Annotated in this window: 54 protein-coding genes, 1 tRNA gene and 3 pseudogenes (1 of these 58 running past the window's edge); 19 read left to right on the top strand and 39 right to left on the bottom strand. The window is 65.1% G+C overall.

Features of this window, described 5'->3' with window-relative positions:
- Positions 1-1,191, bottom strand: partial view of a type VII secretion protein EccCa gene (gene eccCa, locus AC5Y42_RS18020; protein ID WP_499899956.1) — the beginning only. Its footprint begins 2,988 nt before the window's first position; 1,191 of the gene's 4,179 nt are visible here — the first part of the coding sequence; it begins with the start codon at positions 1,189-1,191; its stop codon lies off the left edge, out of view.
- The gene (gene eccB / locus AC5Y42_RS18015) at positions 1,188-2,711 is read right to left on the bottom strand and encodes a type VII secretion protein EccB (RefSeq protein ID WP_499899955.1); all 1,524 of its coding nucleotides are present in this window, start codon (positions 2,709-2,711) and stop codon (positions 1,188-1,190) included. The genes eccCa and eccB overlap by 4 nt, the downstream gene beginning before the upstream one ends.
- Positions 2,712-2,985: 274 nt before the next feature.
- On the opposite strand from eccB, the gene malQ reads away from it, so the two are divergent.
- The 5 genes from malQ to AC5Y42_RS17990 all read left to right on the top strand — a co-directional run bounded on the left by malQ (position 2,986) and on the right by AC5Y42_RS17990 (position 9,937).
- On the top strand, positions 2,986-5,139 hold the full coding sequence (gene malQ, locus AC5Y42_RS18010; RefSeq protein ID WP_499899954.1) for a 4-alpha-glucanotransferase: 2,154 nt from the start codon (positions 2,986-2,988) through the stop codon (positions 5,137-5,139).
- Positions 5,136-5,609, top strand: coding sequence for a nuclear transport factor 2 family protein (locus AC5Y42_RS18005; protein ID WP_499899953.1), 474 nt, complete (start codon positions 5,136-5,138; stop codon positions 5,607-5,609). The genes malQ and AC5Y42_RS18005 overlap by 4 nt, the downstream gene beginning before the upstream one ends.
- 89 nt (positions 5,610-5,698) lie before the next feature.
- Positions 5,699-6,598, top strand: coding sequence for a metal-dependent hydrolase (locus AC5Y42_RS18000; RefSeq protein ID WP_499899952.1), 900 nt, complete (start codon positions 5,699-5,701; stop codon positions 6,596-6,598).
- 5 nt (positions 6,599-6,603) lie between these two features.
- Entirely contained in the window at positions 6,604-7,704 is a 1,101-nt protein-coding gene (locus tag AC5Y42_RS17995; RefSeq protein WP_499899996.1) for a PDR/VanB family oxidoreductase, read from the top strand.
- Between the two features lie 499 nt (positions 7,705-8,203).
- On the top strand, positions 8,204-9,937 hold the full coding sequence (locus tag AC5Y42_RS17990) for a molybdopterin-dependent oxidoreductase (RefSeq protein ID WP_499899995.1): 1,734 nt from the start codon (positions 8,204-8,206) through the stop codon (positions 9,935-9,937).
- Positions 9,938-9,943: 6 nt separating this feature from the next.
- On the opposite strand, the gene AC5Y42_RS17985 is transcribed toward AC5Y42_RS17990, so the two are convergent.
- The 3 genes from AC5Y42_RS17985 to AC5Y42_RS17975 all read right to left on the bottom strand — a co-directional run bounded on the left by AC5Y42_RS17985 (position 9,944) and on the right by AC5Y42_RS17975 (position 13,801).
- Positions 9,944-11,236 (bottom strand): NAD(P)/FAD-dependent oxidoreductase, encoded by a 1,293-nt coding sequence (locus AC5Y42_RS17985; protein ID WP_499899951.1) that lies wholly within the window; start codon positions 11,234-11,236, stop codon positions 9,944-9,946.
- A gap of 70 nt (positions 11,237-11,306) precedes the next feature.
- On the bottom strand, positions 11,307-12,731 hold the full coding sequence (locus AC5Y42_RS17980) for an RNA-guided endonuclease InsQ/TnpB family protein (protein WP_499899950.1): 1,425 nt from the start codon (positions 12,729-12,731) through the stop codon (positions 11,307-11,309).
- 194 nt (positions 12,732-12,925) lie between these two features.
- Positions 12,926-13,801, bottom strand: a complete 876-nt coding sequence (locus AC5Y42_RS17975; protein ID WP_499899949.1) for a maleylpyruvate isomerase N-terminal domain-containing protein — start codon at positions 13,799-13,801, stop codon at positions 12,926-12,928.
- Positions 13,802-13,908: 107 nt separating this feature from the next.
- Between AC5Y42_RS17975 and AC5Y42_RS17970 the strand changes: the two genes are divergently transcribed.
- Both AC5Y42_RS17970 and usfY read left to right on the top strand, forming a co-directional pair.
- Complete coding sequence (locus AC5Y42_RS17970; protein ID WP_499899948.1) at positions 13,909-14,523, top strand: TetR/AcrR family transcriptional regulator; 615 nt, start codon at positions 13,909-13,911, stop codon at positions 14,521-14,523.
- A gap of 83 nt (positions 14,524-14,606) precedes the next feature.
- Positions 14,607-14,900 carry a protein UsfY gene (gene usfY / locus AC5Y42_RS17965; RefSeq protein ID WP_499899947.1) on the top strand — a complete coding sequence of 98 codons (294 nt, stop codon included), beginning with the start codon at positions 14,607-14,609 and terminating at the stop codon, positions 14,898-14,900.
- A 20-nt stretch (positions 14,901-14,920) separates the two neighbouring features.
- Here usfY and AC5Y42_RS17960 read toward each other — a convergent pair whose 3' ends face one another.
- From AC5Y42_RS17960 to AC5Y42_RS17950, 3 genes are read right to left on the bottom strand one after another with little or no spacing between them, the layout of a single operon-like run.
- A complete protein-coding gene (locus tag AC5Y42_RS17960; RefSeq protein WP_499899946.1) occupies positions 14,921-16,381 on the bottom strand; it encodes an aminotransferase class I/II-fold pyridoxal phosphate-dependent enzyme in 1,461 nt (486 codons plus the stop codon).
- A gap of 11 nt (positions 16,382-16,392) precedes the next feature.
- Positions 16,393-16,821, bottom strand: coding sequence for a type II toxin-antitoxin system Rv0910 family toxin (locus AC5Y42_RS17955; RefSeq protein WP_499899945.1), 429 nt, complete (start codon positions 16,819-16,821; stop codon positions 16,393-16,395).
- Between the two features lie 43 nt (positions 16,822-16,864).
- On the bottom strand, positions 16,865-17,425 hold the full coding sequence (locus AC5Y42_RS17950; protein ID WP_499899944.1) for a hypothetical protein: 561 nt from the start codon (positions 17,423-17,425) through the stop codon (positions 16,865-16,867).
- A 162-nt stretch (positions 17,426-17,587) separates the two neighbouring features.
- Between AC5Y42_RS17950 and AC5Y42_RS17945 the strand changes: the two genes are divergently transcribed.
- A complete protein-coding gene (locus AC5Y42_RS17945) occupies positions 17,588-18,604 on the top strand; it encodes a DNA topoisomerase IB (RefSeq protein ID WP_499899943.1) in 1,017 nt (338 codons plus the stop codon).
- A gap of 35 nt (positions 18,605-18,639) precedes the next feature.
- On the opposite strand, the gene AC5Y42_RS17940 is transcribed toward AC5Y42_RS17945, so the two are convergent.
- Complete coding sequence (locus tag AC5Y42_RS17940; RefSeq protein WP_499899942.1) at positions 18,640-18,978, bottom strand: aminopeptidase; 339 nt, start codon at positions 18,976-18,978, stop codon at positions 18,640-18,642.
- A 206-nt stretch (positions 18,979-19,184) separates the two neighbouring features.
- Here AC5Y42_RS17940 and AC5Y42_RS17935 point away from each other — a divergent pair, with 206 nt between their 5' ends.
- Both AC5Y42_RS17935 and AC5Y42_RS17930 read left to right on the top strand, forming a co-directional pair.
- Positions 19,185-20,840, top strand: a complete 1,656-nt coding sequence (locus AC5Y42_RS17935; protein WP_499899941.1) for a DUF4407 domain-containing protein — start codon at positions 19,185-19,187, stop codon at positions 20,838-20,840.
- Positions 20,841-21,044: 204 nt separating this feature from the next.
- A complete protein-coding gene (locus AC5Y42_RS17930) occupies positions 21,045-21,581 on the top strand; it encodes a peptidoglycan endopeptidase (RefSeq protein WP_499899994.1) in 537 nt (178 codons plus the stop codon).
- A gap of 5 nt (positions 21,582-21,586) precedes the next feature.
- On the opposite strand, the pseudogene AC5Y42_RS17925 reads toward AC5Y42_RS17930, so the two are convergent.
- Positions 21,587-22,748 (bottom strand): annotated as a pseudogene (locus AC5Y42_RS17925) (sulfotransferase family protein).
- A gap of 103 nt (positions 22,749-22,851) precedes the next feature.
- Between AC5Y42_RS17925 and AC5Y42_RS17920 the strand changes: the two are divergent.
- The 4 genes from AC5Y42_RS17920 to AC5Y42_RS17905 all read left to right on the top strand — a co-directional run bounded on the left by AC5Y42_RS17920 (position 22,852) and on the right by AC5Y42_RS17905 (position 27,133).
- Positions 22,852-23,427, top strand: coding sequence for a TetR/AcrR family transcriptional regulator (locus AC5Y42_RS17920; protein WP_499899940.1), 576 nt, complete (start codon positions 22,852-22,854; stop codon positions 23,425-23,427).
- On the top strand, positions 23,424-24,527 hold the full coding sequence (locus AC5Y42_RS17915; protein WP_499899939.1) for a DUF1214 domain-containing protein: 1,104 nt from the start codon (positions 23,424-23,426) through the stop codon (positions 24,525-24,527). Before AC5Y42_RS17920 ends, AC5Y42_RS17915 begins: the two co-directional genes overlap by 4 nt.
- A gap of 98 nt (positions 24,528-24,625) precedes the next feature.
- Entirely contained in the window at positions 24,626-25,723 is a 1,098-nt protein-coding gene (locus AC5Y42_RS17910; RefSeq protein ID WP_499899938.1) for a ferredoxin reductase, read from the top strand.
- 15 nt (positions 25,724-25,738) lie between these two features.
- A complete protein-coding gene (locus AC5Y42_RS17905) occupies positions 25,739-27,133 on the top strand; it encodes a fatty acid desaturase family protein (protein WP_499899937.1) in 1,395 nt (464 codons plus the stop codon).
- A gap of 6 nt (positions 27,134-27,139) precedes the next feature.
- Here AC5Y42_RS17905 and AC5Y42_RS17900 read toward each other — a convergent pair whose 3' ends face one another.
- From AC5Y42_RS17900 to AC5Y42_RS17880, 5 genes are read right to left on the bottom strand one after another with little or no spacing between them, the layout of a single operon-like run.
- Positions 27,140-27,958 carry an MOSC domain-containing protein gene (locus AC5Y42_RS17900; RefSeq protein WP_499899936.1) on the bottom strand — a complete coding sequence of 273 codons (819 nt, stop codon included), beginning with the start codon at positions 27,956-27,958 and terminating at the stop codon, positions 27,140-27,142.
- Positions 27,959-27,975: 17 nt separating this feature from the next.
- Positions 27,976-28,521, bottom strand: coding sequence for a class I SAM-dependent methyltransferase (locus tag AC5Y42_RS17895; RefSeq protein ID WP_499899993.1), 546 nt, complete (start codon positions 28,519-28,521; stop codon positions 27,976-27,978).
- Positions 28,518-29,786, bottom strand: a complete 1,269-nt coding sequence (locus AC5Y42_RS17890) for an amidohydrolase family protein (RefSeq protein WP_499899935.1) — start codon at positions 29,784-29,786, stop codon at positions 28,518-28,520. The genes AC5Y42_RS17895 and AC5Y42_RS17890 overlap by 4 nt, the downstream gene beginning before the upstream one ends.
- Before the next feature lie 14 nt (positions 29,787-29,800).
- On the bottom strand, positions 29,801-30,574 hold the full coding sequence (locus AC5Y42_RS17885; RefSeq protein ID WP_499899934.1) for a class II aldolase/adducin family protein: 774 nt from the start codon (positions 30,572-30,574) through the stop codon (positions 29,801-29,803).
- Entirely contained in the window at positions 30,561-32,168 is a 1,608-nt protein-coding gene (locus AC5Y42_RS17880; protein ID WP_499899933.1) for a class I adenylate-forming enzyme family protein, read from the bottom strand. Before AC5Y42_RS17880 ends, AC5Y42_RS17885 begins: the two co-directional genes overlap by 14 nt.
- 153 nt (positions 32,169-32,321) lie before the next feature.
- Between AC5Y42_RS17880 and AC5Y42_RS17875 the strand changes: the two genes are divergently transcribed.
- Together AC5Y42_RS17875 and AC5Y42_RS17870 are read left to right on the top strand one after the other, a co-directional pair.
- Positions 32,322-32,630, top strand: coding sequence for an Rv1352/Rv1906c domain-containing protein (locus tag AC5Y42_RS17875; protein ID WP_499899932.1), 309 nt, complete (start codon positions 32,322-32,324; stop codon positions 32,628-32,630).
- A 74-nt stretch (positions 32,631-32,704) separates the two neighbouring features.
- Entirely contained in the window at positions 32,705-33,493 is a 789-nt protein-coding gene (locus AC5Y42_RS17870; protein WP_499899931.1) for a DUF732 domain-containing protein, read from the top strand.
- A gap of 169 nt (positions 33,494-33,662) precedes the next feature.
- On the opposite strand, the gene AC5Y42_RS17865 is transcribed toward AC5Y42_RS17870, so the two are convergent.
- Positions 33,663-34,487: a DUF805 domain-containing protein gene (locus tag AC5Y42_RS17865; RefSeq protein WP_499899930.1), complete on the bottom strand. Its 825-nt coding sequence runs from the start codon at positions 34,485-34,487 to the stop codon at positions 33,663-33,665.
- A 298-nt stretch (positions 34,488-34,785) separates the two neighbouring features.
- Between AC5Y42_RS17865 and AC5Y42_RS17860 the strand changes: the two genes are divergently transcribed.
- Positions 34,786-35,979 (top strand): IS481 family transposase, encoded by a 1,194-nt coding sequence (locus tag AC5Y42_RS17860; RefSeq protein ID WP_499899929.1) that lies wholly within the window; start codon positions 34,786-34,788, stop codon positions 35,977-35,979.
- 44 nt (positions 35,980-36,023) lie between these two features.
- Here AC5Y42_RS17860 and AC5Y42_RS17855 read toward each other — a convergent pair.
- The 9 genes and pseudogenes from AC5Y42_RS17855 to AC5Y42_RS17815 all read right to left on the bottom strand — a co-directional run bounded on the left by AC5Y42_RS17855 (position 36,024) and on the right by AC5Y42_RS17815 (position 42,398).
- Positions 36,024-36,100 (bottom strand) — tRNA-Pro (locus tag AC5Y42_RS17855).
- Between the two features lie 81 nt (positions 36,101-36,181).
- Positions 36,182-36,964, bottom strand: coding sequence for a sulfite exporter TauE/SafE family protein (locus AC5Y42_RS17850; protein WP_499899928.1), 783 nt, complete (start codon positions 36,962-36,964; stop codon positions 36,182-36,184).
- A 28-nt stretch (positions 36,965-36,992) separates the two neighbouring features.
- Positions 36,993-38,390 (bottom strand): ribosome biogenesis GTPase Der, encoded by a 1,398-nt coding sequence (gene der / locus AC5Y42_RS17845; protein WP_499899927.1) that lies wholly within the window; start codon positions 38,388-38,390, stop codon positions 36,993-36,995.
- Entirely contained in the window at positions 38,387-39,067 is a 681-nt protein-coding gene (gene cmk, locus AC5Y42_RS17840) for a (d)CMP kinase (RefSeq protein ID WP_499899926.1), read from the bottom strand. The genes der and cmk overlap by 4 nt, the downstream gene beginning before the upstream one ends.
- Positions 39,064-39,801, bottom strand: a complete 738-nt coding sequence (locus AC5Y42_RS17835) for a pseudouridine synthase (protein ID WP_499899925.1) — start codon at positions 39,799-39,801, stop codon at positions 39,064-39,066. The genes cmk and AC5Y42_RS17835 overlap by 4 nt, the downstream gene beginning before the upstream one ends.
- Positions 39,801-40,451 (bottom strand): annotated as a pseudogene (gene scpB / locus AC5Y42_RS17830) (SMC-Scp complex subunit ScpB); the annotation flags it as partial. The pseudogene scpB and the gene AC5Y42_RS17835, both read right to left, overlap by 1 nt.
- A gap of 3 nt (positions 40,452-40,454) precedes the next feature.
- Positions 40,455-41,341: pseudogene (locus AC5Y42_RS17825) on the bottom strand (segregation/condensation protein A); the annotation flags it as partial.
- The gene (locus AC5Y42_RS17820) at positions 41,329-42,192 is read right to left on the bottom strand and encodes a ParA family protein (RefSeq protein ID WP_499899924.1); all 864 of its coding nucleotides are present in this window, start codon (positions 42,190-42,192) and stop codon (positions 41,329-41,331) included. The pseudogene AC5Y42_RS17825 and the gene AC5Y42_RS17820, both read right to left, overlap by 13 nt.
- Positions 42,192-42,398: a hypothetical protein gene (locus AC5Y42_RS17815; RefSeq protein ID WP_499899923.1), complete on the bottom strand. Its 207-nt coding sequence runs from the start codon at positions 42,396-42,398 to the stop codon at positions 42,192-42,194. The genes AC5Y42_RS17820 and AC5Y42_RS17815 overlap by 1 nt, the downstream gene beginning before the upstream one ends.
- On the opposite strand from AC5Y42_RS17815, the gene AC5Y42_RS17810 reads away from it, so the two are divergent.
- Positions 42,397-43,149 carry an O-methyltransferase gene (locus AC5Y42_RS17810; RefSeq protein WP_499899922.1) on the top strand — a complete coding sequence of 251 codons (753 nt, stop codon included), beginning with the start codon at positions 42,397-42,399 and terminating at the stop codon, positions 43,147-43,149. The two genes, AC5Y42_RS17815 and AC5Y42_RS17810, sit on opposite strands and share 2 nt — an antisense overlap.
- A gap of 75 nt (positions 43,150-43,224) precedes the next feature.
- On the opposite strand, the gene xerD is transcribed toward AC5Y42_RS17810, so the two are convergent.
- From xerD to AC5Y42_RS17740, 14 genes are all read right to left on the bottom strand, one after another.
- Complete coding sequence (gene xerD, locus AC5Y42_RS17805; RefSeq protein ID WP_499899992.1) at positions 43,225-44,151, bottom strand: site-specific tyrosine recombinase XerD; 927 nt, start codon at positions 44,149-44,151, stop codon at positions 43,225-43,227.
- Between the two features lie 20 nt (positions 44,152-44,171).
- A complete protein-coding gene (locus tag AC5Y42_RS17800; RefSeq protein WP_499899921.1) occupies positions 44,172-44,795 on the bottom strand; it encodes an NUDIX domain-containing protein in 624 nt (207 codons plus the stop codon).
- Positions 44,788-46,545 (bottom strand): CTP synthase, encoded by a 1,758-nt coding sequence (gene pyrG / locus AC5Y42_RS17795; protein WP_499899920.1) that lies wholly within the window; start codon positions 46,543-46,545, stop codon positions 44,788-44,790. The genes AC5Y42_RS17800 and pyrG overlap by 8 nt, the downstream gene beginning before the upstream one ends.
- A gap of 139 nt (positions 46,546-46,684) precedes the next feature.
- Positions 46,685-47,626 (bottom strand): copper transporter, encoded by a 942-nt coding sequence (locus tag AC5Y42_RS17790; RefSeq protein WP_499899919.1) that lies wholly within the window; start codon positions 47,624-47,626, stop codon positions 46,685-46,687.
- A gap of 4 nt (positions 47,627-47,630) precedes the next feature.
- Positions 47,631-48,815 (bottom strand): putative cytokinetic ring protein SteA, encoded by a 1,185-nt coding sequence (gene steA, locus AC5Y42_RS17785; RefSeq protein ID WP_499899918.1) that lies wholly within the window; start codon positions 48,813-48,815, stop codon positions 47,631-47,633.
- Positions 48,816-48,918: 103 nt separating this feature from the next.
- Positions 48,919-50,694 (bottom strand): DNA repair protein RecN, encoded by a 1,776-nt coding sequence (gene recN / locus AC5Y42_RS17780; protein WP_499899917.1) that lies wholly within the window; start codon positions 50,692-50,694, stop codon positions 48,919-48,921.
- 2 nt (positions 50,695-50,696) lie between these two features.
- Positions 50,697-51,620, bottom strand: a complete 924-nt coding sequence (locus AC5Y42_RS17775; protein WP_499899916.1) for an NAD kinase — start codon at positions 51,618-51,620, stop codon at positions 50,697-50,699.
- Positions 51,617-52,426, bottom strand: coding sequence for a TlyA family RNA methyltransferase (locus tag AC5Y42_RS17770; protein WP_499899915.1), 810 nt, complete (start codon positions 52,424-52,426; stop codon positions 51,617-51,619). Before AC5Y42_RS17770 ends, AC5Y42_RS17775 begins: the two co-directional genes overlap by 4 nt.
- A 7-nt stretch (positions 52,427-52,433) precedes the next feature.
- Positions 52,434-52,610 (bottom strand): hypothetical protein, encoded by a 177-nt coding sequence (locus AC5Y42_RS17765; RefSeq protein ID WP_499899914.1) that lies wholly within the window; start codon positions 52,608-52,610, stop codon positions 52,434-52,436.
- 22 nt (positions 52,611-52,632) lie between these two features.
- Positions 52,633-53,637, bottom strand: coding sequence for an HAD-IIA family hydrolase (locus tag AC5Y42_RS17760; RefSeq protein WP_499899913.1), 1,005 nt, complete (start codon positions 53,635-53,637; stop codon positions 52,633-52,635).
- Between the two features lies 1 nt (position 53,638).
- Positions 53,639-54,469, bottom strand: coding sequence for a tetratricopeptide repeat protein (locus tag AC5Y42_RS17755; protein ID WP_499899912.1), 831 nt, complete (start codon positions 54,467-54,469; stop codon positions 53,639-53,641).
- Positions 54,470-54,559: 90 nt separating this feature from the next.
- The gene (locus AC5Y42_RS17750; protein ID WP_499899911.1) at positions 54,560-55,426 is read right to left on the bottom strand and encodes an alpha/beta hydrolase; all 867 of its coding nucleotides are present in this window, start codon (positions 55,424-55,426) and stop codon (positions 54,560-54,562) included.
- Between the two features lie 208 nt (positions 55,427-55,634).
- Complete coding sequence (locus AC5Y42_RS17745) at positions 55,635-56,099, bottom strand: hypothetical protein (protein ID WP_499899910.1); 465 nt, start codon at positions 56,097-56,099, stop codon at positions 55,635-55,637.
- A 98-nt stretch (positions 56,100-56,197) separates the two neighbouring features.
- Positions 56,198-56,638, bottom strand: a complete 441-nt coding sequence (locus tag AC5Y42_RS17740) for a nitroreductase/quinone reductase family protein (RefSeq protein WP_499899909.1) — start codon at positions 56,636-56,638, stop codon at positions 56,198-56,200.
- 198 nt (positions 56,639-56,836) lie between these two features.
- Here AC5Y42_RS17740 and AC5Y42_RS17735 point away from each other — a divergent pair, with 198 nt between their 5' ends.
- Complete coding sequence (locus AC5Y42_RS17735) at positions 56,837-57,325, top strand: MarR family winged helix-turn-helix transcriptional regulator (RefSeq protein ID WP_499899908.1); 489 nt, start codon at positions 56,837-56,839, stop codon at positions 57,323-57,325.
- The last annotated feature ends 22 nt before the right edge of the window (positions 57,326-57,347 follow it).

The raw sequence follows: 57,347 nt of genomic DNA, 5'->3' as shown, positions 1-57,347 counted from the left end.
GGCCAGCGCGAAGAACCACTTGTTGTCGTCGATCACCATCCAGGTGTCGCGATCGCGGGGCAGCGCCTCGATCACCCCGGCGTTGTCGAACTGCAGCATCCGCTCGGGAGCAGTTGTCCACAGCGCGGACCCCGTCAAATCGAAGAACGTCACCCCGTCAACGCCTTCGGTGCTGATCACGTATTCCCATTGCGGATCGTCGACGTCGACGATGATCACGCGATGCGGCGTGGGCGTCTCCGCCGAGGAACTGGCATGTCGAGGCGTGAACGACCCACGCCCGGCGAACAAGTCGGCTTGGTCGGCGGCGAAGTCACGCACCGACGAATAGACCATCCGTGCGCTACCCGCGGCATCGTGCCGGCGTGGATCCCCGAAGTGGGGCAGCCATTTGACCCAGTCCCACTGCGCCGCATCGGAAGTCACAGCGACCATCTGGACATGGTCCGGACCGTGTGAGAACGCCAGCTGGCAGATAATTGCCCGCATCAGGGCCAGTACCTGTTCGCGGTCTCCGACCAGCGCGTACCACGGCTCGACCAGCAGTGACACCATTTTGGGCAGGTTGTAGACGACGCTTTGATAGCGCCCGAATTCCTGGAGTGCCTTACCGGTGACCGGCTCCAGCTCGATATCGGTCGGCATGTTCTGTGGCTCGCCCCATGTCACCTCGGGCCGCGTCATGCCCACCCCGACTCTGGCCACGCCGAAGTTGAAGTCCTTGCCGTCAGGCTTGCGCTCCCACATCCGGCTCGATCCCACCGCGGCCGACAGTGTTGCCGGGTCCGGGTGGAACCACCGGTAGTTGGCGTCCATGGAATCGGCGGATTCCTGGGCAGTTTCGCGCAGCATGTCGAGCATCAACATGAACTGGGCACGCATCGCGTCCAACTTCGGGCGGCTCATCTGTTGCTGCCCGCCGCCGAAGCGACCGCCGAACATCATCATCGCGACTCCGCCGATCATGAAGATCGGGAAAATCGAGCCGGCGCCCAGGAACATCCGTGAGCCATTGGCGACGGTCATGCCGACCATGCCGACCAGCAGGCCGAGCACCAGAACTCCGACCACGATCAGCCACCAGGGCTTGCCTTCTGGCGGCGGCACGCTCAGTGGCGTCGGTAAGACGATGTTCTCCGGCTTGACCGCCGGCGCGCGTTGCGGCGTTGGCCGCGCAAAGCCACGTTTCACTTCGGTACCACCAACTCTGCAGGGTTCATATCGGTCGGGAGGGTGTCATGACGCACCAGCGCATCGGCCCGCGACAGCGTCGGACCGGACGCCAACAGCCGTAGCGCCACCCAGGGTGCTGGACTGGGCGACGACGTCAACCCCAGCGCGGAGCGGGCGTCGCGAGTGTTGTCGACGCCGAATCGGACACCGGATTTGGTGAGCCACCACAGTGATTCGGCGGTCGCAGATCCGGGATGGTTGCCGGTGACGACGATGAAGTTCGCGTAGTCGGGGCCGAAATAGACGTTGTCGGCTTCCAGTCCGGAGTTGTCGGCCTTCACCAGCGACACCACCCGGTTGGTGTCGGATGTCGCCACCGGAATCGTTGGCCCAGACACCACCTGGACGCGTGCGCGCTCCTCGCCGACGGTCTTTTCCCACCACCAGCAGGTGGCCGGATTCTCCCGAATGTCCACGACCTGCAGTGGGCCCTCGGGATACGCCGACAGATCCAGTCCCTTGACCACCGGCATTTTCGCCAGCGCTGCGGGCGCCACCGTCACAAGCTGAGCTCCCGGCGTGCTGCCGGCGTTTTGCAGGATCTGGGCGACCACCGCCGTTACCGTTTGCACACCGTCGGGCAGCACCACCGAATACTGTTGCGGGCCACTGATTTGCGGTGTGACGAACACCGTCCCCACCGGCCCTGGCGCGCCGGGGAACCGAGCCGGGCTACCCGCCTCGGGCACCGTCGGGACGGACAGTTCGGGTCCGACGGGCAATGCGTCATACAGGGCGCGGCTCATCGGCCGGGCTTGGGTGACTTCTTCGGGTGTAAGTCCCAGCGGCAGCAACACCGACCGGTTCGCAGCGTCGATCCGTGACCGTCGGCCCTGCCGGATCACCCAGGTGTCGTTTTCGTAGCGCAGCACCACCGCGTCGGGTCCGCTGAGCACCCGTCGGCGACCTGACAGGTCGGGGGCGCCGTCGATCACCGTCACCGTCACCGACGACGGCGCTCCCACGCCCGCCGTCGACGTCACCGAATCGCAGACCAGCCACGACGACGACGTCGGCGACGTCGGCGAGAACTCCGACGGTGCGCCGGGGATCCCGACCAGTGGGCCGTGCGGTTGCTCGGCGATCTGACTCCCCCGCACTTTGTGCGGGTTGTCGGCCCGGCCGGTGATCAGCCGCGCTGACGCCAGATTCAGCGCCGGATACAGCGTGTCGCCGACGCGGACGTACAGCGCCCCGGAATCGCGGTCGGCGATGATCGGTGACTCGTTCATCTGGCCGGACGGGTTGATGAACGACCACAGCAGCGCGCCCAGGCAAATCACCGCCCCCGCCGACACCGATGCCACCACCGCAAGCGTCTGTCGCCGGCCGGGTTCGATCTCCATCCGGACCCGCCAGCGGGTCAGCGCCATCGCCGTCCGGCGCGCCAGGAACTGGTAGCCGGTTACCTGAGTTCGTGTCGACAGCCCGAGGCCGTATCCGGAACCTCGCTGGCCGCCACCCTGGTCAGACGGCACGGTGGACCACGCCCCGAGTCGACGGAACGCCCAAATACTGCCGGTCGCCGCTATTCACACCGATAACCGTAGGGCAGCCCGACCGGCCTCGCCACGCGAAAAGCGGTGTCGTGACCTGCCCGGATAGTGGTGCGCACCACAGTCTCATCACTTGCCATCTGTCCTGCTGGAATCGTCAAGTCTTCACTGGCATCGTAGCGAGGCAGAGCAAAGTCGGCTCGTTAACAAGACGCCAGGTCGCAGGTGCGCCGGACCACCAAGCAAGATTGGCCGCATGACACAGATCCCGCCGTCGTTGGTTGAGCTCGCTCGGCGGTTGGGGATTGCGACCGAGTACGAGGATTGGACCGGCCGACGGGTGCCAGTTCCGGAGTCCACCGTGGTGGCGGTCCTGGCCGCCTGCGGCCTCGCCGCCGGCACCGACGCGGAGCGCGCGGCGGCGCTGGACGCCCAGGACCATGCGTATTGGTCCCGTCCGCTGCCGGCGACCATCGTCGAACGCGCCGGTGCCCCGACGTCGTTCTGGGTACATGTGCCCCATGGCCAACCGGCCGAGGTGTGGCTGCAGTTGGAAGACGGCACCATCCGGGACGGCCTTCGGCAGGTCGACAATTTCACCCCGCCGTATGAGCTCGACGGCGGCCTGGTCGGTGAGGCCAGCTTCGAGTTGCCGTCGGACCTGCCGCTGGGCTATCACCGAGTGCACCTGCGGTCTGGGTCCGACGAGGTCAGCACCGCGCTGATCGTCACCCCGGATTGGCTGGGCTTACCCGAGCGACTCGGCGCCCGCCGTGCCTGGGGGTTGGCCGCCCAGTTGTACAGCGTGCGCTCCCGACGGTCGTGGGGCATTGGCGACCTGACCGATCTCACTGACCTCGCGGTGTGGTCGGCTTCGATCCACGGCGCCGATTACCTGCTGGTCAATCCCCTGCATGCGGCCGCCCCGACGGCACCGATGGAGCCGTCGCCCTACCTGCCGACGTCGCGACGCTTCGTCAACCCCGTCTACCTTCGGGTCGAGGCCATCCCGGAATTCGCCTACCTGCGCAAGCGGGGCCGGGTCCGGCGATTGCACGACCATGTCCAAGCCCGTTGCTCCCGCGCTGATTCTATCGACCGTGACACCGCGTGGGCGGCCAAGCGGGCGGCGCTGCAATTGGTGTACCGGGTCCGGCGTTCGGCCGGCAGGGAACTGGCATACGCGGCGTTTTGCGCCCGGGAAGGGTCTGCTCTCGACGACTTCGCGGCCTGGTGCGCGCTGGCCGAGGAGTACGGCGCCGACTGGCATCGCTGGCCGAAATCCTTGCAGCATCCCGCCACGGATGGCGTGGCTGATTTCATCGCCCGCAATTCGGCGGCGGTGGATTTCCACCGCTGGCTGCAGTGGCAACTCGACGAGCAATTGGCCGCGGCCCAGTCGCAGGCGCTGGGGGCCGGGATGTCGCTGGGCATCATGGCGGACCTGGCCGTGGGCGTGCACCCCACTGGCGCCGACGCGTGGGCGCTGCAAGACGTGCTGGCGCTTGGTGTGACCGCAGGCGCACCGCCCGACGAGTTCAACCAGCTCGGCCAGGACTGGTCGCAGCCACCGTGGCGCCCGGATCGACTCGAGGAGTACGAGTACCGGCCGTTTCGGGCGCTGATCCGCAACGTGCTGCGACATGCCGGCGGCGTACGCATCGACCACATCATCGGCCTGTTCCGGCTGTGGTGGATTCCCGACGGTGCTCCGCCCACCGACGGCACCTACGTGCGCTACAACCACGAGGCGATGATCGGCATCGTGGCGTTGGAGGCGCACCGCGCCGGAGCGGTGGTGGTAGGTGAAGATCTGGGCACCGTGCAGCCGTGGGTGCGTGACTACCTGCGGGCCCGCGGCGTGCTGGGCACCTCGATTCTGTGGTTCGAACTCGACCGCGACGGTGATGGCGGTCCGCTGCCGGCGGAGCGGTGGCGGGAATATTGCCTGTCGTCGGTCACCACGCACGACTTGCCGCCAACCGCCGGGTATCTGGCCGGCGAGCATGTGCGGCTGCGGGATTCGTTGGGGCTGTTGACACGCCCGGTTGACGAGGAACTGGCCGCCGCCAAGACCGAACGCGCCGCCTGGATGGACGAACTGCGCCGGGCGGGGCTATTGGGCAAGCATGCCGACCTCGACGCGACGGTGCTGGCGCTCTACCAATATCTGGGCCGAACGCCGTCGCGGCTGCTGGGTCTCGCGCTGACCGATGCCGTCGGCGACCGGCGCACCCAGAATCAGCCCGGCACCACCGATGAATACCCCAACTGGCGCGTTCCACTGTCAGGCCCGGACGGTCATCCGATCCTGCTGGAGGACGTGTTCAGCGATAGCCGGGCAAACAGGTTGGCCGCAGCGTTGCATGACCACACTGGGACCGAGCACATCGGCCAGCCGCTGTCATGACACTTTCACCAACTGACCGGGCAGCCCTTGCCGACTTGGTGCACCGATACGCGGCCGGAGTCGATGATCGCCAATTCGATTCGGTGACAGCACTTTTCACAGACGACGCCGAGCTCGCGGTGCCCGACCCGCCCACCGAGATGACACCGGTCCGTCGGCACCGGGGCCAGGCTGCCATCGGCGCGGCGATCGCCGCGGTCACCGCCGCCGCACGCACCGAGCACGCCGTCGTCGGCGAGGTCTACCAGGAGGGGCCCGGAGTCGGCAGCGCGCGCGGTCGTATTGCCTGCATCGCGCATCACTGGATGCAGCGCGACGAGAAGATCACCGACCTGGTTTGGCATCTGCGTTATGACGACGAATATCAACGCACTGACGCCGGGTGGCAGATCCGCCGGCGGCAATTGACGATCAACGCGATCGAACACCGCTCCGTGCGCAGCGTGCGGCCCAGCGATCCGGCCATTTGATCGAACCGGCCAACCGGGCCGCATTTTCCGTAGACTTCCTCCCAATCCCCCGCGCCACGATGGGGTTAGCGCGAACGGGAGGAGTTCCCATGCTGCGACCGCGCCGGTTCGACCACGAATGCGACCCGGGCCCAGTGCAGATCCAGGCACGCAAAGTGCACTTCGACGTCACCGAGGTCCCGCTGCACTGGATCCCCGGGCATCCGGTGGCCTCGAATTTCGCCAGCCTGCTCAACGTCGTGCTGCCACCGGTCGAACGGTGGTTCGTCGCCGTGTTCAACGAGGCGCTGCCGCTGGTCAAAGACGCCAAGCTGGCCGACGATATGCGCGGATTCATCGGCCAGGAGGCCACCCACGCCGATGTCCACGAACACGTGCTGCATGACTTGATGCTGGCCCACGGTGTCGATCCCCAACCGCTGCTCGATCAGGTCGACTTCGTCTTCTCCCGCACCCTGGCGCCCTCCACGTCGTCGGATCCCAAACGCCGACTGAACCATCTGTGTGACCGGCTGTGGCTCATCGCCGCGATCGAGCACTACACCGCGGTACTCGGTGACTTCGCCCTCAACTGCAACTGGGACGATCACCACGCCGACGCCACGATCGTCGACCTGTTCCGCTGGCATGGCAGTGAGGAAGTCGAGCACCGCAACGTCGCCCACGACGTCGCGGTCTACTTCCACGACAGCTACCTCGATCGGATCCGTTCGATGGCGATGGCGGTGGCGATGGTCTTTGTCTTCTTTCAGCGCGGTACGTGGTATCTGACCAAGGTCGACCCGGAACTCGACATCGGCTGGTGGAAAATGCAGTGGCTTCGGGCGCGGGACTCCAATAAGGGATTGCTGCCCACCTATCGAAAGTTATTCGGCTCCAACACATTCACTTACTTCCGGCCCGGCTTTTCACCCGAGGAGATGGGTTCGACGGCGCAGGCCGTGGCCTATCTGGCGAGTTCGGCGGCCGCCCGCGCGGCGCACTTGTGAAGGCGGTGGTGCAGCGGATTCGGCAGACGCCGCCAAGCGCGTCGGGCCGGTCCCGCCATGATCTGTTGATCGGGCTCGCCGATGCGGCGATCTCCGGGTTGTGGGCACTGTCTGGATCGATCCGCCGTATCGCCGCACCAGCGGAACAGGACCAGCGCATCGCGCTGACCGTGGCGGACCGTCGGGTGGTCGCACATGACCACGACGTGGTCGCGTTGACCTTGGCGGCTGCCGACGGCGGACGCCTGCCGCAATGGCGCCCGGGCGCACACCTCGATATTCAGCTGCCCAGCGGACGGCAGCGCCAGTATTCGCTCTGCGGCGACCCCGAGCGTCGCGACGTCTATCGCATCGCGGTGCGACGCATCCCCGATGGCGGCGGCGGTTCGGTCGAGGTCCACGACACACTGCACGTCGGCGCCGCTGTCCACACGCATGGACCGCGTAACGCCTTCCCGCTGGCGGTGCCCGGCTATGGCTCGCCCACGCAGCGTGTCCGGTTCATCGCCGGCGGTATCGGCATCACCCCGATCCTGCCCATGCTCGGCTACGCCGAGCGCCTCGGCGTCGACTGGTCGATGGTCTATGCCGGCCGCAGCAGCGACAGCCTGCCGTTTCTCGACGAATTGGCGGTGTTCGGTGACCGGGTTGAGGTCCTTAACGACGATGTCCACGGCGTTCCGCCGGCGGCCCGGCTGCTCGGTGACTGCGCCGACGGGACAGCGGTGTATGCGTGCGGACCGGCACCGATGCTGAGCATGATCCGAGCCCGGCTGGCCGGTCGCGACAACGTGGAGTTGCACTTCGAGCGATTCGCCGCGCCGCCGGTGATCGACGGAGAGGAGTTCACCGCCCGCATCGCCTCGACGGGCGCCACGGTGTGCGTCGGCGCCGAGGAGACGCTGCTGGCGGCGTTGCGGCGGGCTGGGGTTGCAGCGCCGTATTCCTGCCAACAGGGCTTCTGCGGAACCTGCCGTACCCGCGTCCTCGAAGGGCGCGCCGAGCATCGCGACACCCTGCTCACCGATCCGGAACGCGCCGACGGCATGATGCTCGTGTGCATTTCGCGGGCGCCGAAGAGCGAACCGCTTCTGCTCGACTTGTAACGCTGCGCCCCTGTTTGTGACCAATCTCACTTCGTGACTTCAGTTACCCGATGGAACTCACGGGCCAAACCCGGCGTTCGCGCGCGCGGGTCGCAAAGCCGCAGCGCCTGAGGGGTTTTGGGACCCGAGGGAGTCTCTCCGGACTGATTGGCCGACGGCTAAGCCGAAGCCTGATACCGTTTGCCGCAGACGCGACTAAATTCTCGGATGACTGACCGCAGACGCGGAAACGATGTCTGCGCTTGCTGAGGCTTATCCCGGCTCGGTCGCGCACCGGCCCGGAGAACCCGCCGCGAGGTCCCGCTTTCAGTGGCCGGACCGCAGCCGCGAGCAGGCCCGTCATCACCGCGGTGAGCTGCGCACTTCGTGTATCTTCAGGCCCGTGACGACCACCGACAGGAACAAGCCTGACAGGGACGTCGATTCGGCCGGGACCGGCGGCGCCGCGACAGATACCACACACCAGGTCGGCTACCCCGCTGACGTGGTGGACGTCGAGATGGAACTGGAGCAGGGTTATCGCACCGAGGTGCATGAGGCCCACGACATCGTCGACGTGGAAACCTATGGGGGCGGATTCGACCTGACCAGGCGGGCCACCGCTCCGCGGTTGCGGGTGGGCCGCGACAAGTGGTTCAACCTGCTGTGGCTGATCCCAATCGGCTTCGCGGGGCTGATCGCGGCGGTCGCAATCGGCAAAGGCCTGCGCAACATCCCGGGCATCGAGGAGTTCATCACGCGCTATCCCGGCGCTGAAGAAGCGACCGGAAGCGCCGTCGGCATCCCTTGGTGGGCGAACTGGACCCACTTTTTCAACCTGTTCCTGATGATGTTCATCATCCGCTCGGGCATCCAGATTCTGTGTGACCACCCGCGGCTGTACTTCAGCCGCAACTCCACGCCCGGGAAGGACGAGTGGCTGCGGGTCGGCCCGCCGGTTCCCGACGACGAGTTGTGGACGGCCAACTCCGACACCGTCGCACTGCCCCCTCAGTTCGGGCTGCCCGGGTTCCGGCACTCCATCGGCCTGGCCCGCTGGTGGCACCTGGGCGTCGACGTCTTGTGGCTTCTCAACGGCGCGGTGTTCTACGTGCTGCTGTTCACCACCGGACACTGGAAGCACATCGTGCCGACCAGTTGGAGAGTCTTTCCCGACGCTGCCTCGGTGGCGATTCAGTACCTGTCGCTGGACTGGCCGAAGGACAACGGCTGGGTGGGCTACAACGGCATGCAGTTGATGGCCTACTTCACCACCGTCTTCATCGCCGCCCCGGCAGCGCTGATCACCGGCCTGGGCATGTCACCGGCGCTCTCGCAGCGAATCACCGTGATCAGCAAGCGATTGAACATCCAGGTCGCACGGTCACTGCATTTCCTGGTGCTGGTCTACTTCCTGTTCTTCATCCTGGTGCACGTCACGCTGGTCTTTGCCACCGACGCGTTGCGAAACCTCAACCACATGTTCGCCGCCCGCGACGACAACAGTTGGGCGGGTTTCGTGATCTTTGCCGCGGCGATGGTCGTGACAGCCGTCGCCTGGGTGTGGGCCACCCCGTTCACCATCCGGCACCCCCGCGTGGTCCAGCGGGTCGGCTACGCGCTGATCGGCCCCTTCCAGCGGGCGCTGGAGAACTTCAACCCCAAGCCGGGTGCCTTCACCGAGAAGGACATCTCCCCGCACCACTGGCGCAACGGCCGGTTGCCCGAGACCGTCGAATACAAAGAGCTGGAGAAGAACGACTTCGTCGACTGGCGGCTCAAGGTTTACGGTCTCGTCGAAAACCCGACCGAGTTCTCACTTGAGGACTTGCAAGCGCTGCCCTACCACGACCAGATCACCCAGCACTTCTGCATCCAGGCGTGGTCCGGTGTGGCCAAGTGGGGCGGCGTGACGATGGAGACGATCATGGACATCGTCAAACCGCTGCCCGAGGCGAAATGGGTGGTGTTCTATTCGATGGGCCTGGGCGCCACCGGCGGGATCTACTACAACGCGCACCCGCTCGACCAGATGCGCCACCACATGAGCATGCTGGCCTACAAGATGAACGACCAGCCACTGCCGTACATGCACGGCAAGCCGCTGCGGCTGCGTAACGAGTTGCAGCACGGGTTCAAACAGGTGAAGTGGATCAAGGGTATCGAGTTCGTCGCCCACTACTCCGAGATCGGTAGCGGCTACGGCGGATACAGCGAAGACCACAAGTACTTCGGGCGCCACCAGACGCTGTAAGCAGCATCAGCCACTCTTCGGCAGCGGAATGCCTTCGCTGGTGGAGAATTCGGCGTCGCGTTGCGTCGCCAGCCCCATCGACACCAGGGTGCGCGGGAACAGCGCATCGGTCAGATAAGCCAGCGACACCGCCCACCGATTGACGAACCGCGGTATGGCGTAGAGATGATAGCCGCGGGTGACGAACTTCGCCGGATACCCCGACAGCGGCACGTTCAGCGGATTGGCGACTGCCGCGCGGGGCCCGAGATCGACGACCAGGCCCATGTTTCGGTGCTTGTACTGCTTGGTCTTGCCGTGGCCGAGGCTCGCGGCGACATTGTTGGCCAACACTTTGCCCTGCCGTATTGCGTGCTGAGCGGTCGGCGGGGTGACTTTCCCCGGCTGGGTCACGTCGGGCACCGCAGCCGCGTCGCCGGCGGCGAACACGTCTGGATGATCGGGAACCTGAAAATCGGTCTGCACCTTCAGCCGGCCCTTTTCGGTTGGCAGCCCGAGCTTTTCGATCAGCGGCGCAGCGGTCACGCCGGTCACCCAGGCGACGGTGCGGGTGTTGACCCGCGAGCCGTCGGTGAGCACCACATGGTCAGGATGTACCTCGCGCAGTGTAAGGCCGAGGCGGACATCGACCCCACGTCGCCGCAGCACGCGCATCGCTTTGTCGCCCAGCCTTTTTCCGACTTCGGGCATCACCTGCTCGGCGAGGTCCACTAGCAAGAACTTCACGTCGCCCTTTTCGAACTCCATGTGTTTGGCGGCGGCGTCGGTGAGCGCGCGTAACTGCGCGGTGAGCTCGGTTCCGGAATAGGACGCCCCCACCACGACGATCGTGCGCCGCGCCTGTGCGCTGGCGGCGTCGGTGTCCAAACACGACAGCTCTAATTGCTCGAGAACGTGATCACGCAGGTAGAGTGCTTCGGCTACCGACTTCAAACCCCTTGCATAGTTGGCCAATCCGGGGATATCGAACAGTCGGGTCACCGATCCGGGCGTCAGCACCAGCCGATCCCAGGACAGGTTGCAGGAACGCTGTTCCAGGTCGGTGAACGTCAAGGTGTGCTCGTGCAGGTCGACGCTGTCGACACGTCCCCGCACCTTGCGCACGCCGTGCAGCGTTCCCGCCAGCGGGATCGTGACGAAGCGTCCATCGACCACCCCGCCCGCCACGTCCGGCAGCAACGGCGTGTAGAGCATGTAGTCGACCGGCGAGATGATCGTGACGTCGAAATTTCGTTTGCGAAGTCGACGTGCGCACTCGAAGCCGGTAAATCCGCTGCCTACGATCACGACCGACGTCACCGCTCCACTCTAAAGCGTGTCGAACAACTCTGCTGAGCGTTAGACACCGCCCTTCTCGGGCGTCGTCGGTTCAGGCCGCCGAGGCGGTATGAACGTTGGTTCCCGCGTCTTTCGGGCTGGTTTCACCAGCGCGCGTGGGGTGCTGGTCAGCGCCGTCCCGTCGGCGGACATTGGTGGCCCGGCCTCCTGCTTGGGGGTCCGGGGATCGGTAAGGGTCGTGATGGGTGTGGCCCCAGCGGGCCAGGTTGGTCGCCGCATTCCTGTCGCGGTCAGTGAAATGCCCGCAAGCACAGGTGAACACCCGATCCGCCAGTGTCATCTCACGGTTAATGACCCCGCACTGGGGGCACAGCCGGGTGGATGGATACCAGCGGTCGGCTTCAACGAGTTGACCGCCGCGCCAGGCCTGCTTGTAGGTGAGGAGTCGGGCGAACTCTGACCAGCCGGCATCGGAAATCGCGCGGGCCAGCCGGTGATTGGCCAACATCCCTTGCACGTTGAGGTTTTCGATGACGAGCCGGTCGTGGGTCTTGACCAACTCGTTGGACACCTGGTGCAGGAAATGCCGCCGCACATTGGCGACACGATGATGGTGCCTCCCCAGCCGGGCAGCGGCGTTCTTACGGTGCTGTGATCCTTTCTTCTTACGCGACAACGACTTCGTCAACCGTCTCTGGTGTGTCATCCCAGCGGCCAATGCTTTGGGGGCAGCATCGATGCGAGCGACTTCAGTGCCGGCGGCGGTGGCGGCCACCAAAAACGTCGACAACCCACGGTCCACACCCACCCAGGCGCCATCGTCGTCGGGGCGGTGCTGGTGGCTGGGGTGCAAGTCCGCGGCCTCGACGTTCAACGCGATCCACCACTGGCCGCCGTGCTGGCTGATCGTCGCAAAGCAGATCTTGGCCCGGTCCTTGGTGAGCATGCGCCGCAATCGGCGGGTGTCATCGTGCACCCCGATCAATCCAATGCCAGGCAGCGTGACCGAGCGGGGCCGGTTGTCGTCGCCGACCCGGATCCCGGCCCGCTTGCCCTTGGAGTGTTTGTTGCGCAGCCGAAACGACGGGATATCGCTAGCCTTCTTCTTAAACCGCGGGAATCCGACCCGTTTACCGGTGCGCTTACCCGATCGCGAATCCGACCACGATTTCAGTCCCTTACCCAGGTCTGCGGCGGCTTCCTCGAACACCTGCTGACACACCTCGCGTCGCCAGGCCAGGCCCGTGGTTACCACCTCGGTGGCGCCCTGGCTATCGACGGTAAAGATCCGTCCAGCGTCCTCAGTCTTCTTCCACCCGTTGAACACGTTGATCAAGTCAAACCTTGTCCACGGCACCTCGACACCGGGATTGGATTTGCGCTGGATGACCGCGGTTTTCACGATCCGCAGGCACTGGTTGAACGCGAACCGCGACGCCCCGGCGTGGCGGGCCAACACGTCGTGCTGCTCGACCGTCGGGTTCAGGCAAAATCGGAACGTCGTATGCCGACTCATCAACTATCAACTTCCCACACGGCACCGACAAATGAGCTGGCCAGCGGAGCGCCACTACGAGATAAGCCACCAAGCACACAAGAGTTTTCTCTACCTCAGCCAAATCGCCCTAGTAGTCCGATGACTCGACCTCAGGCAGTTGTGCGACGCACTGTAACGGCGGCCGGCGCCGCTGACCGCTCTGCGCGGCCCCGCTACGGGCTGGCCAGCAGTGTCCCGAATTTGGCTGCCAGCCATGGCTTACGTCCCCCGGCTCGGAGTCTGCCGCGGAGGATCTGCGGCCACTGCGGTACGCGCCCATAACCCAGGAGCAGGAACGTCACCGGGTCGGCGGTGATCACACAGTCCGCCCTTCCGCCAGCGCGCTGATCGGCTGACGTGACGACGGCGGTGCCATGGTCGACCGTCATCCGATACCGGCCACCACCGCGGATCCGCAGTTCGAAGGTGATGTGCAGATCCTCGGCGCGGGAGGCCCGCAGGTAGTTCGGCGCCAGCGCCAGTGCGGCAGATACCACGAGCAGCGCGTCGTCGCGGCTGATGGTCCACGGCCGGCGGGCGGCGCGAGCAATGTCCAACCCGTGGATCAACTGCTCCCCCAGCAGCAAGCAGGTCATCACCGCCGGTTCTAGGACCAGACTGTCGGCGGTGGCGATGGCGGTGTGCGCGGTGGGGTCGACCGCGGCGGCAGCGGCGAGGTAGTGCTCGGCGGTCTCCTCCAGCATGTTCGCCAGCCGACGCGGGTCGCGTTCGCACACATCGCTGAGGTGACGGTCATTGGCCGCCGTCCGCAGCCGGGCCGGCGATCCGTCCGGGATCTCCGGGGCGGTGCGGTCGCCGTTCAGATGCCGGGTAAGCGCCTCGGTGTACTCGCGCATGTCGGCAACCACATGCGCCGCTGTTTGCCCGATCGCCCAGGAAACGCCCGGCACTGGTGCGCCGGAATCGTCGACGCTTCGCCACAATGCAGCGCTGCGAGTGACCGCGCTGGCCAGCGCGGTTCTGGTGGTGGCATCGGCGCGCCGGAGTTGGTCGACGGGGCCGGCGGCCGCTGTGGGGACGGCGTGCATGGGCAATAACCTCCATCGTTGAAGCAGATTGCAGATAACACCACTATTTCACATAACGTTACTATGTCAATAGGCTGATGCGATCCGCCTGCACAGGGAGTGAAGCCATGGCCGAGTCGACGCCGCAGCCGTCGTCGCTGCGCGCCCAGCAGGTGGCGCAGACGCGCGACTCACTGGTGCACGCGGGCCGGGAGTTGTTCGGTCAGAACGGTTTTCGCGGCACATCGGTCGAAGATCTGGCCCGTGCCGCCCGGGTCACAACCGGCGCCCTGTATCACCACTTCCCTACCAAGACGGCTCTTTTCGAGGCGGTTTTCGAACAGGCCCACACCGAATTGATGGCGGCGTCCATGGCAGCCGCACAAGGCGCTACTGACGACATCGATGAGTTTGCCCGGGGCTTCGACGCGTTCCTGGACGCCGTTCTGGAGCCGCACCTGCAGCGCATCTTGATCCTGGACGGGCCCGCCGTGCTGGGCCTGGCCCGCTACACCGAACTCGACGAGCGGTATGCCTTTGCGGTCATCGTGGAAGCGCTTCGGGCTGCCGTCGAGTCGGGCACCCTCCACGTCGACGACCCTGAGACCGTCACCCGGTTGCTGCTGGGTGCGCTCACGCGCGGCGCGATGTTGATTGCGAATTCACCAGACCCGGTGCAGACCCGGCATACGGTAGCACGATCCATGCGTGCGCTGCTCAACGGCTTTCGGCCACCCGCCTGACCGCAGCACACGTTTTTCCGGGCCTTAGTTCGGGTAGCCGTCGGCATGCGGCGAAACGCAAGCCACACCAGAGGAGTGACCTAATGGGTGACACCGCCCGCGATCCCGTCGATCACCACCGGACCACCCGAGCTCATGCGGGTGAGACGATGAAAAATACCGCCAAAGCGCCAGGGATTCTCCTGCTGGCGGTCGGCGTGGTGGCATTCGTGGTCTGTCTGGCCGGATTTGCGCTCAGTCAGATCGGGGTCGGCGTGGCGAGTCTCGTTGTCGCTTTGCTTGCTGCCGGTGCCGGTCTGGCCTGGTTGGCCATGGAAGGCCGCCGAGTGCGTGATGTCGAAAGGGAATGGCTCACACAGCATCCCGAAGCGCGATAGCGCGTGTCAGCGCTGGTCGTCTACTCGACCACGCGGATGTGCTTCAACTGCGGATCGGCGGCATCAGGTAACGGCATGCCCGCCGCCAGGCTTGATCGCAAAAATTTGATGACGGCGTCGTTGAGCTTTTCTCCCGGCACCACCGCCGGTGTGCCGGGCGGATACGGGGTGATCTGCTCTGCTGCGATCCGACCGGCTGCCTTGTCGGCCGGGACGAGTTCGGTGGGGCCGAAAAACGCGTCTCGCGGCAGCATTACCGTCTCCAACTGAAGTTCATCGGGCGAGGGCAATCGAATTGCCGGCGGCCGCTCCAGCGAGTCGGCGGTGTTGCGCCAGGCCGTTAATGCGTCAACAAGGCGGTCGGCGGTGTGCTCGTCGTCGGCGAATGACAGCGTCGCGAGGATGCGAGCATGATCCGCCATTCCGATATCGAGGCGGTGGCTTTCCCGCAGCCAGTCGCGGGCCTGGTACCCGGTCGCGCCGGTGCCCGACACGTCCACCAGCACCTGCAGCCGGTCCAGGTCATGGGATGCCTCAACGCCGAGCAGCTGGTCCTCGAGTACCACGACGTCCGGTATCTGATTGATACGCTCGCGCACCGTGCGTGCGAGAGTGAGTGCGGCACCGAGCAATTCGTGACCATGCTGCACCATTTGGCGGCGCCAGCCATCCATTGCGGCATAGATCATCACATTCGGGCTAGTCGTCATCAACAGATCGGCGTTGGCCTCCAGTCGATCCTGGTCCACCAAGTCGCCCTGTACGTGGTACACCGACCCCTGCTCGAAGCCGGCCCCCATCTTGTGCACGCTGACCACGCACACGTCGGCGCCGGCGTCCATCGCCCAGGCGGGAAGGTCGGGGTGGAACGGCAGATGTGCGCCCCACGCTTCGTCGACGATCAATGGCTTGTCGCGTTCGTGACAGATGTCGGCGATCTCCGCGAGGTCCGCGCAGGTGCCGTAGGGCGTAGGGCTGACGATCAACGCGCCGGCCGCATCGGGATTCTGGTCCCAGGCGTCGCGTACCTGTTGCGGGGATGGCGGATGCGAAAGGTGACGATCGGCGTCCCAGCGTGGGGTGATCCAGTGTGGCTGGATGCCGGAAAAGATCAATCCGCCGACTATCGACTTGTGGCTGTCGCGCGGCACAAGTAGGCCACCGGACGCCGCTCCCGCTACCACCATCATCGCCGCCCGAACCGATAATGAACTGCCGCAGGTCGAGAAGAACGCCGCGGACGCCCCGACTGCGTCGGCCATCAGTTCCTGGGCATCCGAGAGGTACCGACCCCTCGAGCGCCAGTCGTCCAGACCTCCGCTGGCCAAAACGTCGTCGTGAAACGGCTCGCGCCCCAGCACCGCCAATACCCGCTCGTCGGCGCCGCGTCCCTGACGATGTCCGGGTGGGCTGAACCCGTACCGCTCCAACCGGTGATAGTCGGCCAATGCGTCTAACAGCGGCGCTCGGCGATGGTCCATGTCTTGTGTGGTTACTGCAACGCAGCCAGGTTGTCCACCGACTTCCGCACGTCGGACTTCAGCACCCGAGCCACCAGCCCGCCGATCGGGCCGTTGAGCAGGCCGCCCTTGAGCTTGGCGGTCATGTTGAACGTCGACCCCGGATCGTCATCGGTGACGTTCATGCTGACTCCGATCCGGATTCCACCGCGGCCACGGCCCTCCAACTCAATCGTGTGTGGCTCGTCGTACCGGGTGACCGTCCAGTGGATGACGTTGCGGAAGCCTTTTACCTTGACGCACGACGACACGCACGTGCCCTTCTCGAGGCGGGACGGGACCTCGCTTCGCCAGCCGGCGAAGATTGTCATCCAGTCCTGGAACCGGCTCAGGTCCGAGGCCAGTTTCCACGCCGCCTCGGGTTCGAGATCCGATGACGTCGAAACATCTACTTGTGCCACGTCCCTGTCCATACCCGGAGGCGACGGCCCGATAAACCCGGGGTCAGGTGCCCCAGGTCTCGCCGACTTGGGCGGCCACATCGATGACTTGCGCGGCTTGCGATTGTGGCGAATCGATTTCGTCACCGACATACTGCGCGATGAAGCGCCGGATCTCACCGTCAACGCCGGCCACGATGCGTAACACCTCACCGCGGATGGATTTCGACGACACGTGGACGGTGATATCCGACGCACGCGGCTTGGCGACGTCGATGATCAGCAGCAGCGGTTCGGCAGCGCGCGCGATCGCATGCAACGCAATGTCGCCGTCGACCAGGAACCGCTGTTTGTCCAGGCGGAGATCCACAAGTAGGTCGATGGCCAGCGGGATGTGGATGTTGAAGGTGATCGCGTCGTCGACGTTTCGGTGGACCTGCGGCTCCTGAATCCGGACCTTGGCGCTGATTTTGGCGATCTTGCCTGGTCCCTGAGCGATCGGCGCCATCTCAAACTCCTCACCGGCGATCGCGGCTAAGGCGGCGCCGACGCGGTCCTCGGTGACGGCTACCTCGAAGAACCGCCGGCCGAAATCCTCGTAGGTCATGTAGTCGAAGGTCTGCATAAGTTGATACCGTCTCACGTCCTGTTTCGGCTCCACGGTTGATCCGGTTGTGTCGGCTCAATCCGAATGTGGTCGTGGTGTCACCCGATACCGCCGCGGGTAAACCCATGCGGTGAACACGCAGTATTCGCAGCCGCGCATCCTTCCCAGGACGGCCGCGGCATGAGGTTGCGTCGAAGCACCGTCGGCGGCCCCGGAATTCGTCGCATCGGCCGGGGCCGGGGATTCTCGTACGTCGACAGCCAGCGGGACTGCGTCGACGACCCCGAGGTCTTGGCGCGTATCGAGGCGTTGGTGATACCGCCGGCGTGGAAGCACGTCTGGATCTGTCCGCATCCGAACGGCCACATCCAGGCCGTTGGCACCGACGCCGCCGGGCGTCGCCAGTACCTCTATCACGAGCGGTGGCAGGCCGAGCGGGCTGAGGAGAAGTATGACCGCGCGCTGAGCCTGGCCAAGCGCTTGCCTGATTGGCGTGACCGCGTGCTCGTCGACCTGCGTGGGCGCGGCCTGGAGCGCGATCGGGTGCTGGCAATCGGCCAGCAGTTGATTGATCGTGGTTATTTCCGGGCCGGCGGCGAGGAGTACGCGCAGGAGAATGGCAGTTTTGGGCTGGCGACTCTGCTTCGCGACCACGTCCGGCTGTGCCGCGACAGCGTGGAGTTCGACTACCCGGCCAAAAGCGGAGTGCGCCGGACGATTTCGTTGGAGGATCCGTTGGTGATCCGGGCGGTGCGCGCATTGTTGCGCGCCGACACCAAGATCCCGCGACTGCTGGCCTACCGGACGTCCGACGGCTGGTGCGAGGTGCGCGCTGACGATCTCAACTCCCGGTTCCGCGAGCTCGTCGGCGACGAATTCAGCGTCAAAGATCTGCGAACGTGGCACGGCACGGTGCTGGCCGCCGAGGCGTTCGCGACCGCTCGGGAGCCGACGTCGAAGACCGCACGCCGTCGCGAAGAAGCGGCCGTGATGCGGGCTGTCGCCGACGAATTGGGTAACACGCCCGCGGTCGCGCGTGGCTCCTACGTGGATCCGCGCGTCGTGACGGCCTATGAGCAAGGCATCACGATTGGCCCGGCGCTGCGCCGAGCCAAGCGCGAGCGCACACCGCTAGGACGACAGCATGTGCTCGAGCGGGCCACTGCGCGCATCATCAAACGCATCCAACGCAGTTGATCACCGAACCGCACGCTGCCCGGACGGATACCCGGTCAGACACTCGGTGATCTGCCCCCGCGCACAAACAGTGCCGCGATCACGGCTATCGCGCCGATCACAGCCACTGGGATGGTCCAGGACCGCCGGCTGGAGAGCGCCGACTGACATTCGGCCACGAAGTCAGTGTGCGGCACGATTTGGTTGAGGATCGGAATGCCGGCCACCGACTTGCTGTTGGCGGTTTCGGCGCTCTTGGTGTCACTGATCACGGCGTTTCCGCAGCCGATGTTGCCGCCGTTCTCGTCCGACACCGACACGGGCATCAGCAGTCCGATAACCCCGACGAGCAGAATCGCTGCCCCGACCACCAGAGCCAACCGCCGAACCGTCATGTTTGTCGCCCCCTTGCTCAGCTGTGTTGCCGGGATGCTACCGACACCGGAAGCGCACATGTGAGAGAATTCGTGCCATCGCACTGCAGCGATTTGGGGGCCTGCGCGATTCCGGATGCGTTGTGAACCGCACCACATGTCAACTCTGCCGGTCGGTGTCTGGTCGTGGCCCGTCAGTCGGCAAAACCTGGAGGTGTTCTCAGTCCATGTGCGCCCATAAAGCAGCCGAACCGCGCTGGGCCGGTTCGCGGACCACGACCGCGCTGGCCTGGCTGGGCGGTGGAGAGTGGCAGGAACTCAGTGAGCGTCACGAGCGGTCTGCTCATGCGATCACGGGCCTAGTCGTGGTGCTCATCGCTGCGCTGGCCGGACTTGTCATGGTGCTGACCATGTCGGAATCCCTGCGCTGGCCGATCCCGGCCATTGCGGCGCTGGCTCTGGCATTCGCAACGTTGGTCGGGGCGATCGCCCGCGCAATCGTCAGCGGCCCAGCGCGCGGCTGGCGCGGCATGGTCGGACGTGCAGCGATCGCGGTTGCCCTCGGCTTCGTGGTCGGTGAACTCGCTGCGCTGGCCGTCTTCTCCGGCTCGATCGACCACCGGCTCGACGCAGTTGCATCGCGCAATGCCGATTCGACAGCAGCCGTCGCGCAGGCCGCCGCCGATCTGCAGCAGACGCGCAACGCGCGTAACGCCCTCGACGAAGCCGTCGACAAGGCCCGCGCACACCGCGACGAAGCGCTGGTCGTGGCCCGCTGCGAGTACCACCCCACGCCGGCTTGCCCGCAGACCAACATCACCGGCGTACCCGGTACCGGGCCGGAAACACTAACGGCCAACGAACGTCTCGCCGACGCTCAGCAGGAACTGGATATCGCCATCGGCAATCGCGATAGGCAAGCCGCGGAGCTGGCTGCCCGACTCGACGCGGGTACCGCCCAACTCGCCCAGGCGCGTCACACCGTGATCGCCGAGACCGATCGCGGCCTGGCCGCGCGGTGGACCGCCATGCACGACATCACGACGGCTGACGCAGGTGCGCTGCTGTTGCGCGTCGTCACCGTCGGCTTCTTCATCCTGCTGGGCCTACTGCCGTTGATCCTGAAGTTGTTGGGCGGCGAGACGACCCACGATCGGCGCATAGCGGCCCACGCCCAACGCGATCACGCCGAGGTGGCGGCCGACACCGCGATCGCGGTCAAGCGAGCCGAAGTGCGCGCGGCAGCCGAAATGCTTTGGGCCGAGCAGCAACTCGCGCAGACCCGTCTTGCGGTCGAGGCGCAGTTGGAAATCGACCGCGCGAATCATCAGCGTCGAGTCATCGAGGCGATCGAGGTTCCGCCGGCCCCTGCGCCGGTCGAACAAGACATGTATTTGCCGATCGCCGCCGAGGCCGAGGCCGCAAGTCTGACGGCCGCCGAACGGCCCAGCAGCGAACAGACCGTCCCCCGGCCGGAGAACCTGCCGGCAGTACCGCGGCCTAGCCCGCTGCTGCCGACCATTCCCGAGGTCACCAAGACCGCGGCGCGCTGGATCCGGCCGTTGGTTCCGACGTTCGTCGCCCGCGCGATCGACACCACGACCCAGCCGCTGCGCACCGCACGCCAGGTGTTCGAAGAAGTCGAAGAGATCACCTTCTCGTTCAAACGCACCCGCAAGGTGACCGTCGACACCGAAGAGGCGGTCCGCCGACCGAACGCGTCGACGGCGGCTTACCGGGCAAGTGACGATGTCGGGCCGCGCGGCAGTCGCGTGCCGTTAGGTGCGGCTCATCGCCACGTCGCGCCGTCACTGGCGCCAAGTATGGATCCAAGCGAGCTCACCGAGCGGAACGGGCCGCGGGAGTTGCCGCCTGCTGAGTGAAGCGGGATTGCAATGCATTGCAATCCCTTTCAGGTCTTGCGTTATCGAAATGTTAGAAGTAGCTTGAATTTTCACTAAAGCTTTCGAAAAGACCATGGTGCTGCGCCTTTTGACCTATGTAATGTACGTCATTTTTTAGCGCCAAACGTGAGGGGCACCACAAATTTTGGTTGTCTATCGATCTTGTTGTTAATGTCCCGGCGCATGTTTGTTTTAGCAACGGTAATGGCGTTGATCCAGCAGGTTTCGGGGACGCCGTATGTCACGGGAGGGGATTCCCCTGCGGGAACGGACTGTTCGGGCTTGGCATCCTGGGTGTCCAATGCTGCGACTGACCGCCCGGTTTTCGGAGACAGATTCCATACCGCCACTGAAGAATCAGCACTTCTGGCGCGCGGTTTCCAGTACGGAACTGCGCCTGATGCTTTGGTGATCGGCTGGAACGGCAACCACACTGCAGTGACACTGCCGGACGGCACCGCGGTATCCAGCGGAGAAGGCGGCGGCGTCAAAATCGGTGGCGGCGGCGCTTATCAGCCCCAGTTCACTCATCACATGTTTCTGCCGGTGGACCCGGAGGCGATCGACGATGCCCTGCCGCCGCCGGACGGCGTCGTTCTGGTCGACGCCGTCGAACCGGAAGCACCCGCCCCTGAACCGGCTCCGGCCGACGAGGTGGACGCGGAAATGCCTGCGCCTGAGCCGGTCCCGGCCGACGATGAAGTTGGCGCAGGCGTCTAGGAGCATCACTCCAAGAAGCGCTGAACATACGGCGTGAAGCGGGTGGTGAGGTCGCCCTCGTCGAGCCCGAACATCTCGGCCGATGTGGCGACCTGACCGAGCCGGCCGCGTCGGTGACTCGCCAAATACTCGGCCATCCCGTTGCGTGCGTTGACGGTCAGCGGCTCGCCGGCAAGCTCGAAGAGCCGTTCGGTGACGCCGAGCTCGTTGGCCATGAAGTCGTCGAAGCGGAGGTCGATCGAACGCTCGGGTCCGATGACGTCCCGATCACGGATCAGCGCGCCCAGCATCAGCTCTAGACGGTCGATCCACGATGCCGCGATTTCGGTGACCGGCACCGGTGAGCGGTGCATCCGTGCGGTGTAGGTGATCATCGCGATCATCGACAACGCCACCGGCACCGGATCGCGGTGAGTACAGACGACAACCACGTGAGGGAAGACTTTGTCGAGTACCGGCAGTTGCTCGAGGTGCTGGGGGGGACTTGAGCAGCCAGCGACGCCCGCCACGGAGAAATTGCAGCGCCTTCAACTGCAGGGCCAGATACTCGTAGGCCGACGTCTGATCGTGGGCCAGGTAGTAGTCACGCCACCGCGGGACCTGCGCCAGGGTCTCGAACAGCATCGAGGAGAAGTCGTTGGCCAGGAGCTGAATCTCCTCGTGGACATGGTCGGTCGTCATCTCGTGCATGAGGCGAAAATGCGGCATGACGGCGTTCATCACCTCGACGGCGGCGTCCATCCGGGTACGGCGCGGATCCGGCTCGAGGCCGAGCTCGGCGGGCAGCGGAAACGGCTCGACGCTCTCCCAATACGGCAGGGTGCGAAACGTCGAGGCTGCCGCGAGCAGATTGTGCAGATGTGTGGTGCCGGTCCGTGGCAGACCGGCGATGACGATCGGCGGCTGCAACTCGATCTCGTAAATCTCGCGGTGCTGCTTCAACAGGGCAGTGAGCAGTAGCCGGTTTTTCAGCCAGCCCACCAGTTGTGCGTAAAAGTTGACGATTCCCGGTCCGTGCATGCCACTGACCTCATGTAGCGCCGCGAGGTACACGTCGAGGCGTTCCCGGTAGTCGTCGGGCCCGAAGTCGCTCAGCCCGGTGTCAGCGGTGGCCCTGGCATGGAGCGCGTCGACGTCTAGGGGGCACTCGGGCGCCATCGCGGCCATCAGTTCGCGGATCTGCTCGACGTCCGGGCTGAAGCACGGCTCGGCGAGGTCGTCAAGGTGAGTGATGTCGGTCACGCCGACTTAAGTTACTATGAGTTTCGTAATGACGACGGAGATTGGCCGACCCCGCGACAAGCGCATCGACAGCGCGGTGCTGCGCGCGGCCGTCGAGCTGCTCGCCGAGACCGGCTACGCCGAGCTGTCGGTCGACACGATCGCCCGGCGGGCAGGCACCAGCAAGCCGGCAATCTACCGGCGCTGGCCCAGCAAGGCGCACCTGGTACACGAGGCGGTGTTTCCGATCAGCGACGCGACCGCGCTGCCCGACACCGGGTCGTTGGCCGCCGACGTGCGGGAGATGGTGCGTCGCACTGCGGCGGTACTGACCACGCGGGCCGCGCGGGCGGCGCTGCCCGGGCTGGTCGGCGAGATGGCAGCGGATCTGACTCTGCATTCCGCGCTGCTGGAGCGTTTCGGCGGCATCCTTTCGCGCGGTCTGTCCGAGCGACTGGACGCCGCCGTCGAGCGCGGCGAAGCGCGGCCCGACATCACCGCCGCCGAGGTGGTCGAGGCCGTCGCCGGCACCACATTTTTGGCGCTGCTCACCCGAGGGGACGCGCTCGACGACACCTGGGTGGTACGCACTGCCGCCCTGATCACGAGAGGAATCAGCGTATGACGCACCAGTCGACGGCCGCGTGGCACGAGTTGTTGGAGACCCTGGGCAGCCTTGACCATTCGTTTCTCGAGGGCGACCGCGTGGTGACCGACGACCGGCACATCGCCGACGGCTACCGCATGCTGGCCACGACGCTGGGGGTGGCTTTCGACACCTATCTCTTCGCCGAGCCCAGCAGGCCGGCATTCGTGGAAGTCAACACGCCGTTTCGGCGCGACCGGCGTTGGGGCGGCGACAACACCGACGCCTACTACTACGTCTGCCCGGTCGACCCGCAGCGGCGCTACCACATCAGCGGCAATCGCGGTGACAGCGTTTACTTTTCGCTGACGGCCTATAACGAGCCGTCGCCGGGCGCTTGGTCGGATCGGATCGTGGCGATCGTGCGTGACGACGATCTCGACATCGACGCGGACGGCAACTTCTCGTTCGAGCTCGGGCCCACCCCGGATGCGGCGGTGCTGATGACCCGGGACTACCAGGCCGACCCGCTCACCGGGCGGCCCGTCAGCTGGCGCATCGAGGCGTTGGACGAACCCGATCCGGTGCGGCACGGCGACGCCGAAACCGCTGCGGCGCTGCGGGCCGGCGCCGCCTGGCTACGCACGATGTTCGCCATTGTGCCGCTTGCCGTCGGGGTGCGGTCCGACGACGCGCATACCCTTGGGCACGAAATCTCGCAGATCGCAAACCAATTCGCAGATCCGTACCAGGTGCCCGACGCCAACTTCGGCTGGTCGGCGCGTGACGCCTGTTATGCCTACGGCAGCTTTGTGCTCGCCGACGACGAAGCGCTTGTCATCACCCACCGACCGCCGGCATGCCGGTTCTGGAACCTGGTGGTGTGGAACCAGTTCATGGCCACCCACAGTGTCATCGACGCGCGCAGTTCCATCAACGGCCACAGCGCGCTGCTCAACGCAGACGGCACGGTGACGATCGTCATCTCGCGGGGCATGACGGCACACCCGAATGCGCTCACCACGCTGGACTATCCGCGCGGCAACCTCGCCTTCCGGTGGTTTCTTGCCGACGCGGTTCCGGCTCGCCCGGAGGTGCGGTTGGTGAAGGTCGCTGATGCTCCGAGCGCTATACAGTGAACGTTCGTTTCATATGATGACCGTTTGGAAAACACGTTTGAACAGCGCATTCGTCGCATTTCCTTGAACTTGGTGGACAGCTGTGTACCATCGCGATCATGGCGGAACGCGGCGCTCAGCCCCCGGTTCCACGCGGTCGGCGGCTGTTCCTAAGAGCAGTGCGGCAACTGTTCAGTCCGTTACGTCCAGACGATTACCTCGAGATGATCAACCCGCTCTGGACGACGAAGGAACTACGCGGAAAAGTGGAGCGCGTCGAGGCGCAGGGCTCAGAAGCGGCGAGTGTCCTGATTCGGCCGGGCTATGAATGGCGAGGGCACCAACCGGGCCAATACGTGCGGCTCGGCGTGATCATCGACGGCCGTTACCACTGGCGGGCATATTCGCTGACCTCGGATCCCCAGCCCGAGGACGGGCTGATCAGCGTCACCCCCAAAAGGGTGGACAGCGGCGTGGTGTCACCGTACCTGGTCGAACGAGTCAAGCCCGGCGACATCATTCGGCTCGGTGAGATCGAGGGAGTCTTCACACTGCCCGAGCCGCCGCCGTCGAAAATGCTATTCATCAGCGCCGGTAGCGGCATCACACCGATCATGAGCATGCTGCGTAGCCTTGATCGGCGCGGCGAGCTAGGCGATGTCGTGGTTATGCACTCCGCGCGCAACCGCGAACAAGTCATGTTTTTGGCCTTTCTCGAAGACCTCGACCGCCGTTGCGACGGGATGCGGCTCGACGTGCGGCTCACGTCCGAGCGGGGCCGAATGTCGCCGGACGACCTGGACGAGTTGGTTCCGGACTGGCGCGAACGCGAGGCCTTCTGTTCTGGCCCCAGCGAGTTGCTCGATGCGCTGATCGAGCATTGGGAGAAAAACGGTGATGCAGATCGCCTGCACTTCGAGCGGTTCCAGCCGAAAATCGGCGGGGATGCGGGGGAAGGACAAGGCGGTTGCGTCAGCTTTCTGGACAGCGGCACAACCGTCGAATGTGACGGCGGCACACCGATTCTGGAAGCCGGCGAGCAGGCCGGTCTCAATCTCGCGTACGGCTGTCGGATCGGAATTTGCCATACCTGTGTCGGAACGCTGAAGTCCGGCAAGCTGCGCGATCTGCGCTCCGGCGACGTCTCAGAGCCCACCGGGGCGGACGTGCGGATCTGCATCAACACCGCCGAAGGCGACGTCGAACTCGAACTGTGATCGGAAGGAGCCATAGTGACGACTGCTGTAAAGAGCCCGCTTGCCCGTCTGAATGAACAAGAACTGGAAAAACTCGCCAAGGAATTCGACGCGATTCACGACGAGGTGTTTGCCGATCTCGGCGAGCGCGACCGGCACTACATCAAGACGGTCATTTCGGTACAGCGGCAGATCGTGGTTGTCGGACGGGTACTGCTGCTGGCGTCGCGGTCGAAAACCGCGTGGGCGCTCGGCACGGCGTGCCTGGGCATGGCCAAAATCTTGGAGAACATGGAGATCGGCCACAATGTGATGCACGGTCAATGGGATTGGATGAACGATCCCGATATCCACTCCTCGGTGTGGGATTGGGATACGGCGTCAACCGCCGAGGCGTGGAAGCACTCGCACAATTACATCCATCACACCTTCACCAATATTCGGGGCAAGGACAAGGATCTCGGCTACGAGATCATGCGAATCGATCCCGCTCAGAAATGGCACCCGGTCTATCTGGCGCAACCGTTCTACAACCTACTGCTTACCTTGCTCTTTGAGTGGGGCGTTGCGGTGCACGACACCGACCTCAAAGCCTTGTGGGCGGGCGAGAAGTCGATGTCCGACTTGCGCAACGACTTCAAAGGCATTGCCGGCAAGGCACGCTCGCAAATTCAGAAGGATTACGTCGGCTGGCCGGTTATCAGCGCGGGTGCTTTCGGGCTTGCGCAGTTAGCCCTGCGCGGCCGCATCGATCAGCCAGCGGAGTCTCGCGTCAGCAGACTGCTTCGGAGGATATCGCGCAAGGACAGAATCGGGTCAACCGCGAGTTTTCTGGACCGGGTATTTGCGGGCGCGGAGAGCACGTACTTGCGCACCCTGGCCGCCGATGCGCTGGCCAACATCATCCGCAACGTGTGGGCCCATGCCATCATCTTCTGCGGACATTTCCCGGACCAGACCTATACGTTCAGCCAGAGCGAAGTGGAAGATGAGACGCGCGGCGGCTGGTACGTCCGCCAGTTGATCGGCGCGGCCAACATCGACGGCAGTCCGCTGTTTCACGTCATCAGCGGCAATTTGGGTTATCAAGTGGAGCATCACCTGTATCCGGACATGCCCAGCAGTCGATACTCGGAGATCGCACCGAAGGTCAAGGATATCTGCGAGCGCTACCAGCTGCCGTACAACTCCGGACGATTTTCGAAGCAGTGGTACACGGTGCACCGCAGCATCTTCCGGTTGGCTTTCCCCGGCGGGAAGTCCCGCCCGAAGCCTGGGCCATACCACAGCGCGGAACGGCGTGCGGGGACGCAGAATTCGAGCGAGGCTACCCGCTTCCGCGATCGTGTCCCGGCCGAACACCCGGACGCAGGCCCGGAGCACGACTCGAGCGGCGTCGAGGTGCAGCCGCCGCCGCGCGGTAACGATTGAGTAGACCTAGGCCAGGCTGACCGGATCGCCGGTGTGGATGGTGCCGCCGGTTACCACCTCCAGGTACACGCCGGCACACGGCACCGATCCGGAACCCGGTGACTCCACTCGGTTTTCGGCCACCAGTGTGCGCAGCGCGTGCAGAGCTCGCGGAAGTGTGCCGTGCTCGAGGGTGGGAACCGCGCACCGCGATGTCGGCTTGAGGACACTCAGCCGCGTCTCCCCCACGCTCAACTCCCTGCCCACCCAGGTGTTTTCCGCGTAGGGCGGATAGTCGGGCGGTACCGAGATCACCAGGTTGGGCCGGTAGCGCAATGCTTCGGTCCCGACACGGTCCAGGGTGGCCGTCGTGATCGCGTGCAGCGGAGCGAGGTCGGTGAACGAATCTCCCGGCGTCGCGGCGGCGATCTCGACAATGCGGGTGTCGACCTCGGCGTCCATTCCCTGCTCGAGCACCTGCTCCGGGTCGGGCCGTTCGAGCGTGGCGCCCTGCGGCCGCTTGCGCACCAGTTGGACCGGGCGTCCCAACAGCCTCGACAGCAAGTCGTCGATATCCGGGTCGTCGGCGGCCACCCTCGTCCCGTCCGGTATTCGAATGTGTACGTGGCCGTTATCCCGAGTGGCGCTGAAGTGCAACAGCTCACGCCACAACCGTGGCTGCTTGGCGCTGGCCACCCGCCCGGTGACCGCATCAACCAGCGCCAGCCTCCGGTCTCCGTCGGCTCCTCGCTCGTCGACGACCATGCTGGTCACCACCTCGCCCAGCATTGACTTGACCGGATAGCGGCACAGACTCTCGACGCTCATCTGCACTGGACCGGTCATGACCTTCAGTATGCGCTTTAGCGCCTCGCCAGCAGCCACGCCTCCCCGTCGCCCTCGCGGGCTGCAACCAGGTCCAACTCGATAAACGCGGCGGTCAGCTCGCCACGGGCGGCGCGAAAGGGGCCTGGGGCGGCGCCGACCTCGCTGAGCGCGCTGATCGCCAATAACCCGCGCGGTGCCAGTCGCCGGATGATCGACTGGTCGAGGCGACGATCCCGGAACCGGTGACAGACGATGACGTCTGCCGGCGGGCCTGCCGGTAGGCCCTCGTCGAGATCGACGACGTCAAACTGGCACCGGTCACCGACGTCGCTGCAGCGGGCAAGTTCTCGCGCTTGGGTGATGGCCACGGGAGAGACGTCGATTCCGCGAACGTCCATGCCGCGGCGGGCAAGCCACACCGCGGCGAGTCCCTGTCCGCAGGCCACATCGAGCGCGCGCCCCGTCGTCGGGAACAGATCGGCATAAGGTTTAAACGGCGGTGGCGCGCCCACTGCACTGACGGTCGCCGGCCCGCGATTGGCATACATCTCATCCCAGCGAACGCGATCCTGGTCGGTCAGAATGCCTCCGGATTCCGCTGGATCTCGTCAGGTACCGGATGGCGATATAACCGTGACGCGTTCGCCCAACTGATTTTGCGAATCACGTCTCGCGGCAGATCGCCGATCTGTTCGTGGACCGCTTGTTGGGTATGCGGCCAGGTCGAATCGCAATGCGGATAGTCGGCTTCCAGCATGATGTTCTCGGCACCGATTCGCTCATGCTGGATGAACGACGACTGATCCTCCACGGCGCAGAACCAGAAGTTTCGGGTGAAAACCTCTGCCGGCGTGAGGTTCTCCCCCAGCGCTTGCCAGGTGCCATACATAACGTGATAGCTGAGCATGTGGTCGAGGCGATCCAGCAGCCCGGCCACCCAGCCGATCCCGCCCTCGGATAAACAGATTTTGAGGTCGGGAAACCTGCTGGGCAGACCGGAATACAGCCAGTCGACGGCCGCGGAAATGGCGTAGGCGAAGAACAGCACACCCTGCACGTCCGGCGGCGCGTCCTCGGTGGTCGACGGCGACGATCCCGACGATCCGATGTGCAGATTCACGACCGTCCCGGTCTCCGCGCACGCTGCCATCATCGGATCCCAGTGACCGGAATGGATGCTGGGCAGTCCGAGCATCGCCGGATTCTCGCTGAAGGTGACGGCATGAAATCCACGCTCGGCGTTCTCATAGATCATCCTGGCGCCCAGTTGCGGGTCCAACAACCACGGCAGCTGGCAGGGAATGATCCGGCCGGGATAGCAACCTGCCCACGCTTCGAAGTGCCAGTCGTTCCAGGCGCGCACCGAGGCCAGCGCCAAGTCGCGATCGTTGGTCATCTGTTGCAGGCGCTGGCCTGCGAACCCGGGCAGAAACGAGGGAAAGTTGAGCGAGGCGTAGACGCCATTCACGTCCATGTCTTTGATCCGCTCATGGATATCCCAAGCGCCCTTGCGCATTTCGTCGAATCGGACCGGCTCGAAGCCATACTCGGACACCGGCCGGCCGACTACAGCATTGAACCCGACGTTGGGTAGTTCCCGATCGTCGTAGATCCAGGTTTGGCCCCCGTTCGCGGTGTCCACGACTCGTGGCGCGCGGTCGGCGAATCTGGCTGGGAGACGTCCGGTGAAGGTGTCCGGAGGTTCGACGATGTGATCGTCGACTGAGATCAGTGTGTAGCGACGTTGGGCTCGGGGCGGGTCCGGCAGAAAGGTGACCGACCGACCTGCGCCGGTCTCGGCGGTGGTGAAGTTCGGGTTGGCGGCCAGCTCGTCAATCGATTTCATGCTCGGCTATCTCCTCAGCTGAGCACGTCGGGGTCGGCTTTGATGGTCATCCGCGCTGCGCCCGCCCAGTACACGTCGGCTGCCCGTTCGATCAGCGACGCCTGCATGCCCGCCATGTCCGACCAGTTCATGGTCCCGGGCTGGTTGCCGGTCAGCATGACGTGGTAGGCCAGCTTGCAGACGCGTTCGATCGATGCCGCCCGGTAGACGGCTTCGGCTAGGGTGCGCCCGGTTGCGATCACGCCGTGGTTGGCCAGAATCGTCAGATTGGCACCTCCGATGCGGGCCGCGAGATCAGCTGCGCGGGATGGATTGTCGATTTCGCCGTCATAGGTGTCGACCAGGCAGAGGTCGTCGAGGAACAGCGAACCCGTCTGGTGTAGGAGGTCGGGTAACCGGCCCAGCGCGGCAAACACGCTGGCGTAGTAGGGGTGATTGTGAATGACCACGCGCGCGTCGTCGCGGACGCGGTGCAGTTCGGTGTGGATGTGGATCGCCGGGGTGACGTCCCACCGACCGCGCACCACCCGCGCAGCGCCGTTCACCACGCAGATGTCCGATGCGGTCAGTTCTTGCCACCAGAGTCCCCACGGGTTGACCAACATCTCGGCTCGACCGTCGAGTTGCCAGGTGATGTGTCCGGCCATGTTCTCGGCGAACCCGATAGCGGCCAGGTGGCGGAAGGCCACGGCAAGTGCCTGCTCGTCGGACAGTTCGACGCCGATCGGGGGCACCACGGACGGCGCCCACACTTCCAGACCGCCGGGCCGCGCGTTAGGAGCATTCATGATCGGCCTCCATCCTGGCTCGAATATCCTCGCGGAGCTCCCCTTTTGCAATCTTTCCCCCGGATGAGCGGGGTAGTTCGTCAACCACGATGAGTCGTTCGGGCAGCAGCTCTTTGGACACTCCCTGTGCCAGCAGATGCTCGACGAGTTCGGCCAGCTCGATGGTGTGAGAATCAGCAAGTTCGGCATAGAGGCAGACTTTTTCACCGAATACCGGATCGGGCATCGCGACCGCCGCTGCTAGCGCGATCGTGGGATGAGTCGTGGCGGCGTCCTCGACCTGTGCGGCGCTGATGTTCTTGCCGCCGCGGAGGATGAAATCGGAGGTTCGGCCGGTGACGGTCAGATAGCCGTCCGGATCGATCTCGCAGATGTCGCCCATGCGCATCCAGCCGTCGCGGGTGAACAACGTGTCGTGGTCGGCGCCGCCGAGGTAGCCCAGGCTGGTCGCCGGACCTCGGCAGGCGGGCTGGCCGCGGCCGGTCGAGGTGACGTCCTGATCGCCGTCGAAGAGTCGCACCGCCATTTCCGGGACAATGCGACCGCCGGTGCGCAGTCGCCGGTGGCGTGAGTCGTCGAGCGTGGTGCCGCTGAGCAGGCCGGTTTCGTTCGAGCCGTAGAACTGCAGAATCTTCGCGCTGGTGAGTTCCTCGAATTCGGCGGCCGGTCGATACGGCAACGCCTCGCCGCCGGTGAAAACCACCCGCAGCGAACTCAAGTCGTGATTCCGGCGCTCAGGATCAGCCATCAACATCGTCAATTGCGTACTGACGCAACACAACACGGTGACCTGGTGCCGAGAGATCGCTTCGCATACCGCCTTGGTCGTAAAGCGTTCCAAGATCACCGCAGTGGCACCCAGATAGATCGGCGTCGAATGGCTGGTCCAGATTCCGAAACCGAAGGGCGTGGGGATAATCGGTAAGAAGATGTCGTCGGATGTCAGTTGCCCGTTGGCGACGGCCTTTTGGTGGAAGTAGTGCCACCGGTTCTGGGTGTGCATGACGCATTTGGGCAATCCCGTCGTCCCGGAGGTGGAGTTGATCAGAAAGAGGTCATCGGGCGCGAGCCGAGTTTCGGGCTTTGGCGCTCTGGGCTTGACTTCGGTGTTGAGCGACAGTGTGTCGTCGCGGTTGAGGACGAGTGTTTCTGGGGCTACAGATGTCGCCGCGCCGGCGCGCTGCTGATCGGTGACCAGGAACTTCGGCTGCGCGCTGTGCAATATCGCCGCAACCTCACGGGTGCCGGCGCGGGCGCCGATGCCAACGACGACAGCGCCGCAGCGCTCGACCGCGACGAGCAGCGCATGGATGGCGGCGGAATCACCGTGCCACACCCCGACCCGATCGCCCGGCACGACGCCGATGCCGGCTAGCTGTTCTGCCAGAGCAGTTGCCGCGACATCGAATTGACGCCAACTGTGCGATGTGCCGGGATGGTCGATATACGCGGTGCGGTCGGGTGTTCGTTCGGCGTTGCGACGTACGGTATCGGAGAGTGTCGAGTCGGACCACCAGCCGGCGGCACGATACCGGGCGATGTCTTCGACGGTGAAGGCCGGCGATCGCATCGCTTCCAGGCCTCCGGCGCTCATCATCAAATGATAGGAACAGGGCGCGTATGCGGCCGGATGTGGACCACGTAGCGGGCCAGCTAGGCTCCCTCAATGCTGGGAAAGAGATCTGCTATCGCGGCCGCGGCGATAGTTCTCGCGGGTTGCGGGGGGTCTGGCCATCCAGCGGCCACCGTGACCTCGACGGTGCTCATCAAAGAAACCGTCACGGTGACCAACCCAGCGCCCCCGGCGCCTGCCCTCAAAACGACGATGGAAACCGACGGCACCTATCGGATCGGTACCGACATCGAGCCGGGCACCTATCGTTCCGGCGGTCGCAGTGATGAAGGAGAATCCGACTGCTACTGGGCAAAGCTGCACAGCCTCAACCCAACAGACATCGTCAGTAACGGCCTCGGCAATGATCCGCAGGTAGTCGCGCTCGACCCGGGTGACGTGGCGTTCTTGACGCATAGCTGCCAGCCCTGGCGGAAAGACTGATTCAACGCGAGCGCGGACTCGGCTACCTGGCCTAGTCGCTGACGAACAGCGACGTGCTGCTTTAGGCTCAGAGCATGCGCGATCGGGACACGATCGACTCCGAGTTGCGGCGCCTTGCAGCGGTGCGCCGGGAGATGCGCGAGCGCGGCGACGCGCTGTCGAGTCGTCAGTTCGACGCGCTCCTCGATGAGCGCCTGGGACACCCCCCGGAGGTGTACCCAACCGAGGCGGTAAAAGCGGGTAAGACGCGGGTTCTCGTCGACACCTCGCGCGACAAACCCCGCGGCATCAAGTCCTACAGATCTAAGGCAGCGTTGCGCCGATTCGGCTCCCTCGCCGCGTTGCCGCTGTCGCTGGTAGCCGTCGCCGCGGCGGTGGTGGTGTGGTTCGCGGTTCACAACCCACGACCGGCGGCGCCGCCAGCAGAGGCCCCGCCGTCGGCGGCAGCTCCGCCGTCGAGTGCGCAATCGCTCCCGGTGGCGCCCAAACCGCCCGCTTCGCAGGATGACATCGCCGACAGGGCGCTCATGGCAGCGTTGAAACAGCAGGGCGTGCCGGTTCCTAGCCGCGACTACGTGGTGAGCCATGGCCACGCTGTCTGCGACTTTCTGGCCGACCAACACGACTTCGCGGAGGCGATCAGCTTTGTGCAGCAATCAACAATTTGGGACGCCGATCAAAGCGCCCAAGTCGCTGCCGGTGCCATCGTCTCGTATTGCCCTCAGTACGAATCAAGCCCGGGCAAGATTCAACAGGTCCCAACTGCTCTCCCCGATCTGCCGAACATCCAGGGCGATCTGCAGAACATCCTGGATGATCTGAAGGGCATTCGAGACAACCTGCCGGCCATCCCGGGCCAGTAATCACGCCGACGCGAAAATGGCTGACCGTCGTTGACGAGGTCCGCGACAAATCCTGCTGTGCCCAGCTGACGCCGCGAAACACACAGGTAGTCAATTACTCGTGTCCCGACCGAGTTATCGAAGGACGATAGCGGCATATCTTCGCGGGGTTTGAGAGCTCGTGGGGCAGCTACGGCAAAGGAGCGACCATGAAATTCGCAGCAGTAGTGGCCGCTGTCTGGGCAGCGGGCACCACCTCCGCCCCGTTGGCGCAGTACATCAACCTGGAATTCTGCTGATGTGGCGCAGGAAGTCCCACGACAGGCTCCAGGAATGTGGCGTCAAGATGGCTGATGGCCAGCCGTGCGTGTTGGCTACCGGCCACGACCCCACCCAGCTGTGGCAAAACCGCGTCCACCGCACGGCTAGTGGCGCTGCGTTCACTTGGCAGCACGGTCAGATCGCTGAGTTTGGCCAGAAGGCAAGACAGGTGCCCTTCACCCCGCTCTGGTGATGCACGACTTCTAGCTGCGGGAAGCGACGGCCGGAATCGACGCTGGACGTCAAGCTGCGCGAGGACGCAGTGAGAGCACGCAGTCGTCACGCCGCAGAACGCGCCCTGCTCTAAGCCGGAGCGCCGAATGGCTGATCCGGCAATGGCGTTGCGGCCAACGGATCGGATCCGAACCGGTTCGGGCCCTCGGTGCCCTTGGTTGGCGAACCATATGTACAGAACGATGGCCCCGATCAACGGGATCACGGCGATCAGAAGCCACCAACCGGTGCGGTCAACGTCATGCAGGCGCCGAACGGCGACGGCCCAGCCGGGAATGATGAGCGGGAGCGCCAGAAGCAAGTTAACCCAATGCGTGTGCAGCATCGCGTTGCCGACGTTTCCCACGATGGCGACGATGACGCCAAAGAGAGCCCAGTACCAGTATTCGGACCGGCGGGCCCGGTCGCTGAAATTGAAGTATTTGATGAATCCAGTCGAAATTGCTTCCCCGAAGTTCATATGGTCACCCCGCTTCACGACCAACCGCGCGGAAGCGGAGTTGTACCGTAAACGCTTCTAAAGCACCATCTCAAATGACCGTTTGCGGGTGGAGCGGCGCACCGGTGACAGCAATCGCACCTCGGAGTCGACGTGTCCTGCTCGCGTGCCCCGCTGATTTGCTATCCGGCAGCTCGCACCGTGCTCGTGAACCACCGCTGAACTGTGCGAATCTCGATTGACAGTGTCTGATTTCACGACATAGTTGGCAGCTGTCCTGGGACATAGTTGACACCTCATCTTGCCGGGGAGGTCGGCCATGTCCAAGGCCCAGCTGGTCATTACCGCCGTCGTGATCGAAGGACGCAGCAAAAGCGAGGTCGCTCGCGACTACGAGGTCTGCCGCTACTGGGTCCAGCAACTGGTCAAGCGCTACGAGACCGAAGGCCTCGCGGCGTTTGAAGCACATTCCCGCCGACCACACCACAGCCCGCAGGCGGTCGACGCCGTGGTCGAAGACAAGATCGTGCGGCTGCGCAAAACCCTGACCAAAGCCGGCTACGACGCCGGCGCGGCCACCATCGCCGCACACCTCACACGCGACCGGACCGTCACCAATGTGCCCGCGGTATCGACCATCTGGCGGATCCTGACCCGCCGCGGCTTCGTGGCTCCCCAACCACACAAACGACCCCGCTCGGCCTGGAAACGCTTCTGCGCCGAACAACCCAACGAACTGTGGCAAGCCGACACCACCCACTGGCAGCTGGCCGATCACACCCCGGCAGAAATCCTGAACATCCTCGACGACCACTCCCGCGTGGCCATCGCCAGCCACGCCCGGCTGGTCACCACCGGCCCCGACGTCGTCGACACCTTCACCGCGTCCTTCACCCGATGGGGCATACCAGCAGGCGCGCTGAGCGACAACGGCGCCATCTTCACCGCCAAACAACGCGGCCAGGGACGCACCGCCCTAGAAATCACCCTGGGCGAACTCGGTATCAAATACCGCCATTCACGGCCCTACCATCCCCAGACCTGCGGCAAGGTCGAGCGTTTCCACCAAACACTGAAAAAACACCTCCGAGCCCTACCCCCGGCCACCACCATCGACGAACTCCAACACCAGATCGACGATTTCCTGGTCTACTACAACACCATTCGCCCGCACCGCGCACTCGGACGCCGCACTCCCATCGAGGCCTTCAACGACCGGCCCAAGGCCCTACCCAGCGGCTACCAGATCCCGCCGCACTACCGCCTGCGCCACGACCGCATCGACGCCGCCGGCGTCATCACCATCCGCTACAACAGCCGCCTGCACCACATCGGGCTGTCCAAACACTTGCGCGGCACCAAAGTCACCGTCCTCATCGACGACCGCGACATCCGCATCATCGACCGCAACACCGGAGCGCTCATCCGCAAACTCGTCCTAGACCCCACCCGCGACTACCAGCCCCGCGGCGTCAAATGCGGAAACTCACCCGAAAACAAGCCGCACATGTAAACAATGTCCCGGGACACCTGTCAACGGTGTCCCGGGACATCACATGGTCGGGCTGACAGGATTTGAACCTGCGACCACTTGACCCCCAGTCAAGTGCGCTACCAAACTGCGCCACAGCCCGGCGCCGCCGGTGCACCCGGCAGCAGGTCGAAAGCCTACCGCAGCCGACCACGGCCGAAGAAACCACGCAGATTGTCGTGTCTCAGATCGTCAACAGGCGATAGAGGCCGATGGCGCCGACGATGACGATCGTGACGCGCAGCGCATTCGGGGAGAGCCGACGCCCGTAGTGTGCGCCGAGCCAACCGCCGACCAACGAGCCGACTGCGATAAGCCCTGCCGCTGCCCAGCTGATTCGGTCGAAGGCGACCAGGGTGTAGGCCGAGGCCGCCACCAGGTTCACCACTAGCGCCAGCAGGTTTTTCGCCGCGTTCATTCGCTGCATCGACTCGGGAAGCAGGACTCCCATCACGCCGATCAGCAGAATGCCCTGCGCGGCGGCGAAGTAGCCACCGTAGACGCCCACGGCGAACGTGCCTGCCACCAGCGCCGTCATCCGCGCCGGACTCAAGTGATCAGCGGAGCGGCCGGCGCTCACCGCGCGTCGCCCCGCCCAGGCCTGGATCCGCGGGCCGATCACGACCAAGGTCAGCGCCGCGATCAGTAGCGCCGGCACCACTGCGTTGAACACTTTTTCGGGCAGGTGCAGCAGCAGCCACGCGCCCAGCATCGCGCCGGTGAGCGATCCCGGAATCTGCCAGCGCAACCGATGCCACTGGCCGCGCAACTCGCGACGGTATCCCCAAGTCCCCGACACACCGCCGGCCACCAGGCCGACCGCATTCGACATGGTGGCCACCACCGGTGGATAGCCCAGCGTCACCAGCGTGGGAAACGTAATCAGGGTGCCGGAACCCACCAGAGAATTCACCGCGCCGGCCCCCAGGCCGGCCAACATGATCAACACTAGGTGCGAAACAGACACTGTGGCACCCTAATGCCAAGCTGACCGCTCAGCGGGTCTTGGCGCTCCGCTTCTCGCGCACCCGCACGTTGATCCGGATCGGACTGCCCTCGAAGCCGAACGCCTCGCGCAGCCGTCGCTCCAGGAACCGCCGGTAGCCGGCCTCCAGAAACCCCGTGGTGAACAACACGAACGTCGGCGGCCGGGCTGTCGCCTGGGTGGCGAACAGAATGCGGGGCTGCTTTCCACCGCGCACCGGCGGCGGCGTCGCGGCCACCACCTCTTTGAAGAACGTGTTGAGCCGTCCCGTCCCAATCCGGGTATCCCACGACTCCAATGCGTTTTCCAGTGCCGGCACCAGCTTCTGCACCGCCCGGCCGGTCTTGGCGGAGATATTCACTCGCTGAGCCCAGCGCACCTGCACCAACTCGCGGTCGATTTCGCGTTCCAGCAGATAACGGCGGTCCTCGTCGACCAAATCCCATTTGTTGAACGCCAATACCAGCGCGCGTCCGGCTTCGATGACCATCGACAGCACCCGTTGATCCTGTTCGGTCAACGGCGCCGAGCCATCGATCAGCACGATCACCACCTCGGCGGCATCGATGGCGCCATGCGTGCGCACCGAGGCGTAGAACTCGTGTCCACTGGCCTGACCCACCTTGCGACGCAGACCGGCCGTGTCCACGAACCGCCAGACCTTGCCGTCCATTTCGATCAGCGAGTCCACCGGGTCGACCGTCGTGCCGGCCACCTCGTGGACCACCGAGCGCTCATCCCCCGCCAGCCGATTCAGCAGCGAACTCTTTCCGACGTTGGGTTTGCCAACCAGCGCGACACGTCGCGGCCCGCCGGTGACCGACGCTGACTCGGCCACTTGCGGCAGCGCGCCGACCACCTCGTCGAGCAAGTCGCCCACACCGCGACCGTGCATCGCGCTGATCGCATGCGGTTGCCCCAGCCCCAGGGACCACAGCGCCGCCGCGTCGGCTTCGCCCCTCTCCCCGTCAACTTTGTTGGCGGCCAAGAACACTGGCTTTCCGGACCGCCGCAAGATGCGGGCGGCTGCCTCGTCGCCGGCGGTCGCCCCGACCACGGCGTCGACCACCAGCACCACCGCGTCGGCGGTGCGCATCGCCACAGCAGCCTGCTCGGCCACCAGCTGCTGCAATCCCTTGGCGTCGGGCTCCCACCCGCCGGTGTCCTGCACGACGAACCGCCGGCCGGTCCACAGCGCGTCATAGGACACCCGGTCACGGGTCACACCGGGAACGTCCTGAACGACCGCTTCGCGCCGGCCCAGGATGCGGTTCACCAGCGTCGACTTGCCGACGTTGGGCCGGCCCACCACCGCCACGACCGGTGGCGGGCCCGACGATTCGTCAACCGAATTGGATTCGCCGAGTTCCCAATCGCTTTCGTCGGCCCAGGTGCCGTCCTGGCTCATCGCAGTGCCTCACTTCGCTGCTGCACCAGTTCGAGCAGGTGCGCGATCACCTCGGTCTCGGTCATTTCACTGGTGTCGACGACGACGGCGTCCGACGCCGGCCGTAGTGGCGAGACCGTTCGACTCGAATCCAAATGGTCGCGTCGACGAACGTCAGCCAGCACGGTGTCGTAGTTGTCGGGTAACCCGGCAGCGACGTTCTGGTCGTTGCGCCGCCGCGCCCGAGTCTCGGCCGTTGCGGTCAAAAAGATCTTCACGTCGGCGTCGGGCAGCACCACCGTTCCGATATCGCGTCCTTCCACGACGATGCTTGACCTGCCGTCCGCGAACTCGCGCTGCAACTCCACCAGCCGGGTACGCACCGCCGACACCGATGACACCGCCGACACTGCGCGGGTGACTTCGTCACCGCGGATCTCGGCCGAAACATCTTCACCGGCAAGGTAACAGCGGACCACGTCGGGGTCATAGCCGACCGACAACTCAACCGTCGCCGCGGCGGCGCCTACGGCTAATTCATCCTCGGGATCGATGCCGGCGCGCAACACCGCCAGCGTCACGATGCGGTACATGGCACCGGTGTCGAGATAGCGTGCCTGCAGGGCACGAGCCAATCCCCTTGATACCGACGACTTTCCGGTCCCGGCCGGACCGTCGACCGCGATCACAACACTCACAGGCCGACCGCCCGGTAGAGGTCACCGATCTCCTTGCGGCCCAAAGCCCGGATGCTGCCGGGGCGCTGCTGCCCCAGCGAGACCGCCCCGATGTCGGTGCGTACCAACTCCTGCACGGGGAAGCCGACCGCGGCCAACAGCCGTCGCACAATGCGTTTGCGGCCCTCGTGCAGGGTCACCCGCACCAGCGTCTTGCCCGGCACGGTATCCACCACCGCGAAATCATCGACGGCAGCAGGGCCGTCGTCCAATTCGATGCCACCGCGCAGTTTTTTGCCGAGACCGCGCGGCACCGCTCCCGCGACGGTGGCGATGTATGTCTTGGGAACCTGATACGACGGGTGCATCAGCCGGTGCGCCAATTCGCCGTCGTTGGTCAACAAGATCAGCCCCTCGGTGTCGGCGTCGAGCCGTCCGACGTGAAACAGCTTCTGGTTGCCGCGCACCCGATGCTCGATCAGATCGCCGATGCAGGGCCGCCCGCGGTCGTCGGACATTGTCGAATGCATGCCGCGCGGCTTGTTCAACGCCAGATATACCAGCGACTCGTCGAGAACCACCCGTGCCCCGTCGACCCGAATCACCGACGCGTCGGGGTTGACGCGGGTGCCCAGTTCGGTCACGAGCTGCCCGTCGACCTCGACGCGGCCGTCGGTGATCATCCTTTCGGCGACCCGGCGCGAGGCAATTCCAGCCTGCGACAACACTTTCTGCAGGCGTACACCTTCGGCCATCACTGGTCCACGTCGAATGACAACGGTTTATCGGCCTCATTGGCGTCACCGGAGAGCTTGATGAAACGCGGCTCGGCGTCCAGCGATTCGCTCAAGTCGTCGATCATGTCGACATCAGGTAGCAGCGGCGCGATATCGGGCAGATCGGCCAGCGAGGAGAGACCCAGCCGCTCCAAGAACAGCTCGGTAGTAGCGAACGCGACCGCGCCGGTGTCGGGATCGGTGCCGGCCTCGGTGATCAGCCCGCGCGCCAGCAAGGTCCGCATCACCGCGTCGACGTTGACCCCTCGCACCGCGCTCACCCTCGCCCGGGTCACCGGCTGGCGGTAGGCCACCACGGCCAACGTCTCCAACGCCGCGCGGGTCAGCTTGGAGCGCGACCCGTCCAGCACCAGCCGCTCCACATACGGCGCAAACCGGGCGCGGGTGTACATCCGCCATCCGCCGCCGGCCTCGCGCAGGTCGATGCCGCTGTCGCGTTCGGTGAGTGCCTCGGCGATCAGCTGCAGCTTGGTGGCGATCCGGTACACCGGTTGTTCGGTCGCCGCGGCCAGCGCCTCCACGGTTACCGGGGTGTCGACGACCAGCAGCAGCGCCTCGAGCACGGCGCCAAGCTCGTCGTCGGGCAATTCGGGTGCGGTCGCGACGTCGAATAGGCGCCGCTCCTCCTCATCGCTGCGCTCTGCATCGTCGCCGGCGCGGATGCCCAGGTCGGGATCGCGCGCTTCTTCGGTCATCAGTCTTCCAAGTCGTCGGTGGTCGGCCGTTCTCCGGTCCACGAAACCTGGAGCACACCAAGCGGTTCTGACTGGTCGAATGCTACCGCCCGGGCCCGATACAGTTCGAGCAGCGCCAAGAACCGGCCGACGATCTCGATCGGCACCTGGCAATCGGCGACCAGTTCGGAAAACGACGCCCACTGCCCCGTCCCCCGCGCTGCCAGCAGCGACAACAGCCGTTCGGCCTGTTGCGGCACCGACACCATCAGTTCGTGCAGATGCTCGGTGGCCACGGTCGGCACCGGCCGCGGGGTGAAAGCGGTCGCGGCGATCTCGGCAAACCGCTCAGCGTCGACGCCGAGCATCACCTCGGGCAGCAGACCTTCGAATCGATCCTCCAGCGACACCGCCCGCGGATAGCTGCGCAGCGCCGCAGCCTCCAACTCGGCGAACATCTCCGCCACATGCTTGAACGCCCGATATTGCAGCAGCCGGGCGAACAGCAGGTCGCGCACCTCCAACAGCGCCAGGTCTTCCTCGTCGTCGATCTGACCCGACGGGAGCAGCCGCGCGGCTTTGAGGTCGAGCAGCGTGGCCGCAATGACCAAAAACGCCGTCGTCTCCTCTAGCCCCAGTTGCGGGCCGATCTCGCGGGTATAGGCGATGAAGTCATCGGTGACCTGGTGTAGCGCTACCTCGGTGACGTCGAGGCGGTGCGCGAAAATCAACTGCAGCAGCAGGTCGAACGGCCCCTCAAAATTGGTCAGCCTGACCTGGAAGCCGTTCTGGGTAGCGGTGTCGGTACTCGTCACGCGCCGAATCGGTCGATGACCTCGCGGGCCAACGCGCGGTAGGCCTGCGCGCCGCCCGATTTGGGCGCCCAGGACGTGATCGGTTCGCCGGCGACGCTGGTCTCCGGGAAGCGGACGGTTCGGGTGATCACCGTGTCGAACACCAGGTCACCGAAGCGCTCCAGCACCCGGGCCATCACCTCGCGGGAGTTCACCGTGCGCGGGTCGTAGCGGGTGATCAGGATGCCGCTGATCTCCAATTTCGGGTTGAGCCGGTCGCGGACCTTTTCGACGGTGTCGGTCAGCAGCGCAAGCCCGCGCAGCGAGAAGTATTCGCACTCGGTCGGAATGATCACCCCGTCCGAGCAGGCCAGACCGTTGACGGTGAGCAGGCCCAGCGACGGTTGGCAGTCAACGAGGACATAGTCGTAGCGGTCCAGCACCGGATGCAGCGCGCGGCCCAGCGACTGCTCGCGGCCAACCTCGTTGACCAACTGGATCTCGGCGGCGGACAGATCGATGTTGGACGGCACCAGGTCCATGGTTTTCACGCGGGTGTGGATCAGCACGTCGTCGATCGACACACGGGGCTCGACCAGCAGGTTGTGGACGGTGCGCTCCAACTCGTAATGCGGCACACCCAAACCCGCCGACAGCGCACCTTGCGGGTCGAGATCCACCAGCAGCACCCGGCGGCCGTACTCGGCGAGCGCCGCGCCGAGGTTGATCGTCGACGTGGTCTTGCCCACACCGCCCTTCTGGTTGCACATCGCGACCACCTTGGCCGGGCCGTGCGAGGTCCGTGGCCTGGGCTCAGGAATCGCCCGCGGCGGGCGACCGGTCAGGCCGACCTCCGGGGTGCTGTCGGTGTTGTCGGTCATCAGCGCCGCTCCTCGATCCCGGCTACGCCGGCCCCCTCGTCGTCGGCGCGGGTCATGCCCGGCCGCTGCTCGGCACGCACCACCGAAGGGTGCGCGGCGTTCGGGTAATGGCGGACATCGGGGGAAAGTGTAGCCGTTTTGCGCGGCTGTGCCGGGAGACTTGCAGGCGAGGTAACCAGCCGATACGCGACTATGGTGTCGGTCATGAGTCTGAAGCAACGCATCCCGTTTCTGCGGTGGTCGGTCTGGCGGATGGCAACCGGGGCCCGCAACATCACCACGACGGGTCAGATCGGCGACGGACGGGAGGCCGCAGCCGTCGACTACGTCCTGCAGAACGCCCGTGCCGGCGACGTCGACGATGTGCTGGCTACCATCGATCGCTTCGCCTACGAGAAGTCGATGCTGATCAATGTCGGCGACGAGAAGGGTGCGCTGCTTGACGCCGCGGTCCGGCGGGCCGACCCGAAGCTGGCCCTGGAGCTGGGCACTTACTGTGGCTACGGCGCGCTGCGGATCGCCCGGGCCGCCCCGACCGCCAAGGTCTACTCGGTCGAGCTGGCCGAGGCCAACGCAGACAATGCTCGGCAGATCTGGGCGCACGCCGGCGTCGCGGACCGAGTGACGTGTGTGGTCGGCACGATCGGCGATGGCGGACGCACCTTGGAGGCGCTGGCCGACGACTACGGCTTTACCGCCGGCGCGGTGGACTTCGTCTTCCTCGACCACGACAAGGACGCCTACCTGACCGACCTGCAGAGCATTCTCGACCGCGGCTGGCTGCATACCGGCTCGATCGTGGTGGCCGACAACGTGAAGATGCCCGGCGCCCCGAAGTACCGCGAGTACATGCGCCGTCAGCAGGGCACGCTGTGGAACACCACCGAACACAAGGCGCACGCCGAGTACCAGACCCTGATCGCGGACCTGGTGCTGGAGTCGGAGTACCTGGGATAGCTCGTCGAACGTCGACTTGTCGTCAAAACCTGGGCGAATCTGCCCAACAAGTCGACGTTCGGCGCAGTGGCGGGGTTAATGCGCGCGGGGGTGGGCGCCGGCCCACACTTCGCGCAGCGCGTGCACGGTGACCAGCGTGTAGATCTGCGTCGTCGTCACCGAGGCGTGGCCCAACAACTCCTGCACCACCCGCACATCGGCGCCGCCGTCCAGCAGGTGCGTCGCAAACGAGTGCCGCAGCGTGTGCGGTGACACCCCCGACGTGATCCCGGCGCGTTCGGCCGCGTCCTGAAGGACCTGCCAGGCGCTTTGGCGGGATAACCGGCCACCGCGCGCGTTGAGGAAAATTGCCGGTGTGCCACGACCGCGGCGCGCCAGATCCGGTCGGCCCCGCACCAAATACGCGTCCAGCGCCTGCACCGCGGGCCGCCCAACCGGCACCAGCCGCTGCTTGCCGCCTTTGCCGCGCAGCAGCACCGAGCGGTCATGGACGTCGACGTCGTCGACGTCGAGTCCGACAGCTTCAGAGATTCGCGCTCCGGTCGAGTACAGCAGTTCCAGCAGAGCGCGGTTGCGCAGGGCCAGCGGCCCGTCCGACGGGCTGTCGCCGCCGGCACCGGCCAGCAGGGCCAGCACCTCGTCGAGAGTCAGGCTTTTGGGCAGCCGACGCCCCGGGGTGGGCGGCTTGACGGCGCGTGACACGTCGAGTTCGGCCAGCCCCTCGGCGGCGGCAAACCGGTGCAGGCCGCGCACCGCGACCAACGTCCGAGCCGCCGATACCGCCGACAGCGGCAACACGCCCGTCTCCGGGTTTCCGCGGCGCAGTGCCACCAGGAACTCGGTGACATCGTTTTCGCCGACGCTGCCCAGATCGTCAATGCCGCGTAGCGCGAGGTACTCCGAGTAGCGGCGCAGGTCGCGGCGATACGAACTCAGCGTGTTGGCCGCCACGCCCCGCTCGATGGTCAGATGATCCAAATATCCCTGCAACTGGGCCTGCAACGGCGGCGGCGCCAGCGTGGTCACCGGGTGGCCTGCCGTTTGGCGAACGCCGTCGGCTTGTCGATCCACGGCGCGTCTACCGTCCGCGGCTGGGCAACGCCTTGGCGTACTGCGTGCGCCGCCAAAATGCCCGCCACGGCAATGGAATTCACGATCTCACCGGCAAACACCCGGCTGACGGCATCACTGAGGGAATACCAGTGCACGGTCATGTCGGCTTCTTCGTCATGCGCGTCGGGTCTGTCCACCTGCGTCAACCCGGTCGCCAGGTAGACGCGCACCGATTCGTCGCTGAAGCCGGGGGTGGTATCCAAGTCCACCAACACCTGCCAGTTCTCTGCTTGTAGGCCCGCCTCCTCCCGCAGTTCTCGGGCGGCGGTGTGCTGCGCGGCCTCGCCGTTGACATCGAGCAGCCCGGCCGGCAGCTCCCATAACCGTCGCCCGAATGCGTGCCGGTATTGATACACCATCGGGAGGTTGCCGTCGTCGTCCATCGCGACGATGGCAACCGCACCGTAGTGCTCGACGACTTCGCGGGCGGCGATTTTGCCGCCGGGCATCCGGACATGGTCGGTGCGGAGTGCGAAGATCTTTCCGGTATGCAGGGTTTCGGACGACGTGGTCTCGAAAACGTGCTCAGCCACGGGCGGCAGGCTCGGGCTCGGGGTGAGTAGCCGTGGAACCGTCGCGGTGGTCATTGCCGTTCGCCCGATGCTCCGGAATCTCAACGGGTAGTCGTTCGGCGGCCTTGTAGTCGATGGCGGCGCCGACAAACGCGGCGAACAGCGGGTGCGGCCGGGTGGGTCGGCTCTTCAACTCTGGATGCGCTTGAGTACCGACAACGAATGGGTGCATGTCCGGCGGGTATTCGACGAATTCCACCAAGTGCCCGTCGGGGGAAGTTCCGGAGAACCGCAGGCCGCTCTTGGCGATCTGATCCCGGTAGGCGTTGTTGACCTCGTAGCGGTGCCGATGCCGCTCCGATACCTGCGTCGATTGGTAGGCTTGGGCGACAATGGAATTCGGTTCCAGTACCGCGGGGTAAGCCCCCAGCCGCATGGTGCCGCCCAGATCTGCTTCGCCGGCCACGATCTGCTCCTGGTCGGCCATAGTCGAGATGACCGGATCCGGGGTGGCCGGGTCGAATTCGGCGGAGTCGGCTTGGGCCAGGCCCGCTGAGCGCGCAGCCTCGATCACGATGCACTGCAACCCAAGACACAGCCCTAACACCGGGAGACCCCTGGTCCGCGCATAGTGGATGGCACCGATCTTGCCTTCGATGCCGCGGATACCGAACCCGCCCGGTATCAGCACACCGTCGACTTCGCTGAGCGCCGCTGCCGCACCGGTTGCGGTTTGGCAATCGTCGGATGCGACCCAGCGCATCTCGACCTTGGCGTGATGCTTGAATCCACCTGCGCGCAGCGCCTCGGTGACCGACAGGTAGGCATCGGAGAGATCGACGTACTTGCCGACCAACGCGATTCGCACCGTCTCCTGCGGTTCATGCACCCGGCGAAGCAGGTCGTCCCATTCTGTCCAGTCGACATCGCGGAACGGCAGGTTGAGCCGGCGCACCACGTATGCGTCGAGTTCCTCGCGGTGCAAAACCTTCGGAATGTCGTAGATCGACGGCGCATCAGGAGTGGAGATGACGCCGTCGATGTCGACGTCGCACATCAGCGCGATCTTGTTCTTCAGCGATTCGGGAACGTCGCGATCGCAGCGCAGGATCAACGCGTCGGGCGTGATACCGATGCTGCGCAGCGCCGCGACCGAGTGCTGGGTCGGCTTGGTCTTCAATTCACCCGATGGCGCCAGGTAGGGCACCAGTGACACGTGCAGGAAGAAGACGTTCTCCCGGCCGAGATCGTGGCGTACCTGTCGGGCTGCCTCCAGAAAGGGTTGCGACTCGATATCGCCCACCGTGCCGCCGATTTCGGTGATCACCACATCTGGGCGCTTACCGTCGGCGTCCGGCTCGGCCATTGCCAGGATGCGGCTCTTGATCTCGTCGGTGATGTGCGGAATCACCTGCACGGTGTCGCCCAGATACTCGCCGCGGCGTTCTTTGGCGATCACCGTCGAATACACCTGGCCGGTAGTGACATTCGCCGAGCCAGACAGGTCCCGGTCCAGGAACCGCTCGTAGTGACCGACGTCGAGGTCGGTTTCGGCGCCGTCCTCGGTCACGAAGACCTCACCGTGCTGGAACGGGTTCATGGTGCCCGGGTCGACGTTGAGGTAGGGGTCGAGCTTCTGCATTGTCACCTGCAACCCGCGCGCCGTCAGCAATTGGCCCAAGCTGCTGGCGGTCAAGCCCTTGCCGAGCGAGGAAGCGACGCCGCCGCTGACAAAGAGGTGCTTGGTGGCGGTTTGCGGATGCCTACGCAATAGAGCGACCTCCGTGAAGACGGCGCAGGGCCTTCTCTTTTAGGCTGGTTTCCAGCCTGTGTTGCGCCTGCCGACCCACGGAACCCCACCCTAACACCCACACCGTCGAGCGGTTGCTAACACGCCCGGCGAGAGGCGCCTACTGCGCGATGGTCAGCGAGGTGGCGCCGTGACCGATGCCGTATTGACCAGTTCGCCCCCCGTCGAGCAGGTCATGCAGACCCAGGATCGCGGTGATCCGGCCGGAGACGGCGTCCACATCGTCAACGGTGCTGATCGCCGATGCCATGGCCGTATCGGCGCGTGCCACCGCCACGGCGGCCGTACCCACCGAGCAGCCGTCGCGGCCGGCCAGCAGCACGCCCGAGCCGTGTGGTGCGAGCGCCGATGAAAACCGCGCCACGCTCACTCCCTGGTTGCCGGCGTCGTCGCCGAGGGCACCGCCGGAGACCACCAACGCAGCGTTCGCCGCACCGACGTGCTGGTCACCGTAGGCGATGAATCCGGTGTCGCGCAGCGCCGCCAGCACGGTGTCACGCTGAGCGTCGTCGACGGTCGGAACGGCCGGATCCCGGCTGATCAGCAATGCGATCCCCAGCAGGTCGCCCGCCTGCGAACCCTGGTCAACCAGCTTGGTGCTCAACTGCGCACCCGCCGGCACGATCGACGAGTTGACCACCGACCGCAGTTTCTCCGCGGAATTGGCGTCGACGAACTCCTGAGTCAGCGACACCGTGCCTGTGAGCGCTCCCCCCGCCTGTCCGACGAGTTTCGACACCGCATCGACGTCGTCGTCGGTGGCGTCCGGAGTGCGGAAGACGATGATCGACTTACCATCAAGCGCGTCGTGCACCATCCGTCCGGCCATTTGCGCATCGAAGTTATTTGCCGCACTGAGCTTTTCGTTGAGTGCGTTCTTCTGGTCGTTGAGCGCATTGATCTGCGAATGTAGGTCTCGCTTCTCGTCACGCAGCCCGGACAGCAACGTGTCGGACAGCAAGCCAGAACCCAAGACGACACCGACCGCAAGGGCCAAAAATACCGCAGCCAGCGAAATCGCGTGTTGGCGTAGGGAAATCACGGTTCTATGTGATCCAGCTCTGCACCCACAGCGAGAAGCGGTTCCAGTAGTCCACGATCCAGTGCATCACCATCGCGTCGGTGCGTGAGACCCACAGCACGATGATGACCGCGATCAGCATCGACAGGATCAAAAAGGCGATGGCCCCGGCCGAAACGCGGTTGCGGTACAAGGTGGAAACCGCCTTGGCATCGACCAGCTTCTCTCCCACCCTCAGCCGGGTCAGAAATGTCGACGGGTTGCTGTGTTGACGGGTCCGGTCGAAGAACGTTTCGATGTTGGCGGTATGCCCGGCGGTGACCAGCAGCGCGGCGCCATGATGGTCGGCCAACAGCAGCGCCAGATCGGTGGACGAGCCGGCGGCTGGAAAGGTCATCGCACCGACACCGAGATCCTGGATCCGCTCCAGGCCGGGAGCATGGCCGTCGGCGTCGGCGGGCAATACCACCTGCGCGCCGCACTTGAGCACTTCGGTGCTGAGCTCGCTGGGGTCACCGACGATGATCTGCGGGCGATATCCGCCTCTGCGCAGTACATCGGCGCCGGTGCCGACACCGATCAAAACTGGTTGGTACTCCTTGATGAACGGCTTAAGGCGCTTGAGGTCATCCTCGGCGTGTGCTTCGTCGGCGACCACCACCACATGGCGGCGGCGTAGGTCGACGTCGATGTCGGGAATACCGATCCCGTCGATCAGCAGCGGACTTTCACTTCGGATGAATTCAATCGTGTTGCCGGCGAACGCTTCCAGATGCGCGACCAGGCCGCTCTTGGCTTCCTGCATCAAGTCGGCGATGTCGTGGTCGGTGCGCTCGGTGCCGAGGATGAGTCGGCGATCACCCGAGTACACGCCGCCGTTGTGCAGCCGGACCTTGGCGCCGTCTTTGACCTTCTTGAAAACCTCCGGCCCGGTCTCGTCGATCAGTGTCACGCCGTTGGCCACCAACACCTCTGGTCCCAGATTGGGGTAGCGGCCGGAGACCGACGGGGATGCGTTGACGACGGCGGCGATCTCGGCGTCGACAAGTGCGTCGGCGGTGATCCGGTCCAGATCAAGCACATCGAGGATAACGATGTCACCGGGGCATACTCGTCGCAGCAACCGATCGATGTCACGGTCAACCCGGGCAGTGCCGACGACGCCGGGCCGCGGCGATGCATTACGGGACAGAAGAGCAGTCATCCTCATGGGGGCGATTCTGTCGGTGAACTAGCGCCGCGACGAGGAGGCGCGCCGTAACAGCAGCATCAGAAGTTATATCTTTTCACATCTGTCACATGCTGAGAAGCGGTCAGGATGTCGCAATCCGGTCACATTGAGCGGCCTCAAGCAACTCCCGCGCGTGTGCCCGGGCGGTGTCGGTGTCGCCGAGCCCGGCCAGCATCCGGGCCAGTTCACTGACGCGCTCGTCGCCGTCGAGGCGTCGCACACCGCTGGCACCGTCGCGTCCGGTGGGCTCCACCATCAGGTGCACATCGGCGTACGCCGCGACTTGCGGGAGATGTGTCACAACGATCACCTGATGACTGCCGGCCAGCCGGGCCAGCCGCCGGCCGATCTGGACCGCCGCCCGGCCGCCCACTCCGGCGTCGACCTCATCGAAGACCATCGTGGTGCCCGCCGACCGGTTCGATGACGTCGTCAGCACCACCTCCAAGGCGAGCATCACCCGCGACAGCTCACCGCCGGACGCGCTTTTGGCCAGTGGCAGCACGGCCATCCCCCGATGCGCGGCGAACCCGAACTCGACCTGGTCGACGCCGTCACCGCCGGCATGCACCAGCGTTCCGGACGGCAACTTCAACGCAGCCGGGTCGCCGTCGCCGGCGGGCATCGGGGTCACGCTGATGGTGAATTCGGCGTCGGCCATCGCCAAACCGGACAGTTCCGCCGTGACCGCTTTGGCCAATCGCTTGGCGGCCTGGCTGCGCGTCTTGCTGACATCGACTGCGGCATCGCCCAATTGGGCTGCCAATTCGTCGACCCGGCGTTGGAGCCCGTCCAGCGCTTCTTCGGAGATATCCAAGTGCGCCAACCGGTCTCGCGATTCGCGGGCCCACGCCAACACGCCGTCGATGTCTGCGGCGTATTTGCGGGTCAGCGTCCGCAGCTCGGCTTGCCGGGCCAGCTTGGTATCCAGCGCGCTGGCGTCTGCAGGCAGCTCGTTGAGGTAGTCACTGAGCTCCCGAGCGGCGTCGCTGATCACCGTCAATGCCTGTCCCAGTTGATCGGCCAGGCTGCGCAACGCCATGTCGTCGGCGGCTTCCAATGCGGTCTTCGCCCGGCCGAGGCAGTCGGCTGCTGAGATCGGCTGCAGCGCATCGACGTCGTCGGTTGCCCCGGCGAGCGCCGCGCGCGCTGCGGCGGCCGCCTCGCGCAGGGCGTCCAGTTCGGAGAGTCGATTGATGTCGGCGACCAGTGCGTCGTCCTCGCCCGGCGCCGGATCCACCGCGTCGATTTCCTGCAGCGCGAACTTGAGGCGGTCGGCCTCCTGGGTTAACTCACGCGCCCTGCTGCGGCGGTCAGCCAAATCGCGGCGGGCGTTCTGCCATGCGTCGCGCAGTTTGCGGTAGCGCTCGAGGCGAGAGTCGACAGCTGCCGACCGGTCCAGCGCGGCCCGTTGCTCGTCGGGCCGCATCAACCGCAGCTGGTCGTTTTGCCCATGCAGAGTGAGCAGCTCAGTCGTGAAACCGCTCAGCGATTTGGCCGGTACGCTGCGACCGCCCAGATAGGCGCGCGACGGGCCGTCGCGGCTGACCGAGCGCAGTGCGATCACGCTGCCGTCTTCGTCACGTTCTGCGCCCGATGAGTCGAGGATGTCGTCGACGCGCGTAGCTACCGACTCCTCGAGATCTGTTGTGGTGAAACGTCCTTCGACGACGGCCCGCTCTGCTCCCGAGCGCACCCGGTTGGCGTCGGCGCGGGCCCCGCCGAGCAGATGCAGGCCGGTGACCACCATGGTCTTTCCGGTCCCGGTCTCGCCGGTCAGCACCGTCAGGCCGCGACCAAACTCGGCAACGGCAACGCTGATGGCGCCCAGCGAGTCGATCCGAATTTCCGCCAGCACCGCTACTGCCCGCGCCAGCCGGTGACCGGCAGCCGGAACTTGTGCACCAGGCGGTCGGTGAACGGTGCACTGTCCAGCCGCGCCCATTTCACCGCTGTGTCGCAGCGCGTCACCTCGAGCCGACCACCGGCCGGCACCAACATCTCGCGGCGGCCGTCGCAGAACACCAGCGCGTTGTGCCCACTCGCCTCGATTTCGATCGCAACGGTGGCGTCCGGGCTGGTCACCATCGGCCGGGCGAACAGTGCGTGAGCATTGTTGGGCACCACCAGAATTGCCTCCAGGTCCGGCCACAAGACCGGGCCGCCGGCGGAGAAGGCGTACGCGGTGGATCCGGTCGGTGTCGACACCAACACACCGTCGCAGCCGAACGTCGACACCGGCCGGCCGTCGACTTCGACGACCACCCCGAGTACGCCCAGCCGCGGGCCCTTTTCTAGGCTGGCGTCGTTGAGCGCCCATCCGCGATCGATCACCCGCCCTTCGGCGCGTACCGCGACATCCAACGTCAAGCGATGCTCCACCCGGTAGCTGCGAGCCACGACGTGGTCGAGCACGATATCGATGGCCTCGGCTTCGGCCTCGGCCAAAAATCCAATCCGGCCCAGGTTGACGCCCAAGACTGGGATGCACGCGTTGCGTGCCAATTCGGCGGCCCGCAAAAAGGTGCCGTCACCGCCGAGCACCAGCACCAGTTCGCATCCGTCGGCGGCTTGCGGATCAGCGTCGACGACCTCGATGTCGACGCCCAATGCGCGCATATCACCGGGCGCCAGGTGCAGCGATCCCCGATCGACTGCCTCGGCCGACAACACCCGAAGCCCAATACCGTTGTCGCCCAGCACCTTTTCCACCCGGCGAGCGGTCTCGGTGGCTTCTTCACGTCCGGTGTGGACGACCAGCAGCACGGTGCGTTCCTGCATCATTGCGGCCCCTCGCTAACGGCATCGTGCACCGCTTGCACCAGCTCATCGCCCGATAGCGCCGGCCCGGCCTGGGTGCGCAGCCACAGGAAGTACTCGACATTGCCCGACGGGCCGGGCAGCGGGCTGGCGGTGACGCCGGCGGTATGCCATCCCAGCTCGGCGGCGTGACGGGCGACAGCCAGCATCGATCCCGCGCGCAGTTCCGGATCGTGCACCACTCCTCCGGACCCCACCTGACCTTTGCCCACCTCGAACTGTGGCTTCACCATGGGAACGATATCGGCGTCGGGTAAAGCGCATCGCGTCAGTGCGGGCAACACCGTCGTCAACGAGATGAACGACAGGTCAGCCACAATCACATCGACTTGGCCACCGATCACGCTCGGTGACAGGTCCCGGACGTTGGTCCGTTCGACGACGACCACCCGCGGATCCGAGCGCAGCGACCAGGCCAGCTGGCCATACCCGACGTCAGCGGCGACCACCTCGCGCGCACCCCGATCCAGCAGGACTTCGGAGAACCCACCGGTGGACGCGCCGGCATCCAGGCAACGCCGACCCTCGACACTGATCCCGAAAGTATCCAGGGCGCCGATGAGTTTGTGGGCGCCGCGCGACACCCAGGTGCGCGCGCCATCACCGGTGACAGTCAGCGAGGCGGTAGCTGTGACCGCGGTGGCGGCTTTGACCGCCGGCATGCCGTCGATGCTCACCTTGCCCGCGCCGATCAGCTCAGCGGCCTGTTGGCGGGACCGCGCCAGTCCACGCCGAACCAGTTCGACATCAACACGGGCACGCCGTGGCACAGCGCACTCAACCCTTCTCCGCCGACTCCAGGGCACGCACCAACATGTCATGCGCATCGGACAGACGGCGGGCTATTTCGTCGAGATCGGTCTCGGCGAGAGCGTTTTCGCCGTCGCCAGGATCGGGCAGCTCGGCGATCACGGCGTCGATCTGCGCGCGAATCTGGTCGGGTTCGGTACTCATTGCGCTCCTTACGCTAGTCGATTTACACCAGGGAGCAGCGCTGCAGGGCATCGCGGGCGGTCTCGTCAGCGGCCTCGATGGTGAACGGCTGACCGTCGACGTGCGCCTTCCACACCGCGCAGGCGACCGCGCGAACAACCGACAAGCCGTCGTCGGGCTCCGGTTGCGCACAGCTGCTGACTGTTATGGATCCGTCGCCGGTGTCGGCCTGCCAACCCGATTGCGGCGCCACGGCCAGCAGGTCGGCGTCCTGATGCAGCGAACGCAGGTCATGCCCGATGTAGGTGGGCCGCTGCTCGGGTATCGCGTATACGGCATCACGCGCGGAATTGGCGCCGGTGAGCACCATAATGCTGGGCAGCCCGGCCGCGTTGGCCCCGGCGATATCGGTGTCCAACCGGTCACCGACCACCAGCGGGGAACGAAAATCTCCGCGCGCCAACGCATCTTTGATCAACGTGGGTGAGGGCTTGCCGGCTATCTGCGGTTCGGTATCGGTGGCAGTTTTCAACGCGGCCACCATGGACCCATTGCCGGGCAACATCCCGCGCTCCGACGGCAACGTGGGGTCGACGTTGGCTGCCACCCACAGCGCTCCGGCGCGGATGGCCAGTGCGGCCTCGGCGAGATCGGACCAGCCGGTTTCAGTCGAGTGGCCCTGCACCACCGCGTCCGGTTTGTCCTGCCACAGCCGTACCGGCCGTAATCCCACCGCCACGATCTCGTTGGCCAGCGACTCGGTGCCGACGATCAACACGCGGGTGTCGGGGTCCAGTTGTTCGGCCAGCACCCGGGCGGCGCTTTGCGCACTGGTGACGACGGCGTCGCCGGTGGCGTCGAGGCCCAGATCACGTAGGTGTGCGGCCACCTCTTCAGCGCTGCGTGACGCGTTGTTGGTGACGAACAGCTTCCGGCCGGGCACCTTGTCCAGCGACTCGACCGCACCCTCGGTGAGCTGATGGCCGCGAAACACCGTGCCATCCAGATCGAGAAGCAGGCAATCGTATTGCTGCGCAATCGTTCCCACGTCAGCCGAGCTCGCTCACTCGATCTTCGGCGTCGGTGACACCCTCGATATCCGCGGCCGCCGAGCGCAGGAACCATTGCAACGCCTCATCACTGCGCGCGAGGGCCAGCAACGTTTCGGCGTAGGCGTAGAACAACCGCGCCGCGGTCGGTCCGGTGCGGGCGGGATCGAGCTGCGGAGTGGACAGCACCGTCAAGGCCTGTTCGAGCTGGCCGAGGTCTGCGCGGGCGCCGGCAGCGACGATGCGTAGCTCGTCGGCGTCATCGCCACTGAGCTGGGCCGCCTCGGGCCCCCGGGCCAACTCAACCGCCCGCTCTGGCCGGCCCAGGCCGCGCTCACAGTCGGCGATCAGCGGAAGTAACGCAGACTTGCTGCCCATCCGGCGGGCTGCGCGCAGTTCGGCCAGCGCCTGCGCCCAGTCACCACAGTGATAGGCCGCAATTCCGACAGCTTCACGGACGGCGGCGATGCGCCCGGACCGGGCGCGGGCCGCACGGGCATGTTCAAGTGCCGCCTCGGGCTCCTCATCGAGCAACTCACCGGCCGCCACGAGATGACGCGCGACGAAGTCTGCGGTATTGCGGTCCAAAGTGGTGAGCTCGCGGCGGATCTCCGGTGCAAGCTGGCGAGCCTCAATGTCGGCGGACAGCATTGGCCCACTCTGGCCGGTTGGCGCTTCGGTGTCTTTGTCGGGCTGGGTTCGACGAGCGCGTTGTGGCCCCGAACGCCTCGGCGGCTGGGGGCGCTTCTCGTGCCGGTACGGACCTCGTGGGCCACTGCCGTTTCCGCCGCGGGACTGCCGATGCTCGCCACCTGCGCTGTTGCCGACCACTGAAACCCTTCGCTAGAAGCCTCGTGCCAGGATACGGGTCCGCCGCGGGCTGCGCCGATCCGCCAAACGGCTTTCGCGGTCGACGATCAGTCAAGGACACAGTTGGTTGGCCACCCAGTCAACGGTGGTGCGCCGCACTGACTCGCCGTGCACGGTGAACAGCTCGAAATGTGACTGTGGATATGACAGGTACGTCACTTGGCGGACACTGCTGAGGGCCTTGCGCACTCGCACTGGCGGCGTGATGGTGTCGCTTTCAGCCAGAATGATTAACGTCGGCACGGACAGTTTCGCCACGGCTGTGCGGGTAGACCAGCGTGCCAGTTTTAGCAGCGATGCCACGGTGACTTCGTTCCGGTAGGTGGGTGCCCCGGCCGCCATGTCTGAAGCCCACTCATAGGCGCCGTCGGAGTTCATGGCGGCGATCTCGCCGGGACGGCCAGCCACCGGGATGGTGAGGCCCGGGCGGCGGAGGAGTCGGAACGCGGCATCTTTGACCACGGTGGGAACGAGCGTGACGTTCGCGTTGGGAGTCAGGTAGATGAAGGGGATGACTGCCGCGACGGCGCGGATGCGAGAGTCAGTGGCAGCAATCATGAGCGCGTGTCCGCCCGACAAGCTGGTGCCCCACACCCCTATCCGGTCCCGGTCGATGAGCGGGTCGGCAGCAACGATGTCAAGTGCTGCACGAAAGGCGCGCAACTGCTGTGGCGGGTCGACCTCTTGACGGGGCTCTCCCGCGCTCCGACCGAATCCGGGGTAGTCGAATGCCAAAGAGGCGACGCCGCGCTCGGCGAACTCCCGGCTATAGTCCGGGATAATCATCTCTTTGACGCCGGCGAAACCGGGTGCGGTGAGAACGGCCGGCACGCAATGGCCCCGCTTGGAGTCCGGCAATGTCAGCGTTGCAGCGCATTTTATGCCGCTCGCCTCAAACGTCCGTTGCTCGATCTTCATAATTGTTCATCTTCCGAAAGGTCATGTTGAGGCGGCAGGTCAGAATCAAGTAGACGGTGAAAAGCCTTCCAAGCTAACACATCATCATCGCTACACCAGTAGCGTTACCGTAACGGCTCACCATAGAGCTGCACACCGATGGGCTGGAAGCAATTGTCAATAGTTGTGGATTGGGTTCCCAGGGCATGGTCATTGAGCGCGATGCGTTTCACCCCGACTGTGGGGTGTCGGACGTTTGTGTTGGGTGCTGGGGTTGTGTACGGATGAATGCGGTTGTGACGAGGCCGAGCACGATGATGGCGGCAGCGATGTTGCCGACCAGGCTGACGCTGTGTGTCATGGCCTCACGTGCGGCGTCGGCGGCGAAATGTGTTCGTGGTGGTGCAGCAAGACTTTCAATTGCGGCGCCAGCGCTGTCGGGAATGGCATGGGTCAGACCATCGGTTTGCTGCGGTGGGATGTTCTGGTTGCTGAGGGTTGTCTTCAGCGTGGTGCTCAATGTGGTGAAGAACGTCTCCTGAATCCACTGTGCTTGCGCAGAATTGACATTCATATCATCGATGATCGACGGTACGATCACCTTCACGATGGTGGTGTCGACGACGATCAACGCGACCCCGAGAGCGATGGCGATCAGCCCCAGCCAGCGACGCGTTTTCGACGAAATGCTCACAATTAACCCGCTTTAATCAGAGTCCTCGACGGACTGCTTTGATTCCACAACTCGTCGACACGCGCGACAGCGTCGTCGACGACGCAACCAGCTAGCGTTCAGCTTTCGGCGCGTTGAAGTTCGAACACGGGGATCACCCGCGCGGTCTTCGACTGGTAGTTGGCGTAGATGGGCTCCATCGCCGTGACTTTGGGAAACACGGCATCGCGTTCGGTCTGTGGAAGTTCGCGCGCGATGACATCGAAGTCGTGCGTGCCGAGATCGATATGCGCTCGCGGGTGGGCCCGCAGATTGTGCGCCCAGGCGGGATCGACATCAGCGCCGGCCAGAGATGCGACCAGGATCATGACGCCGTCGACGGTCAAGTAGGACAAGGGCACCAGTCGAGTCAAGCCGGACCTTGCGCCTTGGGTTGTCAACAGTAATAAATTTTGACCCGCGAATGGCCCGCCGACCTTGCCGCGGTTGGCGCGAAATTCGTCGATCACGTGCTGGTTGAACGCCCTCTGGGTCGCAGAGTCGGGGATCTCTTCGGTCACTGGAACTCCTTTGGGCGTAATCTGCCAGCACAGCGATTAAGGTCGCTTCGAAACTAAGTATCTTGATTATGAAGGTTAATGCTAGGAGGGGCTTTGTCAAGCGGTCGGGTTGGTCATCGAGGCCCACGTGGAGGTGTCGCTGCTGACAATGCCGGTAAGGCGGCTGCGGACAACTCGGCCGATAGACACGCGCGTTTGATGGAGGAAATGCGCCTGTACGGGACGATCTTCAACCAGTTCAGCCGCCTCTTCGGTAGCTGGATTGGTCTGCACTCCACTGATTCGGAAGCCTTGATGGAGATTGTGCACGCTGAGGAGCGTGACGCCCCGATCTCGCCCGCGCGACTGGGCAATCGCATCGGCCTCAGTTCGGGGGCGACGACCTCGATGGTCAATCGTCTCGAACAGGCAGGGCACGTCAAGCGCAGCCGAGAGAGCACCGACCGCCGGGTGGTGACGCTGCGCAGCAGTACGAATGTGCACGCTCGCGCCGACGAGTTCTTCGCATCGTTGGCAGAGGAACTCGACGCGGCGATGTCGCGCTACTCGTCCGAACAACTCGATAGTTTCGAAGCCGTCTTGATCGACCTACGTACAGCGATGGCCAACCACCTTGCCGAACGTAGTAGTGGACCGCCGCCGCGACCCGCGTCAGACGCAACGGCTAGCGATGGCCCACCAGCTTGACGGACTGGTTGGTGAACTCGGC

Source organism: Mycobacterium sp. NGS48, from assembly GCF_059812585.1.
The sequence above is the reverse complement of the archived record's forward strand: the minus strand, read 5'-3'. Positions and strand labels throughout refer to the sequence as shown.

Excerpts from the sequence above, each read along its gene's own strand:
- AC5Y42_RS17910 (WP_499899938.1), top strand. The coding sequence starts at position 24,626 with ATGGCGGAACGCGGCGCTCAGCCCCCGGTTCCACGCGGTCGGCGGCTG.
- AC5Y42_RS17915 (WP_499899939.1), top strand. The coding sequence starts at position 23,424 with ATGACGCACCAGTCGACGGCCGCGTGGCACGAGTTGTTGGAGACCCTG.
- AC5Y42_RS17935 (WP_499899941.1), top strand. The coding sequence starts at position 19,185 with ATGTGCGCCCATAAAGCAGCCGAACCGCGCTGGGCCGGTTCGCGGACC.
- AC5Y42_RS17810 (WP_499899922.1), top strand. The coding sequence starts at position 42,397 with ATGAGTCTGAAGCAACGCATCCCGTTTCTGCGGTGGTCGGTCTGGCGG.
- AC5Y42_RS17930 (WP_499899994.1), top strand. The coding sequence starts at position 21,045 with ATGTTTGTTTTAGCAACGGTAATGGCGTTGATCCAGCAGGTTTCGGGG.
- AC5Y42_RS17735 (WP_499899908.1), top strand. The coding sequence starts at position 56,837 with ATGGAGGAAATGCGCCTGTACGGGACGATCTTCAACCAGTTCAGCCGC.
- AC5Y42_RS18005 (WP_499899953.1), top strand. The coding sequence starts at position 5,136 with ATGACACTTTCACCAACTGACCGGGCAGCCCTTGCCGACTTGGTGCAC.
- AC5Y42_RS17870 (WP_499899931.1), top strand. The coding sequence starts at position 32,705 with ATGCGCGATCGGGACACGATCGACTCCGAGTTGCGGCGCCTTGCAGCG.
- AC5Y42_RS17815 (WP_499899923.1), bottom strand. The coding sequence starts at position 42,398 with ATGACCGACACCATAGTCGCGTATCGGCTGGTTACCTCGCCTGCAAGT.
- steA (WP_499899918.1), bottom strand. The coding sequence starts at position 48,815 with ATGAGGATGACTGCTCTTCTGTCCCGTAATGCATCGCCGCGGCCCGGC.
- AC5Y42_RS17890 (WP_499899935.1), bottom strand. The coding sequence starts at position 29,786 with ATGAAATCGATTGACGAGCTGGCCGCCAACCCGAACTTCACCACCGCC.
- AC5Y42_RS17835 (WP_499899925.1), bottom strand. The coding sequence starts at position 39,801 with ATGGCCGAAGGTGTACGCCTGCAGAAAGTGTTGTCGCAGGCTGGAATT.
- AC5Y42_RS17960 (WP_499899946.1), bottom strand. The coding sequence starts at position 16,381 with ATGGACCATCGCCGAGCGCCGCTGTTAGACGCATTGGCCGACTATCAC.
- AC5Y42_RS17765 (WP_499899914.1), bottom strand. The coding sequence starts at position 52,610 with ATGAGTACCGAACCCGACCAGATTCGCGCGCAGATCGACGCCGTGATC.
- AC5Y42_RS17860 (WP_499899929.1), top strand. The coding sequence starts at position 34,786 with ATGTCCAAGGCCCAGCTGGTCATTACCGCCGTCGTGATCGAAGGACGC.
- AC5Y42_RS17970 (WP_499899948.1), top strand. The coding sequence starts at position 13,909 with ATGGCCGAGTCGACGCCGCAGCCGTCGTCGCTGCGCGCCCAGCAGGTG.
- AC5Y42_RS18000 (WP_499899952.1), top strand. The coding sequence starts at position 5,699 with ATGCTGCGACCGCGCCGGTTCGACCACGAATGCGACCCGGGCCCAGTG.
- AC5Y42_RS17900 (WP_499899936.1), bottom strand. The coding sequence starts at position 27,958 with ATGACCGGTCCAGTGCAGATGAGCGTCGAGAGTCTGTGCCGCTATCCG.
- malQ (WP_499899954.1), top strand. The coding sequence starts at position 2,986 with ATGACACAGATCCCGCCGTCGTTGGTTGAGCTCGCTCGGCGGTTGGGG.
- AC5Y42_RS17775 (WP_499899916.1), bottom strand. The coding sequence starts at position 51,620 with ATGATGCAGGAACGCACCGTGCTGCTGGTCGTCCACACCGGACGTGAA.
- AC5Y42_RS17880 (WP_499899933.1), bottom strand. The coding sequence starts at position 32,168 with ATGAGCGCCGGAGGCCTGGAAGCGATGCGATCGCCGGCCTTCACCGTC.
- AC5Y42_RS17990 (WP_499899995.1), top strand. The coding sequence starts at position 8,204 with ATGGAACTGGAGCAGGGTTATCGCACCGAGGTGCATGAGGCCCACGAC.
- AC5Y42_RS17950 (WP_499899944.1), bottom strand. The coding sequence starts at position 17,425 with ATGCAGACCTTCGACTACATGACCTACGAGGATTTCGGCCGGCGGTTC.
- AC5Y42_RS17945 (WP_499899943.1), top strand. The coding sequence starts at position 17,588 with ATGAGGTTGCGTCGAAGCACCGTCGGCGGCCCCGGAATTCGTCGCATC.
- AC5Y42_RS17920 (WP_499899940.1), top strand. The coding sequence starts at position 22,852 with ATGACGACGGAGATTGGCCGACCCCGCGACAAGCGCATCGACAGCGCG.
- AC5Y42_RS17750 (WP_499899911.1), bottom strand. The coding sequence starts at position 55,426 with ATGAAGATCGAGCAACGGACGTTTGAGGCGAGCGGCATAAAATGCGCT.
- AC5Y42_RS17980 (WP_499899950.1), bottom strand. The coding sequence starts at position 12,731 with ATGAGTCGGCATACGACGTTCCGATTTTGCCTGAACCCGACGGTCGAG.
- AC5Y42_RS17865 (WP_499899930.1), bottom strand. The coding sequence starts at position 34,487 with ATGAACTTCGGGGAAGCAATTTCGACTGGATTCATCAAATACTTCAAT.
- der (WP_499899927.1), bottom strand. The coding sequence starts at position 38,390 with ATGAGCCAGGACGGCACCTGGGCCGACGAAAGCGATTGGGAACTCGGC.
- AC5Y42_RS17940 (WP_499899942.1), bottom strand. The coding sequence starts at position 18,978 with ATGACGGTTCGGCGGTTGGCTCTGGTGGTCGGGGCAGCGATTCTGCTC.
- AC5Y42_RS17975 (WP_499899949.1), bottom strand. The coding sequence starts at position 13,801 with ATGCACGCCGTCCCCACAGCGGCCGCCGGCCCCGTCGACCAACTCCGG.
- AC5Y42_RS17885 (WP_499899934.1), bottom strand. The coding sequence starts at position 30,574 with ATGAATGCTCCTAACGCGCGGCCCGGCGGTCTGGAAGTGTGGGCGCCG.
- AC5Y42_RS17820 (WP_499899924.1), bottom strand. The coding sequence starts at position 42,192 with ATGACCGACAACACCGACAGCACCCCGGAGGTCGGCCTGACCGGTCGC.
- usfY (WP_499899947.1), top strand. The coding sequence starts at position 14,607 with ATGGGTGACACCGCCCGCGATCCCGTCGATCACCACCGGACCACCCGA.